The organism is Desulfonatronum sp. SC1, assembly GCF_003046795.1.
Lineage (GTDB): Bacteria > Desulfobacterota > Desulfovibrionia > Desulfovibrionales > Desulfonatronaceae > Desulfonatronum.
On sequence record NZ_PZKN01000001.1, the window covers coordinates 1 to 57,671 of the forward strand.

The following is a 57,671-nucleotide window of genomic DNA, read 5'->3' on the forward strand; positions in this document are numbered from 1 at the left end:
GCCCCCGCCTGCTCTGGGCCCCCAACCCCGGCCAACCCTTCCAGCCCCTAGAGGAAATCGCCTCCGGCGGCGAACTGTCCCGCGTACTCCTGGCGATCATCGGCCTGATGGCCGACGCGGACAATCCAACCCTGATCTTCGATGAAGTGGACGCCGGAATCGGCGGCATGACCCTGAACAAGGTCGCCGATCGCTTGCGCTCCCTGGCCTCGGTGCAGCAGGTTCTGGTGATCACCCACTGGCCGCAACTGGCGGCCCAGGGCGAGACCCATTTCCAAGTCCGCAAGGAAGTCCTGGACGGCGCCACCTTCACCCGCTGCACGGCCCTGAATGGGACGGCTAGGGAAGAGGAACTACAACGGATGACCGGCGGGGCTTGGAATACGTAAAGCCGCTTTCCAGAAAGATGCGTATCCTGTACAGCGGGTCTTTTCTTAAAGAGGGTTTGGTCAAAGTCGGCCATACAGTCTTTCCTTTTGGGATGGATAAGAATGTTTCCGTAAGCCAGGTCATTTCTTTAAAGTCTTATGACCCAGACATCGTTCTTCTGGAAATATGGGGGACGACGCAGCTTCCGAAGGATTTGCATCTCTGTAATCATAGGATTGTCGCCTATTGTATTGATTCCTGCATCAACGAATTCTTTTTGAAAAGATTGATGTTGCTGTTTGACGACGTGTTTGTTGATCAGATTTCAAGCGTCGATGTCTTGAGAAAAAATGGGATCAGGGCGAAATGGCTTCCGCTTTGCGTCTCTGAAGGAATGTTTCGTGGTGATCAGGAAAAGAAGCACGATGTCGTTTTTGTAGGGCGGCTCACTGAGTACAGAAGGAAAAGGCTAAAATTATTAAGTTATCTTAAAGATCACTGCTCATTAAGCAGGTTTGAAAATGTGAGCGTGGCTGAGATGCAGGACATTTTTTCCGAATCCCGGATTGTCCTGAATGAAAATCTTTTTAGCGGCCTTACGTATCGAGTTTTACAAGGTCTCGCCTCCGGTTCGCTTGTTTTGACCGAAGACGGCGGGGCAGGAGTTGGCCAGCACTTCAAGCATGGTCAGCATTTGGCCTGTTATACGCATGACAGCGTTGTGAACCAGATTCGGAAGATCAAGGCTGATCCCGACTACTGGGAGCAGGTGGCCAGGCAGGGACAGCGTCTTTGCCGGGAACGACATACAAGTGCCGCGAGGGCGGCCGAGTTGATCACGCATTTGGAACGGCGTTCCGCATTCAATACCAGAAGAGACGCGGACCAACGCCAACTGGCGGAGGCCCAGGCCAAGTACGCGCAATGTCAACGGTTCGGAGGCGATTACGGCGATGCACTGAAGCTTGCCGTTCCGGTTGCCGCCAGATCAAATGCAACTGGCGTCAAATCCAGTGAGTTTATTGGGACTGTTTACGCGAGAAACGGCAAAATTGATCAGGCAAAAAGGTACTTGCTCCGCTGCATTGAACGGCAGGGCGGGCTTTTTGGAGCAATAACCCTCGCATTGATGTTTTTGCACCACAACGATTTGGAATCGGCGAGAAGAGGATTCGGTATTGCCTCTCGGTTGACTCCGATCAAGTACGTTGACGCAAAACGAGCACTCCTGGCGATATCAGAGAGTACCGGAAACTGCTCTGAAGTATACCTGGTACTGGCAAAGCTCTACTATGATATGGGAATTGTCTTTGATCCCGGTTTTTTGAAACAATACCAGGAAATCTATCCAGAGTACGCACTGGAGTTTGCGAAGCTGGCTTGGGCTGAGGAGAAGACGCGGGACTGTCTGGAAATGTTCATGCTGTGCGCGAAAAAAATGAATCTGGAGCATGAGGTTTTCGACTATTTGAAGGAATCCATCGCGTTTGGACTTGCCGACGACCATGTCATTGCCTATGCTTCTGAAATAGCTATGCGAAATTATGATTTTTCCCAGGCGAAGATGATCGCTGAAGCACTCAGGAGATCGTTGAGATAATTGAATGACGCCAAGCCGAAACGATATCATACGCGGCTTTCAACCCCGAGCGTAAGGAGAGCCCCCATGCCCAACCAATTGAACCAACTCAAGGCCCATTCCATTGTTGTCGCGGACACGGGTGATTTTGCCAGCATCAAGGAGTATCAGCCCCAGGACGCCACCACCAACCCCAGCCTGATTCTCAAAGCCGCGGGCATGAAGGAATACGGGGAGATGGTGGACGGGGTCATAGCCCGGGCCGAGGCCGGATCCACGGAGGCGTTTCTGGCCGATGCCATGGACAAGCTGTTCGTGGCCTTTGGCGTGGAAATCCTGAAGATCGTGCCGGGGCGGGTTTCCACCGAGGTGGACGCCCGGTTGAGCTTCGACGTGCAGGGCTCGGTGGACAAGGCCAGGCGTCTGATAGAGCTGTACGAGCGGGCCGGAGTGGATCGGGAGCGGGTGCTGATCAAGCTGTCCAGCACCTGGGAGGGGATCGTCGCCGCCAAAGTCCTGGCCAAGGAGGGCATCCGCTGCAACATGACCCTGCTGTTTTCCTTCGCCCAGGCCGTGGCCTGCGCCGAGGCCGGGGTGCAGCTGATTTCCCCTTTCGTGGGCCGGATCATGGACTGGTACAAGAAGCACGAGGGCCGGGACGGATACGCCCCTCAGGACGATCCCGGCGTGCACTCCGTGACGCGGATCTACAACTACTACAAAAAACACGGCTATCCCACCGAGGTCATGGGGGCCAGTTTCCGCAACGCCGGAGAAATACTGGAGTTGGCCGGCTGCGACCTCTTGACCATCAGCCCGGACTTGCTTCGGGAGTTGCGTGACGGCCAAGGCACGCTGGAGCGCAAGCTGAGTCCCGAATCGGCGCAAAGCCTCGGGGAAGAGAAGCTGTCCCTGGATGAAAAGGCCTTCCGCTGGATGCTCAATGAGGATCAGATGGCCACGGAAAAACTCTCCGACGGCATCCGTCTGTTCGCGGCGGACGCGGTCAAGCTGGAGCGGATGATCCTGGACAAGGGCTGACCTTGTAAAAAATCGGCGACGACAGGGGCGTACGCGATATGCCCCTACCCTCCAAAGCCTTCCATGATCTCTCCATCCGGGGCCGCGCCGAAGCCCAGGGAGAGGAGGAAGCGTTCGTCCTCGCTCCATCTGGACCGGATTTTGATCCAGAGTTCCAGATAGACTTTGGTTCCCAGCAATTCTTCCAGTTCCAGCCGGGCGTTTTGCCCGATCTGCTTCAGGTTGCGGCCCTGCTTGCCGATGACCATGGCCTTGTGACTGTCCCGCTCCACGAAGATCACGGCGTGGATGCGGGTCAGGCCGGGTTTGCTGGTGTCGTCCCAGTTTTCGATGTCCACGGCGGTCCGGTAGGGCAGTTCTTCGTGCAGATTCAGAAAGAGCTTTTCCCGGATGATTTCCGAGGCCATGAACCGCAAGGGCACGGTGGAAAGCTGGTCCTCGGGAAACAACGGCGGGCCCGGGGGCAGGGACTTGGCGATGCCGGCGATCAGGGCCTCCACGTTGTCCCCGGTGGCCGCGGACAGGGGGATGATCTCGGCTTCCGGCCACGTCCCGGCGACCTGCTCCATCAGGGGCAACAGTCGCTTGCGATCCTTGACCCTGTCGATCTTGTTCACCGCGACCAGCAGCGGCTGAGGCAGGCGAACCCGTGAACCGTGCAATGGTTGGAGTTCCTCGGAAAAGAGGTGCGGTCGGTTCGTGTACAGCGCTCCATCCAGGACGATCACGGCCATGTCCGCCCGGGCCAGGGCCTGCCAGGCGGCCTTGAGCAGAAAGGAGTTCATCTTGCCCCGCAGGCGGTGCAGGCCGGGGGTGTCCAGAAACACGACCTGCAAATCTTTCCTGGTCAGAATCCCGGTGACCTGGTTGCGGGTTGTCTGGGGTTTGGGGCTGACGATGCTCACTTTCTGACCCAGCATGGCGTTGAGCAGAGTGGATTTGCCGGAGTTGGGGGGTCCGAGCAGGGCCGTCCACCCGGTCCGAAAGGTATCCTCGTCGTGCGCTTGGTTTGTTTTGGTCAGGTCATGGGGGACGGAGGGGTCTTGATGGGACATGGTTTTTTCCTTGTATGGCGAAGGTGAAGTCGTGATCGTGTCATGGGGTCGGCGTCGCGGTGACGGCCTGCCTCCAGACCAGCTCATCCAGTTGGCGGACGATGCGGCCGAACAGGCCGCCGTATCCGGGAAAGCGGCCGATCAGCTCCCGGCGTTGTTTCTGGACCTGGTCGCAGGCGCTGCCTTCCGGGGAGGAAGGCGTACGCTGCATGACCAGGCGTTCGGCGATGAGGTAGGCTTCCATTTTCCGGCGAAACTCGTGGACCAGGACTTCCATGTCAGCGGCGTGACGCGCCCAAAGGGCCTCGGTTTCGGCATGGGGCGGCAGGGAGCGAATGGTTTGAACCTGGGCGTAGAGGGTGGTCAGCACGAAGCCGGGGATGCCACGCCGCCAGCCCAAAAGCCAGGGGTGCCGCCAGAACAGGAGAAAATGCCGCATGCCCAGGGCGATGATCGCCTCCAGGTGAGCGGCGATGCGGGCCAGGCATGGATCATCCCAGACGATGGGCGTTTCGCCGAGGTTCCAGGCCGGAGCGGTCCGATTTCCGAAAAGACCCGGGGGTTGCCCCAAAAGGAAAGAAAGCATATGGCCCAGCCAGGAATTGGCCGCCGGAGCGCGGGGGGTTTCCAGGTGGGCATAGCTCAGGATATAGCGGCCCGTTCCCGCCAGCCCCGTGACGATGCACGGTTCGCCGCGCAGCAGTTCCGGATCCAGGTTGATCCCGTAGAGCCGTTCCCAGGCGGAGCGCTCGGGGGCCGCCACCTGCTCCAGGGCCAGGTCGGAGACCCAGAAGTCCGGTCCGGGGCGGACATATGCGGCCAGAACGTCGATGCCCGCGGTTGCTTTTGTGGCGGCTTTTGCGGCGGCGCCTCCGGGGGCCGCGTCCTTTGGGATGGCGAACTGGGAAGGCCACCAGACCGGAAGGTCGATCAGGGCGGGGATGTCTTGCGGAACCAGCGGGTGGCATTGTTGAGGCGCGCAAGCCACCGAGCCGCTAAAGTTGGGCAGACGCTGGGCCATGGGTTTGCGGCATAAGGGACATACTGCCAGCCCGTGGTTGTCAGGCAAGGCCAGGCCCGCGCCACCGCACAAGCCGACGTAGACGCCACCGGAACGCAGATAGTCGCCCACGGCCTTGCGCCCGTCCGACCCCAAGGCCTCGGCCTTGAATCTGGCCCATCCTCCGGGTACGAACAGCGCCGCCGGAGGCTGGTCGCGCAGCAGGCCCGCCGCGATTTCCGAGGCCCTGGCCAAGCGCAAGGGAACGCCCCAGGCGGCCAGGCACCTCCAGAGCAGGATCGCCCAAAGATGCGACTCGTCCCATAAGAGACAGATGGAGCCCGAGCCTGAGCCCGTGGGGCGCGGAAAGTGCCTTGTGTTCAAAGCGTCCATGAGCTGGTGGAGTACCAGGACCGCCGACGCGAAACAAGCCATGGCACGGGTTCAACGTTCACGACGAATGAGAGGGAGAATACATCCAAATGACCGAAACCAAATTGCCCAAGGGATACGAACCCCGTGACGTGGAAGCCAGATGGCTGGAGTACTGGGAGGAGCAGGGTACGTTCACCGCTCCGGCCCAGACGGATCGACCAACCTATTCCATGGTTATCCCGCCGCCCAATGTCACGGGCTCTCTGCACATGGGTCACGCCCTGAATCTGACCCTCCAGGACATCCTGGCCCGGTTTCATCGCCAGCAGGGCCGCGACGTGCTCTGGGTGCCGGGTACCGACCACGCGGGTATCGCCACCCAGAACGTGGTGGAGAAGTCCCTGGCCGCCCAGGGCAAAAGCCGGGAGGAACTGGGCCGGGAAGCCTTCGTGGAGCGGGTCTGGGCCTGGAAGGAGGAGTACGGCGGCAAGATTTTGAACCAGGTACGTCGTCTGGGGGCTTCGGTGGACTGGACCCGGCTGCGCTTCACCATGGACGACGGGTTGTCCAAGGCCGTGCGGGAGGTATTCGTCCGGCTGTACGAGGAAGGGCTGATCTACAAGGGCGACTACATCATCAACTGGTGCCCCCGGTGCCATACGGCCCTGGCCGACCTGGAGGTGGAACACGCCCAGGCCGACGGTCGGCTGCATGCCATTCGTTACCCGTTGGCCGACGGCTCCGGGGGCCTGACGGTGATGACCACCCGGCCGGAAACCATGCTCGGCGACACCGCGGTGGCCGTGCATCCCGAGGACGAGCGTTTCGTGCACCTGGTGGGCAAGGAGGTCATCCTGCCCCTGGTGGGCCGCAAGCTGCCGATCATCGCCGACGCCTACGTGGACCGGGAGTTCGGCACGGGCTGCCTGAAGGTCACTCCGGCCCACGACATGAACGATTTTGAACTGGGCCGACGCCACGATCTGGCCGTTGTCAAGGTCATCGACGATCACGGCCGGATGAGCGCCGAGGCCGGGACGGAATACGCCGGCCTGGACCGCATGGAGTGCCGCAAGCGCATCGTCGCGGACCTGGAGGAAAAAGGGTTTCTGGTTCGCGTGGAAGACCACCCGCACAGCGTGGGGCATTGCTACCGTTGCCGGACAGTGATCGAGCCCGCGGTCTCCAAACAGTGGTTCGTGGCCGTAGGGCCTTTGGCCACCAAGGCCCGCAAGGCCGTGGAGGACGGGCGGACGGCGATTCATCCCCGGCAGTGGGAGCGGACCTATTTCGACTGGCTGGACAACATCCGGGACTGGTGCATTTCCCGTCAGATATGGTGGGGCCATCGTATCCCGGCCTGGACTTGTCAGTCTTGCGGCGAGATGATCGTCTCCCGTGAAGACCCAAAAAGCTGTCCCAAATGTCCGGGCAAGCTTGTCCAGGAAAGCGACGTGTTGGATACGTGGTTCTCCTCGGCTCTCTGGCCCTTCTCCACCCTGGGCTGGCCGGACGAGACCCCGGAACTGAAGAGCTACTACCCCACCTCAGTGCTGGTCACCGGGTTCGACATCCTTTTTTTCTGGGTGGCCCGGATGATGATGATGGGCCTGCACTTCCGGGACGAGGTACCCTTTCAGCACGTCTACATCCATGCCCTGGTCCGGGACAGCGACGGCCAGAAGATGAGCAAGTCCAAGGGCAACGTGATCGACCCCCTGACCATGGTCGATCAGTACGGCACCGACGCCCTGCGGATGACCCTGACGGCCATGGCGGCCATGGGCAGGGACATCAAGCTGTCCGAGGACCGGATTCAGGGCTACCGGTTTTTCGTGAACAAACTCTGGAACGCGGCCCGTTTCGCCCTGATCAACCTGCCGCAAGACGGAGCTGGAGATGCGCTTCCCGCTTCAGCGGAACTGGACTTGCGCCATCGCTGGATTCTGACTCGCCTGGAGCAGGTCAAGCAGGAAAACGCCGCGGCCATCACCGAGTACCGGTTCAACGACGCGGCCATGGGGCTGTACCAGTTCATCTGGCATGAACTCTGCGACTGGTATTTGGAAATGATCAAACCGGACCTGCCCGGGGCCGTCCAGGCTGAAAAGGGCGAAGCCCAGGACCAGGAGAAAGCCGAGTCCCAGGCCACGGCTCAGGTTTGCCTGCAAACCGTGCTTTCCGAAGTGCTGCTCCTGCTCCACCCCATCATGCCCTTCGTGACCCAGGAAATCTGGGACTCCCTGCCTGCTCGCGGCACGAAAACCAATCTGGCCGCTCAACTCTATCCTCCTGCCAGGCCCGAACAGTTGGACGAGCAGGCCTCGCGGGACATGGGGCTGATCCAGGAGATCGTGGTCAGCGTACGCAACATCCGGTCTGAACTCAGCATCGGGCCGTCCCAGAAACTGGACGTGCTGGTGCGCTGCCGGGAAACCGCCCTGGCCGAAGTGCTCTTGATGAACCGGGAGACCATCATTCACCTGGCCCGACTTGAGGGGTTCCAGGTCGAACCGGATCTGAACCCGCCCAGGGCATCGGCTTCCGCCGTGGTTCAGGGGGTGGAAGTGTTCGTGCCCCTGGCCGGGGCCGTGGACTTCCAGTCCGAACTGGCTCGCCTGGATAAGGAATTGAACAAGGCGGCCAAGGAACTGGACATCGTCACCCGCAAAGTGAACAATGATGATTTTCTGGCCAAGGCCCCGGCCGAAGTGGTGGAAAAAGAACGGGCCAAGGCCAGGGACATCGCTGAAAAACAATCCAAACTGCTGGCCCTGCGCGAACGGTTGCAGGGGCTGATAGAGTAGGAGCATTCATGTCCAAAGTCTACCTGCTGGGCGCCGGACCCGGCGATCCGGAGTTGATCACGCTCAAGGCCAAACGGTTGTTGGAGAGCGCGGATACGGTGGTTTATGACTATCTGGCCAACCCGCGATTTCTGGCCTGGTGCCGACCGGACGCCGAGATTTATTACGTTGGCAAGAAAGGCGGCGACCATACCCTGCCCCAGGACAAGATCAACGATCTGCTGGTGGAGCGGGCCAAGGCGGGGAAGGTCGTGGCCCGGCTCAAGGGGGGTGATCCCTATGTCTTCGGGCGAGGGGCGGAGGAGGTCGAGGAGCTTTTGGAGCACGGCATCGATTTCGAGGTGGTCCCCGGAGTGACCTCGGCCGTGGCCGCCCCGGCCTATGCCGGAATTCCCCTGACCCATCGCCGTTTCGCCTCATCGGTGTCTTTCATCACCGGCCACGAGGACCCGACCAAGGCCGAGAGCGCCCATGACTGGGAGGCTTTGGCCCGAAGCACCAGCACCCTGGTTTTTTTCATGGGCGTGAAGAACCTGCCCGAGATTTCGGCCAACCTGATCAAGGCCGGACTGCCCGGAAGCACCCCGGCGGCCCTGATCCGCTGGGGGACCACGTGCAGGCAACGGTCATTGATCTCCACATTGGCCGACATCGCCGAGGAGTCCCAAAAACAAGGGTTCAAGCCTCCGTCTTTGCTGGTGGTGGGCGAAGTGGTTTCCCTGCACGACAAGCTGAACTGGTTTGAGCGGCGGCCGTTGTTGTGCAAGGGGGTGGTGGTCACCCGCTCCCGGGAGCAGGCCAGCGACGTGGTGGCCTCCCTGGAAAGTCTGGGGGCCTGTTGTTACGAGTTTCCGACCATTGCCGTGAAGCCCATGGATGATCTTACGCCCATTCAGGAAGCCGCCACGCGCCTGGGCGAGTTTGACTGGGTGGTCTTCACCTCGGTCAACGGCGTGCGCATGTTCTGGGAAGCGCTGGAGGGGCGGGGGCTCGACGCCCGGGCCTTTGCCGGAACCCAGGTTGCGGCCATCGGCCCGGCTACTGCCGAGGGGCTGGCTGGGCGCGGCATCCGGGCTGACTTCGTTCCGGAAAAATACGTGGCCGAGGACATCGTCCAGGGGCTGTTGGCCAGGGACGTTGTCGGCAAGCGGGTGCTGATTCCCAGGGCCGAGCAGGCCCGTGAAGTCCTGCCCGAGGAATTGCTCCGGGCCGGGGCCCAGGTGGAGGTGCTGCCGGTGTACCGGACCCTGCCGGTGGCCAAGGGCGCGGAGGAAGTGACGACCGCCCTGGAAAACGGGGAGATTCAGTACATTACGTTCACCAGCTCCTCTACCGTGACCAACTTTTTCACGGCCATCCGCCCGGAGCTGATTCAAAAGCACCGCGCCGCGTTGAAGCTGGTCTGCATCGGACCGGTCACCGAACGGACATTGCAAAATCATGGCTTTCAGGGTGACATTCAGCCCGAGGACTATACCATCCCGGCCATGGTTCAGGCTATCCTGGACCACGGGGGCCAGGGTCGACACGGGGACGCGGGGGCATGACCCTGCCCATTGGTGTGCTTATTTCCGGAGGCGGGTCCAATTTGCAGGCCCTGATCGACCGGATGGAAGCCGGAGTGCTGGATGTGACCATTCAGACCGTGATTTCCAACATTCCCGGGGTCAAGGGGTTGGATCGGGCTGCGAAGCATGGCATTTTCTCTCAGACTCTGTCCCATCGGGACTGCCCGGACCGGGAGTCCTATGATCGGGTATTAGTCCGCGCCCTGCGCGACGCTGGTGCCCAGGCCGTGGTCCTGGCCGGATTCATGCGGCTTGTGGGGCCGGAACTCCTGGCCGCCTTTCCCGGGCGGGTGCTGAACATCCATCCGGCCCTGCTCCCGTCTTTTCCCGGACTGCACGCCCAGAACCAGGCCGCGGAGCACGGGGTCCGTTTGGCTGGATGCACGGTGCATTTCGTTGACGAAGAGGTGGACCACGGTCCGATCATCATCCAGGCCGCGGTCCCGGCTCTGCCTGGCGAGGGAGCTGAAATGCTGGGCAATCGCATCCTGACTCTGGAGCACCGCGTTTTTCCCCAGGCCGTGCAGTGGCTGGCTGAAGGCAGGTTGGACGTCCAGGGCCGACAGGTGGTGGTCCGTCCAGGAGAGCGACCCCTGGCCACCAGGAACGACCTGCCGCCATGCCTGATTTTTCCGCCGTTGGAAGACGGGTTTTAGGGAGGAACGAACATGAGCGATTTTCACTTCGAGTTATCCCAGGCGGAGCGGGATTATCTGCGGGAACTGGCCCGATTGAGCATTGCTTCCCGGTTTGACGCGAACGTGATGTTGCCGAAGCCGGTTTCGGAAAAGCTGGAACAGCCGTTCGGCGCGTTCGTAACCCTGAAGAAGCAAGGCCATTTGCGCGGGTGCATCGGGCATATCGTCGGCGACCAGCCGATTCGAAAAACCATCATCCGGATGGCCAAGGCCGCGGCGTTCAATGATCCCAGGTTTCCCCCGGTGAACAAGGAGGAACTGACCGATCTGACGGTGGAGATTTCAATCCTCAGCCCGCTGGTCCCTTGCGTCGCCGAGGATGTCGTTCCGGGCCGACACGGACTGCTGGTGCGTCGCGGCCCGCATTCCGGCCTGCTTTTGCCTCAGGTGGCCACGGAATACGGCTGGGACCGGGAGACGTTTCTGTCCCAGACCTGCCGCAAGGCCGGGCTCCCCGCCAATGCTTGGCAGCAGCAGGGCACGGAGATATTTTGCTTTGAGGCGGTTATTTTTTAAGCTGATTGGCAAAGTCGTTTTTTTGCGTTGAATAGAGATATTATCATGAATCCAGATCATACCCAAGAATCCCCATTGGTTCTCGTCGTTGACGACGAGGCGGTAAACAGGCTGATTCTGGAATCCAACCTGAAACGGCAAGGGTTCCGGATCGTCTCGGCGTCATCGGGCCAGGAGTGTCTGGACCTGACCCGAAGGGAGCAGCCGGACCTCGTGCTCCTGGACATCATCATGCCCGGAATGGACGGCTTCCAGACCTGCCAAATCCTCAAGGACGCTCCTGAAACCCGGGACATTCCAGTCATCTTTCTTTCAGCGCTCACGGACACCGGGGTGAAGACCAAGGGGTTCGAGGCAGGCGGGGTGGACTACGTCAGCAAGCCCTTTGACGCCAAGGAACTGTTGGCCCGGGTGCGCACGCATCTGACCCTGCGCAACCAGGAGCGACAGTTGCGGGTCTACTCGGAGAAGCTTGAGGAGATGGTCGATGAGCGGACCACCAAGCTGAAGCAGGCCGAGCAGGATCTGCAACGCAACTTCGACATGCAGACCGCTCTGAACCAGTTGCTCCACCTTTCCTTGCAGGAATTGCCCCTGGAAGAACTGCTGCAACAGTGCCTGGACAGCATCCTGGGCATTACCTGGCTGACTTTGCAGAACCGGGGCTGCATCTATCTCCAGGAAGGCGAGGGAGACGTTTACCGCATGGTGGCGCAGCGCAATTTACCGGAAAACGTTCAGGTCCAATGCGCGACCATCGTTCCAGGACAGTGCGCTTGCGGAAAGGCCATCGCGGAGCAGCGCATTCTCGTGGTCCCGGACGAGGATGTCGAGCACAACAAGCTTTCGCCGGAAGGCGTCGAACCGCACAGCAATATCTGCGTTCCAATTCGATCCCAGCACGCGACCCTGGGGCTCGTGAACCTCTTTATCCAACGAGACACTCTGTTGACGCGGCAGGAGTTGGTTTTTTTAGGGGCCGTGGCCAACACGCTGATGCAGATGATCCTCTATAAACGGGCCGAGCAGCGCATGCTGCACCATGTCCTTCACGAGCCGCTGAGCAACCTGCCCAACAGGACGGCCTTGCTGGACGGCCTGAACGTGGAGATCAAACAGGCCCGCGACATGGAAGGCTATCGGTTTGCCCTGGTGTTGATCAATCTGGACCGCTTCAATCGATTCAACGAAAGCCTGGGCTACGACCTGGGCGACAAGCTGATCCTCTCCAGCATTCAGCGCATTCTGGATGAGCGCAAGGCGGAGGAGGACGTCTTTCACCTGGGTGGGGACGGGTTCGCTGTGTTGACTCGCCAGTTGCGGGAGGTCGCCGATCCCTTGCTCTTGGCTGAACGGATCCTGGACGGCCTGAAGCAGCCGCATCAACTGGACGGCCATGAAATTCAGATCTCCGCCTCCGCCGGGGTGGTGCTTTCCGATGCCCGGTACGACCACGGCGAAGATCTGCTGCGGGACGCGGACATCGCCCTGCATCTGGCCAAATCTCGGGGCCGGGGCCGGTTCGAGGTTTTCAGCTCCATGATGCACGAAAAGGCCAAGCATGCGATGCAGACCTTCATGGACCTGCGTTTGGCCCTGCAACGGGAAGAATTCGTTCTGTTCTATCAGCCCATCATTTGTCTGACCACGCGACGAACCATCGGGGTGGAGGCCCTGATCCGCTGGTTCCATCCCGCCCGCGGCATGATCAGCCCCCTGGATTTCATTCCCTTGGCCGAGGAGACCGGGTTGATCCTGTCCATGGGCAGGTGGGTTCTGGAAAAGGCCTGTCGGGACATGCGTGAATTCGCCATAGTCATTGATGGCGAACCCCCATTCATGGTCAGCGTGAACTTATCAGGAAAGCAGTTCGCCCAGTCCGATCTCTACGAGCAGGTGGAGGCCGTACTCCAGGAGACCGACTTCCCTCCGGAGTGCCTCAAGCTGGAAATCACGGAAAGCGTGGTCATGGAAAACGCCGAAGCGGCCACGCGGATTCTGGAGCGCCTCAAGGGCCTGAACATCAAGATTGCCATCGACGACTTCGGCACCGGCTACTCGTCGCTCTCTTACCTGCACCGCTTTTCCGCGGACATCCTGAAGGTGGACCGCTCTTTCGTCAGCCGGATGCACATGGGCGATGAAAACCTGGAAATCATCCGGACCATCGTCACTTTGGCCCAGGCCCTGAATATGGAAGTGGTGGCCGAGGGCGTGGAAACCGAGGAGGAAGTGAAGACCCTGACCGTGCTGCGTTGCGATTACGCCCAGGGGTTCTATTTCGCCAAACCAATGCCTCTGGAGCAACTGGTCCAGGGGTCGTTGCTTGGCAAAGGTGAACAAGAGAGCGATCGACGCGAAGGCCCGCCGGATCGGCGTGAAACCTCTGGACGCCGCGATACGGACGAGTGACCCCGGTTCGATTCCCGACCTTTTTTCGGCTTGCCCCAATGGGCTTTGCGGGGTAAGGAATCCCCCTCATCATGATTGACCAGAAAAACATTCGCAACTTCAGCATCATCGCGCACATCGACCACGGGAAATCCACCCTGGCCGACCGCATTCTGCAGATAACCGGACTCGTGGACGCCCGCCAGATGAAGGAGCAGTACCTGGACCGGCTGGATCTGGAGCGGGAGCGGGGCATCACCATCAAGGCCCAGAGCGTGCGCATTCCTTACAAGGCCAGAGACGGACGGGAGTACATCCTGAACCTGATCGACACCCCCGGGCATGTGGACTTCAGCTATGAAGTCTCCCGCAGCCTGGTGGCTTGTGAAGGCGCTCTGCTGGTGGTGGACGCATCCCAGGGGGTCGAAGCCCAGAGCCTGGCCAACGCCTACCTGGCCCTTGAAAATAACCTGGAGATCATTCCGGTTCTGAACAAGATCGACCTGCCCAGCGCGGAACCGGAGCGGATCAAGACCGAAATCGAGGAAGTGATCGGCCTGGACTGCCGGAACGCGCTGATGATCAGCGCCAAGACCGGGCAGGGCGTCCCGGAGGTTCTTGAACGGATCATCACCGACCTGCCGCCGCCCAGGGGCGAGGAGAAGGCCCCGCTCAAGGCCCTGATCTTCGACTCCTGGTACGACACCTATCTCGGGGTGGTGATTCTGCTTCGGGTCATGGATGGCCGGATTCGCAACGGCCAGTTCATCCTGCTGTATTCCAACAAGACCCGCTTCGAGGTCACCAAGCTGGGGGTTTTTTCCCCCGAGCCCCTGGCCGTGGACGAACTGGGGCCGGGCGAGGTCGGCTTCCTCTGCGCCGGAATCAAGAACCTGACCGATGCCCGGGTCGGCGACACCATCACGGACCCGGACAACCCGACCCTCACGCCCCTACCTGGTTTCAAGAAAATCACGGCCATGGTCTTTTGCGGGATGTATCCGGTGGAGCCCAATGAATACGGCTCGCTCAAGTATTCCCTGGAAAAGTTGCAGCTCAACGACGCGGCCTTCTCCTTTGAGCCGGAAACCTCCCATGCCCTGGGGTTTGGCTTCCGCTGCGGCTTTCTTGGGCTGCTGCACATGGAGATCATCCAGGAGCGGCTGGAGCGGGAGTTTCAGGCCCGGCTGCTGGTCACCGCGCCTTCGGTGATTTACGAGGTCCAGACCCTGGAAGGCGAGACCCTCTCCGTGGACAATCCCAGTAAGCTGCCCCCGCTGAACAAGATCGAATTCATCGCCGAGCCCTATGTACACATGGAGGTTCACGTTCCCAATGAGTATCTGGGCGCGGTGCTGGCTCTGTGCGAGGAGTGCCGGGGCAAGCAGAAGGATCTGCGCTTTCTGTCCTCCACCAGGGTCATCGTGACCTACGAGCTGCCCTTCGCGGAAATCGTGTACGACTTTTTCGACCGGCTCAAGTCCGTGACCAGGGGCTACGCCTCCCTGGACTACGAATTCATCGATTTCAGGCCCTCGGAGCTGGTCAAACTGGATATTCTGATCAACAACGAAGGCGTGGACGCCCTGTCCATCATCGTGCACAAGGAAAAGGCCTACGCTCAGGGCCGGGAGCTGGCCAGCCGCCTGCGCCAGGTCATCCCCCGTCAGTTGTTCGAGGTGGTCATCCAGGCCGCCATCGGGCAGCGGGTCATCGCCAAGGAACGCATCGCGCCGATGCGCAAGAACGTCACGGCCAAGTGCTACGGCGGCGACATCACTCGCAAGCGCAAGCTTCTGGAAAAACAGAAGGAAGGGAAGCGGCGCATGAAACGGATGGGCAACATCGACATTCCCCAGGAAGCCTTCCTGGCCGTGTTGCGCAAGGACTAGGACACAAGGAGACTTCATGAACCCCCGCTGGCAAACCGCGCTCAAGGAATATTCCGAGGCCCTGATCATCGCCTTGATCCTGGCCCTGATCATCCGCACATTCATCATTCAAGCCTTCAAGATCCCCTCCGGCTCCATGCTGGAGACCCTGCAGATCGGAGACCGCCTGTTCGTGACCAAATTCGCCTACGACATCAAAGCCCCCTTTACGGACTGGAGCATCCTTTCAACCCAGGACCCCGAACACGGTGACGTGATCGTCTTCCGCTATCCGGAGGACCCGTCCAAGGACTTCATCAAACGCGTGACCGCGGTTCCCGGGGACGAGGTGGAAGTGCGGGACCAGACCCTGTACATCAACGGCGAGGCAGTGGACGAGCCTTACCTGACCCTGCACCCCGGTCCGACCCGGGTCCATTTCGGGCCGCGAACCGTACCCGAGGAGCACTACTTCGTCCTTGGCGACAATCGTTTCAATTCCCACGACTCCCGGTTTTGGGGGTTCGTGCCCAGGTCGCAAATTCGGGGCAAGGCGTGGCGGATATACTGGTCCGCCAGTCCGCGCTGGTTTTTGAGCGACGTGCGCTGGGATCGGGTCGGTCGGCGTATTGAGTAGAGCCGCTTCGCGCATGTCCAAATCCCTGGCGACCACCCTTGGGGAATACGTCAAGGCTATTCTCTTGGCCGTGGTCCTGGCCCTGCTGATCCGATCCTTCGTGGTCCAGGCCTTCAAGATCCCCTCCGGCTCCATGCTGGACACCCTGCTGGTCGGCGACCATCTCCTGGTCACCAAGTTCGCCTACGACGTGAAGATCCCGCTGACCGGGGCCGCCATGAAGTTGGACGAGCCGGAGCGCGGGGATATCGTGGTGTTTCTGTTCGGTCAGGACGTGCCCTCCTTCACCGAGGAGCCGGCCCGGTGGCTGCAATGCTCCCTGCCCGGCCTAGCCGACGAGACCTGCCCCCAGGACTTCATCAAGCGCGTCGTCGGCCTGCCCGGAGACATCGTGGAAATCCGCCGGAAACGGGTTCTGATCAACGGGCGCGAGTTGGACGAGCCCTACGTCCAGTTCCGGGACGCCACACACCGCGACGTCCAGCCCCGTGATCGACTCGGCCCGCTCAAGGTCCCCGAGGGCAAATACTTCGTGCTGGGAGACAACCGTGACGAATCGTTGGATTCCCGGTTCTGGGGGTTCGTGGATCGGGAGCGGATCAAGGGTAAGGCTTGGCGGATATACTGGTCCTGGGAGGCGGGGGAGGGTCCTCGCTGGGAACGGATGGGCCACGCATTGCAATAGAAGACCGGAACGGGAGGAGCATGCTGGCCAAAATCGCCACCTCCGCGCTGATGGGCATCGAGGCCTTTCACGTGGAACTGGAAGTGGATTTCGCCCGCCAGGGCATGCCTTCGTTCACCATGGTCGGCTTGGCCGAGGGCGCGGTGCGGGAGAGCAAGGAGCGGGTTTTCGCGGCATTGAAGAACACCGGCTTCAAGCTGCCGCCGGCTCGGATCACCGTGAACCTGGCCCCGGCGGACATGCGCAAGGAAGGCAGCGCCTACGACCTGCCTCTGGCCGTAGGCCTACTCACCGGGGTGGAGGTGCTGCGTCAGGAGCAGGTCCAGGGCTTTTTCCTGGCCGGAGAATTGTCCCTCAACGGCGAACTCAAGCCTGTGTCCGGCATCCTCCCGCTGGCCTTGAAGGCCCGGGCTCAGGGAGCTCGGGGGCTGATCGTCCCCGCGGACAACGCCCAGGAAGCGGCGGTGGTCAAGGAATTATCTGTTTACGGGGCGGAGAGCCTGGCCCAGGCCGTGCGCTTCCTGTTGGGCGAGGAAGCCATCTCCGAGACGATCTGCGATTTGGACGAACTTTGGAAAAATCGCACCAAATCGATCCTGGACTTCAGCGAGGTCAAGGGCCAGGAGCACGCCAAACGGGCCATTGAAATCGCCGCCGCGGGAAACCATAACCTCCTCTTTCTCGGCCCTCCGGGCAGCGGCAAGACCATGCTGGCCAAGCGACTGCCTTCGATATTACCGGCCCTGGAGTTCGAGGAAGCCCTGGAGGTGACCAAGATCTACAGCGTGGCCGGGATGCTTTGCAAGGACCAGCCGCTGGTGGTGATTCGACCGTTTCGCTCCCCGCACCACACCATTTCCGACGCCGGGTTGATCGGCGGGGGGCACTATCCCAGGCCAGGAGAGGTCTCCCTGGCCCATCGCGGCGTGCTCTTTCTGGACGAATTGCCGGAGTTCAAGAAGCACGTTCTGGAAGTGCTGCGACAACCCCTGGAAGACGGCGTGGTGACCATTTCCCGGGCCGCGATGTCCCTGACCTATCCCGCGGACTTGATGCTCGTGGCGGCCATGAATCCCTGCCCCTGCGGCTACCTCACCGACGAACAGCACCAGTGCACCTGCTCGCCGCAGCAGATTCAGCGCTACCGCTCCCGCCTCTCCGGGCCGCTTCTGGACCGGATCGATCTGCACGTGGAAGTCCCGGCCGTGCCCTACAAGGAACTCCGCAGACAACGAGGCTCCCGCGATTCCGCGGCCATGCTCGAAAGCATCGAAAAGGCCAGGACCTTGCAGTACCAACGCTTTCGAAACTCTCCCCTGCTGACCAACAGTGATCTGGACGGAAAGTGGCTGAATACATTCTGCCCGCTGGGCGATGCGGAGCATGAGTTTCTAGGGGCCGCGGTGCAGCGATTGAGCCTCAGCGCTCGGGCTTATACCCGCGTTCTGCGCATCGCCCGGACCATCGCGGACCTGGAAGGGACGGAAACACTGTCCGCGGACCATCTGGCCGAGGCCATCAATTACCGCACCCTGGACCGACAAGCCCAGACGTGGTCCTGATCCGGACCTGACCTAGGCCAAATCCAGGACCGCGGCCATGCTTGAGCCCGATCCTGGCCTGGACTTTGCATTTATTTGCATTTTAATGTCCAAGTCCGCCCCATACCCGACAACGATCAGGTGTCTCCCATGAGCACCCCTCTGAGCCTCACCGATCCGAACACTATTCAAGGCTTGTTGCAAGACGCCAAAGACTTGCGCGCCAAGTTCATCATCGCTCTGACGCGGGAACAAGGCAGTCGGTTCGACGTCACCGGCCTGCTCCGGGAGATCGGGGACAGCACTCTGGCCGTTGAGGTTTCCGGGCTGAGCGCCAATCCCCGCTCCTGGGTGGGGCAGGTGGTGAGGTGCTACTTCAAGGTCCGGGACAGATCCAGAAAGTCGGATATTTTTTACAACTTCCCAAGTCCGATCCTGGATAGCACCGCCTCACGATCCGACTACAACCTGGTCCTGAAACGCCCCGTCGTCCTGGAAATCGGCCAGCGGCGTTCCAGCATCCGCCTGGATCCGGCCTCAGACGACATCTTGAATTTTTCTCTTTGGGAGGAGGGCAAAATGGTCGCTCGAAACGCCGAGACTGGTCAGGCCAAGCTGCGTCCTCCTTTGATCGGAGGACAGCACTTTGAAGAGGGAGAGGTGTCTATTCTGGACATTTCGGCGGGAGGCATTCGGATACGGTTTACCGGGAAGTTGTTCAAGAATGTTTCCGTCGAATCATCTTCGAAAAAGGATATTTCCCCGGCGCAAGGCAAACCGGAAAGTCCCTCCGTGTGGACCAAGCGAGCGAAAGTGGTCATTTGGCTTGTCTTGAGCGAACGGGTCAAAAACAGTCATCAGATCTTCTGGCTGAAAGGGCGAATCAGCTATAAGCGAGAGGACTACCAGAGCAAGGACGTGGAGTTCGGAGTGGAATTCACCCAGCACGGCAAGAACGATCCGAGCGGCAAAATCGCCTGGACCCCCGTACGGGAGAACGATATTCAGGAATTGGGAGCTTGGGTCTATCAGCGATACCTGGAACGATTTCGTCGAGGAATCGCTTAGCGGACCACTTTGAAGATCGGAACCTATCCTTGCAATCTCATGAAAAAAACCGCGCAAGAATGAGAATTTGGGCGGCTATTTACATGAGCAAAGGGACACCGTGCTGGAGGAGAAATCGTCCAGCTCTGGGGAAGCGGAAAGGGAAGATTGAAAGGATGGCCCGGAAGCAGAAAAAAGTCAGATTCGTAGGCCGGTGTTGCGAATGACTTCCAGAAGCAGGCCCTTGTCGATGGGTTTGACCAGATACGAACTGGCGCCGCCCTTGTAGTAGGCATCCACGACGTTTTTGGGATCACCCAGGGCAGTGAGCATGATCACGCGAGTTTCGTCCTTGGGGCTGATGCCCTGAGAGCGCTCGTACTCCCTGATTTCCATCAGAGCTTGCTGACCATCCTTGACCGGCATCATGATGTCCAGCAACACCAAGTCATAGGGCTGCCCTTCTTCATGCGCCATTTGGAAGGCCTGGACCGCCTCTTCGCCGTTGACCGCCAAGTCGCATTGAGCATAAGGCTTGACGATTCGTTGAAGCATCAATCTGCTGGTAAAGTCGTCCTCCACGATCAGAAAGCGCATACCCACCTCGCTGGTTTCCGGGCTCGGCAACCGAGCACGTTGATGGAAAAGAGCCCTACCCCAAGTATGGTTCTGCCGCAAGCGGGAAAGAGTTTTGCCGCATGAGAATAGGAATGAGAGGAAAGGTCCGGATACAAAAAAACCCCGTCTGTAACCAGACGGGGTTTGATTGTCTTGGCTCCCCGGGACGGACTTGAACCGCCAACCTAGTGGTTAACAGCCACCCGCTCTGCCAATTGAGCTACCAGGGAATGCGTCGAAAGGGGATTTTTTACACCAGTCGTTCCCGTCCGTCAAGTGGTTGGAGCGGAGAAAGGAAAATTTTGGTCTTGGAGGCATTCAGTCAACACGACAAGAATGGTCGCCGCAAGGTGAAACAACGGGGAGGCCTGGGCCTCGATGGTCCGCTTTCGCAACTCGTCGACCCAGGGGGCGAGCATTTGACGGGTGAATTCAGAGGGTGATTTGATAGGAGGCTGTTCTGGAACGGAACCCTTCCTCCCCCAGGCGATCTTCGATACGGTAGGCGGTGGGTGCTGTTCCGGAAAAAGAAACATCAAATAGGCAAGCTCGATGGCAATGTGGTCCGGGGGCATGCCCAGAGACGCATCGACCTTCAGGCCGGCCCGGTCCAGGAGGGACTGCATGGCCACGGCCGGTTCGCCCATCATCAGTCCTTCGCCGGTGTAGCACGACTGGCTCAAGGGGACGCCCGCGCCGCCGCGATGGTTCACGAACAGCCGAACGTATTCAGCTTCCAGGCTCTCGGGCGTCATGGCCGGGGCCTGCTTGTCGGCCAGGGCGAGCACGTGGTCGGCATGGTCGAGCAGGACGCCGTCGATCAGCCCTCGGGACTCCAGGAACAGGAGGATTCCGGCCAGCTTGGGCAGGCAATCGGTTCGGACCTGGGACCAGCGACCTCCGTCGCCCCCCCGGAACACCCAGGCCACGGCCTCCAGCCCCCACAGCAGAATGCGGCGTGGATCGTCACTCATCGTGGTTCGCCCTTTCACCTATATCTTTCGATCCGGCAGAATCAGGTTCAAGACAATGCCCGCGATGGCCGCTAGGCCGATGCCCTTGAGCACGAACTCTCCGGTCTGGAAGGCCATGCCGCCCATGCCGAAAACCACGATCACGGAGATGATGATCAGGTTGCGGGGCTCCATCAGGTCTTCCTTGGCTCGAACCAGGGCGTTCAGGCCGACCACCATGATCGCGCCGAAGAGAAGGACAAGGATACCGCCCATGACCGGGACCGGGATGGTCTGTAGCAACGCGCCGAGCTTGCCCACGAAAGCCAGGACGATGGCGGCGATAGCCGCCCAGGTCATGATCGCCGGGTTGAAGGCCTTGGTCAGGGCCACGCCGCCGGTGACCTCGGAATAAGTGGTGTTGGGCGGCCCGCCCAGGCAGGCGGCCATGGTGGTGGCCAGACCGTCGCCGAACATGGTTCGGTGAATGCCCGGATCCTTGACGTAGTTTTTCCCGGTCAGGCTGCTCACGGCCAGGATGTCGCCGAAATGCTCGATGGCCGGGGCGATGGCGATGGGGACAATGAACAGTACGGCCTGCCAGTTCCATTCCGGAAGGACGAAGTTGGGCAGGGCCAGCCAGGGAGCCTCTCTGACCGGCGTGAAATCGACTAAGCCATACAGCAGGCAGAGAACGTACCCCACCAGGATGCCGAACATGATCGGCACCAGGCGGAAGACGCCCTTGCCCAGCAAGGTAACTACTATGGTGGTGGCCAGGGAGGCCAGGGCAATGAACAATGCCAGACCTTCGTTGATCAGTTGGATGGCCCCATCCCCGGTCTTGCCCAAGGCCATGTTCACGGCCACCGGGGCCAGGATCAGCCCGATGACCATGATCACCGGAGCATAGACGATGGGCGGCAGGACGCGCATCAGGATGCCCGGCCCTTGCCATTTGATGAACAGCCCCAAGAGCACGTAGACGAGGCCGGCCGCGGCCAGGCCGGACAAGGTGGCTGGAATGCCCCAGGTCTGGACGCCGAACATGATTGCGGGGATGAAGGCGAAGGAAGAAGCCAAAAATACCGGGACCTTGCCCTTGGTGATGATCTGGAACAGCAATGTCCCGACGCCGGCTGTGAACAGAGCCACGTTGGGGTCCAGTCCGGTGAGCAGCGGAACCAGGACCAGGGCTCCGAAGGCGATGAACAACATCTGCAGGCCCAGCAGGCTGTCTTTGAGTCGAAAATTGTATTCAGGCGAGGAAATCGTCGATGCAGTTTGTTCCGTCATGGTGGCTCCCTCAAGATTATTTGGTGCCGAAGATCTTGTCTCCGGCGTCTCCCAGTCCGGGCAGGATGTAGCCCCGCTCGTCAAGGCGTTCGTCCACGGCCGCCAGATAGATTTCCACGTCCGGATGGGCCGCTTCCACCCGGCGCAGGCCCTCGGGAGCGGCCACCAAGAATACGCCCTTGATCCGGCGGCAACCGGCTTCCTTGAGCAGATCGATGGTGGACAGCAGCGTCCCGCCGGTGGCCAGCATCGGGTCCAGGATCAGGGCCATGCGCTGGTCGATGTTTCCGGCGGTTTTGACGTAGTAGCGCACCGGTTCCAGGGTTTCCTCGTTGCGGTAAATGCCGATCACGCTGACTTTGGCCCCGGGAATCATGTCCAGCACGCCATCCAGCATGCCCAGCCCGGCACGGAGAATGGGCACCACGGTGATCTTTTTGCCCTTGATCCGATCCACCTGAACGGGCCCGCACCATCCCTTCACGGTCCTGGTCTCGACGGCGAGGTCCTTTGTCGCTTCGTAGGTCAACAGTCTGGCCAGTTCCGAGGCCAGTTCCCGAAAGTTCTTGGTGCTGACGTCATGCTGACGCATGACCCCGAGCTTGTGCTGCACGAGCGGATGACGAACCACATGGACGGACACGGGCACCTCCTGATGAATTGGTGGGCTGGGGACTGATCGGACGCGAAAATCTCCGGCTTTTAAACCGTATTGAAAATCCCGGTCAAGCTGAACATCGTGGTGCGTTCGGCCCGCATCGGCGATTTCTTGACGAATCGGCGGACTTGGCATACGCATTAACGGTGCCGTTTCGGCTGATCGCGGACCAAATGATCGCGAACTCACGATGACTCGTCGCATTCCGTGTTTGGTCTCATTTCGGCGCTGAATTCCCATCTTCATGAAAATACCTTGCCTTATCATGCCGCCAAACGTCGTTAGCCGCCTCTCCCGCTTTTCCCGAATTATCCCATCATGGTCGGCGACCATGAACAACTGAGGACCGATTTTGACTACCGAGCAGAACCATAACTTGAGCCAGCTCCAAAAGCAGCGACTGGAGAAATTCAGTCAGCTTCAGGCGTCCGGAGTGGCCCTGTATCCCAACGATTTTCGAAAGAACATCGAACTGGCGCAGGTCAAAACCGCGTACGGAGACCATGACGAGACGGCCTTGGAGGCCTTGGAAGAGACGCTCGCCGTGGCCGGACGGGTAATGAGTCAGCGCTCCTTCGGCAAGGCCGCTTTTCTCCACCTTCAGGACTCCACGGATCAGATGCAGGTCTTTGTCCAGCGGGATGCCGTCGGCACGGAGAAATACGCGCTCTTCAAAAAATTCGACATCGGCGACATTGTCGGCGTCCGGGGCCGCCTGTTCCGGACCAAGACCGGCGAGTTGACCATCAAGGCCGAAAGCGTGGATCTGGTCAGCAAGGCCCTGCGTCCTTTGCCGGAAAAGTATCACGGGCTGAAGGACGTGGAGGTTCGCTATCGCCAGCGGTACGTGGACCTGATGGTCAACCCACGGACCCGGGAAATTTTCCAACGCCGGACCCAGATCGTCCGTTTTCTGCGTTCCTACCTGGACAACAAGGGATTCATGGAAGTGGAAACGCCGATGATGCAGCCCATCCCCGGCGGTGCCGCGGCCCGGCCTTTCACCACCCATCACAAGGCCCTGGACATGAAGCTCTATCTGCGCATCGCTCCGGAGTTGTACCTGAAACGGCTGCTGGTGGGCGGGTTCGAACGCGTCTACGAAATCAATCGTAATTTCCGCAACGAGGGCATCTCCACCCAGCATAACCCGGAATTCACCATGCTGGAGTTCTACTGGGCCTATGCCGACTACCGGGACTTGATGGACCTGACCGAACGGATGTTCGCGGATCTGGCCCGGACCGTCACGGGAAGCGAGGTGGTTCCGTATCAGGGAGAAATGATCAATCTGGGCGGCTCTTGGCATCGATTGACCTTTTTCGAGTCCCTGGAAACCCTGGGCGGACTGCGCCCGGAGCAGTACTTGGACTACGACCAGGCCAGGAGCCTGGTGCTCAAGCTGGGGGAAAAGGCCCATGCGAATGAAAAGTTGGGCAAGCTCCAGGCCAAGCTGTTCGATCTACTGGTGGAGCCCAAGCTGATCCAGCCCCATTTCATCTACCACTATCCCACGGATATTTCTCCTCTCTCCCGGCGCAATGAGGGCGATCCTCAGGTCACGGACCGGTTCGAGCTGTTCGTCGCCGGCAGGGAAATGGCCAATGCTTTTTCCGAGCTGAACGACCCCCTGGACCAGCGCGGACGCTTCGAGGAGCAGGTCAAGGAAAAGGAAGCCGGAGACGAAGAAGCCCACTTCATGGACGACGACTATGTCCGCGCCCTGGAGTACGGCATGCCTCCGGCCGCGGGTGAGGGAGTGGGCATCGACCGATTGGTGATGCTGCTCACGGACAGCCCTTCAATCCGCGAAGTCATCCTTTTCCCGTTGCTGCGTCCGGAGGTCGGCCAGAACCCATGAGATTCGAGCGCTTCATCGCCCTGCGCTACCTCCTGACCTGGGGCAATCACGCTTTCATCTCAGTTATTTCCTGGGTTTCCGTACTTGGCGTAGCCCTGGGGGTGGCCGCCCTGATCGTGGTTCTGGGGGTGATGAACGGTTTCAGCAACGAGCTGCGGGACAAAATCCTCGGGGTGAACGCCCACATCGTGGTCACCAGCCTGGAAGGCGTGATCCGGGACTATGACCGGTTGAACGAACAGGCTAGGTCGGTTTCCGGTGTCGTCGGGGCCATGCCCTTTGTCTATTCGGAAGTGATGTTGAGCACGAGCATGGGCGTCAAGGGCGTGGTTTTGCGGGGGATCGACCCCGCAGCCGCTCACGGCGTGATCACCTTGTCCCGGGATTTGATCATGGGCGATGTCCAAGACTTGATCGATGATCCCGCCGGACGGGGGATTTTCATCGGGTCTGAACTGGCCGGGAGGCTCGGGTTGCGGGTCGGTTCAGAGGTGAATCTGCTTTCGCCGGCTGGTCAGCGTTCCGCGGCTGGCTTTGCCCCCAGCGTGGAAGCTTTCGTGGTCCGGGGGGTGTTCCGTACCGGAATGTACGAATACGACTCATCCCTGGCTTACGTGACCATTCCGGCGGCCCAGTCCATTCTGGGGTTTCGCGGCGACTTGGTCACCGGTCTGGAAGTTCGGTTGCGCGATGTGGACGCCGCGCCGCGGGTCGCTCAGGAACTGGAACGGACCTTGGGCGGCTTTCCCTTGCAGGTTCGGACATGGATGGAAATGAACCAGAATCTTTTCGCCGCGCTCAAGCTGGAAAAGGCGGCCATGTTCGTGATTCTGGTGATGATCGTCCTGGTCGGCTCCTTCAGCATCATCACCACGTTGGTGATGCTGGTCATGGAGAAGACCCGGGACATCGCCATTATGGCCTCCATGGGCGCGGGGCCGAGACGGATCGCCCGGATTTTCATCTTCCTGGGCACGATCATCGGGGCCTTGGGCACGAGCCTGGGCTTCGCCATCGGTTTGCTGCTCTGCTTTCTGCTCCAGCGCTATCAATTCATTCAGCTGCCCATGGACGTCTATTACCTGGATCACCTCCCTGTGCAGCTCCAATGGACGGACATGACCATCATCGCCCTGGCGGCCATGGGAATGTGTTTTCTGGCCACGCTCTATCCGGCCCGCCAGGCGTCCCGGTTGCAACCGGCCGAGGCTCTGCGGTATGAGTGACGCGTTGTTGCTTGACGTGCGCGGACTCGGCAAGGAGGTGCACAACGCGGCGGAGCGGTTGACCATCCTCAAGCACGTGGACTTCACTCTGCGGTTCGGAGAAACCGCGGCCGTGCTCGGTGCGTCGGGATCGGGGAAATCCACCCTGCTGCATCTCCTGGGTACCCTGGACCAGCCCACCTCCGGCTCGGTTTTTTTTGCCGGTCGGGACACGACCACGTTGACGCGGACTGAAAAGGATCGACTGCGCAACGAGAGCGTCGGCTTCGTGTTCCAGTTTCATCACTTGTTGCCGGAATTCTCCACGTTGGAAAACGTGGCCATGCCCGGACTGATCGCCGGGCGATCCCATGCCTGGTCCCGGCACGAGGCCGCCACGATGCTGGACATGGTCGGCTTGGCTGACCGCGGCCGACACCGGGTGACCACCCTTTCCGGCGGCGAGCGTCAGCGGGTGGCCATTGCCCGGGCTTTGCTGCTCAAGCCCCGGTTGGTCCTGGCGGACGAGCCCACCGGGAACCTGGACGTGGAAGCCGGGGAAAGCGTGAAGCGTGTGCTTTTGGAACTGAATCAAACCTTGGGAACGAGCTTGGTCGTCGTAACCCATAATCAAGATCTGGCCCAAGCCATGCGGCATCGTTACGAGCTGCGTGGCGGCGAACTGTTTCCCTTGTAACCTTGGCGCCCCTGCGAGGCATCTTATGATCCCCAAATTTCGTCTGTTTTCGCTCAAATCGACCCGTCTTGGACCGATCGGCGGCGTTCTCCTCGCCATGGCCTTGTTTTCCGTGTGTTGGCTCGTCACGCCATTTCAGGCCGAGGCCCAGACCGGTTCCGCCACGAAACTGATCGTCTTGCCTTTTGAAATCAACGCCGCGCCGGACCTGGACCATCTTCAGGAAGGACTGCCGGAGCTGATCCGGGAACAGTTGCGGGCCCACGATTTCGAGGTCCATCCCGGAGACCAGACCCTTCAACTGCTGCGCGCCCAGGAACTGGCCGAACTGGACTTGGCCGCGGCCCGGGACATGGCCCTGCTGTCCGCGTCCGCGCACGCCATCTACGGCAGTTTCAGCCAGATCGGCGAGAACATCAGCCTTGACGTGCGTTTGGTGGAGGCTTTTGGTCTGAAACCGGCCAAATCGTTTTTCGTGGTCCGGGACGGGTTGATCAACCTGCTGCCCGCCGTGGAAGAACTGGTCGAGCGGGTCACCCGCGAGCTGCGTCAGGTGGAGACCATCGCCGAGATTCTGGTGGAGGGGAACCAAACCCTGGGATCGGACGTAGTTCTTCTGCGCATTCGCAGCCAGAAGGGCGACATCTATGATCCGCAGGTGGTCAACGAGGATATCAGGCGTCTTTTTGAGCTGGGCTTTTTCGACGACATCACCATCCGAGTGGAGGACGGGCCGAGCGGCAAGATTTTGACCTTCGAAGTTTCGGAGCGCCCAAGGATTCAAGCCATCAGCGTGATCGGGGCCAAGGAGATCAAGGAAGGGGACATTCTCAAGGCCATCACCACCCGGACGGGGAGCGTCATCAACCCCCGGATACTGGCCGACGACCTGGGAAAAATTCGGGAGCTTTACCGGCAGAAAGGTTACTATCTGGCCCAGGTGGACTACAATCTGGAACAGACCGATGCTCGGCAAGCCAGGTTGAACATCACGGTAAATGAAGGCAACCGCCTGTTTATCCGCGATATTGTCATCGAGGGGGCCGAATCCCTGAGTCAGCGCGAGTTGCGCAAAGAACTGGTGCTTGGAGAGCGGGGGCTTTTTTCCTGGCTGACCGGATCGGGCATCCTGAGGGAAGAACTGTTGGAGCGCGACGCCGCGGCTCTGGAAGCCTATTACGCCAACCGCGGTTTTCTGGATGCCCGGGTCGGCCAGCCGGAGGTGGAATACCTGGAAGAAGGCATCCGTATCACCTTCAAGGTCGAAGAAGGTTCCAGGTATAAAGTCGGAACCATCGGCTTTCGCGGCGATCTGCTGGAACCCGAGGAAGAACTGTTGAAGTTGATTTCCCTGGACGATCTCCAGGCTCGAGAGGCCTTCTTTGATCGATCCGTCCTTCGCCAGGATCTGCAGACCTTGGCCGACCACTATACCGAGTACGGGTATGCCTTTGCCCAGAGCGACGCCCAGTTGGACATCCAGCGGGACGATCTGCTGGTCAACGTGATCTATATCCTGGACAAAGCCTCGCTGGTCTACATCCGTCGTGTACTCATCGAAGGCAACACAAAAACCCGGGACAACGTCATTCGTCGGGAGATGCGTCTTGGGGACGGCGACCTGTTCAGCGGGACCAAATTGACCCGCTCCAACGAACGCCTCGTACGCATGGATTTTTTTGAAATGGTAGACATTGAAACCCTGGCAACGCCTAACCCCAGCGAACTGGATCTGAAGGTCACTGTCAAGGAAAAGCCCACCGGAATGCTCAGCGCCGGGGTGGGCTATTCCAGCTTGGACAAGGTTTTCGTTTCAGGCACGGTCCAGGAACGCAACTTGTTCGGCAGAGGCTACAATTTGGCCATCAGGGGTACGCTCAGTGGTCGCAGCACGATTTACGACATCAGCGTAACCAATCCGTCTTGGAGGGACTCGCCCCTGAGTGTGGGGACGGATCTCTACCACTGGTGGAGAGATTACAAGGATTACGACCGCAAGGCCGTGGGAGGTCGGTTCCGGCTGTCCTATCCTCTGGGCGAGTACACCAGGCTGTTCTGGAATTACCGTTTGGAGCGGTATAAAATCTATAACATCAAGGAGAATGCGGCCCAGCGCATCCGCGACGCCGAAGGCACCAAGTGGGCCAGTTCCACCTATGTCGCCGCCAGTCGGGACACCACGAACAGATTGTTCAACCCGTCCCGTGGTACGCTGAACACGCTTTCGGTCCAGTATTCCGGCGGCGCTTTACAGGGCGACGACCATTTCATCAAAACCACGTACGATTCTCATTTCTACTATCCGCTTTTCTGGGAAACAATTTTTCACTGGCGGGGAAATGTGGGCTTTCTGTTCGACAACGACGGCAAAGAGGCCCCTGTCTTCGAACGGTTTTATCTTGGCGGGATCGACTCTGTCCGCGGCTATCCGGGGATGGAGATTTCACCCCGCGATCCGGAGACCAACGACCGGATCGGCGGCACGAAGCAGTTTTACACAAACTTTGAATATCTGTTTCCGCTGAACCAGGATTTGGGGCTGGTCGGCCTGCTCTTTTTCGACGCGGGCAACGTCTGGGATCAAGGCGAGAGTTTCGGGTCCAAACTCTATAAAAGCGTGGGCACCGGCGTGCGCTGGTACTCTCCGCTGGGGCCGTTGCGCCTGGAGTACGGCTACGGACTGGATCGCCTCCAAGGTGAAAAGCAAAGCGGGATTGAGTTCACCATCGGCCAAGTTTTCTAGGATAAGATCGACACGGCCTTTTCCATCAACAATTCAATATGACAACAACCACTAAGGAGTCAGTATGCGTTTGTATTTTCGAGTGTTGCTTCTCGCGACGCTGCTTTTGATGATAGGTGTTTCCGCACCGGCCTGGGCTCAAGTCAAGGTCGGCATCCTGGACATGCAGGCGATTATCGCGGAGTCGGTTCCCGGGCAGGAAGCCATGAGCGAGCTGCGTACCCGGTTTGAGTCCATGAAAGGCGAGCTGGACACGCAGAACGAAACCATCACCAAGCTGCGCGACGAGTTGCAACGCCAAAGCATGGTCCTCAGCCAGGAGGCCCAGCAGGACAAGGAACTGGAGTACCGCCGGAAGGTGCGTGACTTTCAAGACCAGTTCCAGGCCTTTCAAGTGAAGATGAAAACCGAGGAGGATCGCCTGAGCGAGCCGATTCTGGATCTGCTCTTGGAGGTCATCAATACTTACGGCAAGCAAAACAAGTTTACCATGATCATTGACGGCAACGCTTCGGGCTTGGTGTACGCCGACGACGCCGTGGTCATCACCGACGCCGTGAAAGAAGAGTTGAACAAAGCCTGGCGGGCCAGGTAGCGGCCATGTCCCACACGCTCTCCGAACTGGCCGGCCTGTTGGGGCTGTCCTTGCAGGGGCCCGATCTGATCATTCACGGGCTGGCTGGATTGGAAAGAGCAGGTCCCGGCGAGTTGAGTTTTCTCTCCGGACCGAAACATCTGACACAACTCCGTCGGACGAAGGCCGGGGCGGTGATCGTCCCGGCCGAGTTCGCGTCCGAAGTCGGTTCGGTCCTGATCAGCGCCAATCCCTACCTGGATTTCACGCGGGCTCTGCGCCTGTACGCCGTCCCACAGGGAAGTTTTTCCGGCCACTCCGAGGCGGCTTGGGTTCATCCGGAGGCCCGGGTGGATTCCTCGGCGACTCTGTATCCTTTCGTCTTCGTGGGGCAAAGGGCGGAAATCGGAAAGGATTCCCGGCTGTTCAGCGGCGTGTACGTGGGCGAGGACTGCCGGATCGGCGAGCGGGTGACCATCTACCCCAACGCCGTGCTCATGTCCGGGACGGAGGTGAGAGACGACGTGATCATTCACCCTGGGGCCGTGTTGGGCAGCGACGGGTTTGGGTACACTCCCGGTTCCCGAGGACTGGAAAAAGTACCCCAGGTCGGCAACCTGGTGATCGAGAATCACGTGGAGATCGGCGCCAACACCACCATCGACCGGGCCACCTTGGGGACCACCCTAATCGGTGCCGGAACGAAAATCGACAACCTCGTGCAGATCGGACATAACGTGGAGGTCGGACCCCATTGCATCCTGGTTTCCCAGGTGGGCATCGCCGGGAGTTCCAAGCTGGGCGAGCGGGTCACGCTGGCCGGCCAGGTGGGCGTCGCCGACCATCTGCACCTGGGCGACGGCTGCCGAGTCGGGGCTAAGTCCGGGGTGAACCGGTCCCTTGCCGGAGGGCAGGATTATCTCGGTTCTCCGGCGGTGGAAGCCAGGAAGTTCCTGCGCGTCGCCGCCACCTGGAACCGCCTGCCGGACATGGCCAAACGACTGGCCGCGTTGGAAAAAGAACTCGAAACCCTGAAAGCGAACCTTTCCAAGGAAGAATCATGAGCAGTACCGACCCGTCGCGTATCGATATTCGGGGGATCATGGACCTGTTGCCCCATCGCTACCCGCTGTTGTTGGTGGACCGGGTTCTAGAATACGAGCCCAAGGCCTCCATTCGGGCGATCAAGAACGTCACGTTCAACGAGCCCTTTTTTCAAGGACATTTCCCCGGCTATCCCCTGATGCCCGGGGTGCTGATTATCGAGGCCCTGGCCCAGACCGCCGGGCTGTTGCTCATGGTGAGCAAGCCGAAGGAAGAGCTACACAACAAACTTTTTCTGTTCACCGGGCTGGAGCGGGTCAAGTTTCGCCGGCAAGTGGTGCCCGGAGACCAACTGGAACTCCACATGAGACACGTTAGAAACAAGATGAACGTCTGGAAAATGGAAGGAACGGCTCAGGTCAACGGACAGGTGGTGGCCGAGGCGACCCTCAGCGGCGCCTTCGTGGATCGGGAGCAGGCGTGATGGGTACGTTGATCCATTCCACCGCCGTCGTCGATCCGGGCGCGCAACTGGGCCAGGACGTCCAGATCGGACCGATGTGCGTCATCGACGCGGACGTGATCGTCGGCGACCGGACCAAGATCGACGCCCAGGCCCGCATCCACGCCCACACTCGGCTCGGTTCCGACAACCACGTGCATTCCTTTGCCTTCATCGGCGGCGACCCTCAGCATATCAAATACAAGGGCGAACCGACCCTGCTGGAAATCGGCGACCGCAACCTGATCAGGGAATACTCCACTCTGCATCGGGGTACGGTTGACGGCGAGGGAGTGACCCGCCTCGGTTCGGACTGTCTGCTGATGGCCTATGCCCACGTGGCCCACGATTGCGTTGTGGAGGACAAGGTGATCATGGCCAACGCGGCTACCCTGGGTGGGCACGTATATGTCGGAACCAGAGCCGTGCTCGGCGGATTGTGCGCCGTGCATCAATTCGCCCGTGTCGGGGCGTACGCTTTCATCGGCGGCAAGGCCGGCATCAGCCTGGACATCCCTCCGTACATGATCGCCACGGGCACTCCGGCCAAGCTTTACGGCCCCAACGTCATCGGGTTGAAGCGCCAAGGGTTCTCCTCCGAGGCCGTGGCCAACATCGAAAAAGCCTACAAGATCATCTGGCGTTCCGGAAAAAAGCGCCAGGAGGCCATCGAAGATGTCCGGCAGACCTGTCCGGAATCCTCCGAAGTCGCTTTCCTGCTCGATTTCCTCCAGGGCACGACCCGGGGCGTTTCCGCGGACAACCAACTCGCGGTCAACGGCCAGGACATTCCCCTCTATTGAAACGGAATTCCGCGGTCAGGGCGCAGATCTCGGAATTCAGGATTCAGAAGGCAGAGGCTGAAGCAGGCGACGATGGACTATTTTGACCAATCGCACACGGCAAACGCTCGTTCCGGGACCCTGGCGATCATCGCCGGAGGGGGCCGCCTGCCGCGGTTGGTGCTTGACGGGGCGCGAGCCATGGGACTGCGCGTCGTGGGCGTGGGGTTCGGCGGAGAGACCGAAGCGGACTTGATCCGGGATATGGATGCGTGGCAGTGGTTGCACCTGGGACAGTTGGGCAAGCTGATCGCCTTTTGCAAGCAGCAAGGCGTCAAGCGGATCGTCATGGCGGGTAAGGTACACAAGGCCCGGGCCGTCGATTTTCGACCGGACTGGCGAGCGGCCAAATTGCTCTGGAAGGTTCGGAACACGCAGGATGACGTCCTGTTACGGGCCATCACCGAGGAACTGGAAAGCGAAGGCATGGCCGTGGTCGCGGCCCAGGACTTCCTGCCCCACCTGAAAACTCCGGAAGGCGAACTGACCCGGCGCAAGCCCACGCCGGAAGAACAAGCGGACATCCAATTCGGTTGGCCCCTGGCCCGGCAAATGGGCTCTCTGGACGTGGGTCAGTGCGTGGTGGTCCGCAAGCGCAGCGCCGTGGCCGTGGAGGCCCTGGAGGGCACCGACGCCACGATTCTGCGGGCTGGCGAACTGGTCGGACCGGGGTGCGTGGTGATCAAAGTCTTCAAACCGATCCAGGACCCGCGTCTTGATCTCCCGGCCATCGGCCCGCAAACCATCCGGACCATGATCCAGGCCCAGGCCTCCTGCCTGGCAGTGGAATCGGGCCGCAGCCTGTTTCTGGACCTCCCGGAAAGCCTCAGCCTGGCCGATTCGGCCGGGATCAGTATCGTCGGGCTGGCATCATGAGACGGTCGTCGCGGCGTCGTCCTGCAACTGGACGACGATTCGCCGGGGCGCGTTGAAAATGTTCACCCGTCCCGGGCGAGCGTACCCGCCCAGGGTCAGATCGGCCCGCCTGGCGATATCCAGGCCCAAAGATGACGGAGCGGATCGGGAGAGGACTATCGGAATGCCAATCCGGGCGCACTTCAAGACCATGTCCGACGTCAGCCGCCCAGTGGTGTACACGGCCCCACCCGTGGGAAAGCGCCGCAACAGGATCGCCCCGATGACCTTGTCCACGGCATTGTGCCGCCCGACATCCTCGAAGCATCCCAGAAATCGCCCCTCGGCCCAGTATCCGCAGGCATGCACGCAGTGGGTGTCCTGTTGCAAGGTGGAAGCACCCAAAGTCCCGCGAATCAACTCCCCGACCTGACCCAGATTGATCCGGGTCTCCGCCGCCAGCGAAAACTCCTCTTCCAGCATCCTCCGGCTGATCCGCCCGGTCCCTCCGCAACCCGAAGTGATGATGGTCTCCGGGTCCGCATCCCGCTCGTCGGAACGACCTCCCGTCCGGTCAGCGCCCCGATCTTCCGTCCGCGCGTACACCGTGACCCGGCCCTGCTCGCAAAGCACGACCTCCACGATGTCGTCGGGCGTGGACACATATCCCTGCCCGAAAAGAAAGCCGGCCCCGAACACGTCCAGATCCTGAGCCAGAACCATGGCCGTCCCGATGACCCGCTCATTCAGGGCAACCTCCACGGGCTGCTCCACAAGAACCTGTTCCTGAGCCGTCTCCTGGCCGTCACGAGTGATGATCAGCGTGGAAGCGGCTATATCCAAGGGTAAGTTGTGCATGGCGAGGCGCGTCTCCTGTAGAACAAAGTCCAAGCCTCTAGCAGATTCCCGGCAAACCCGAAAGGACGTAAATCGGCCCAGCGGCGATTGACGGAAGAATGGTCGAAAGGATAAGTGGGCAGACAGTGCCCGGGTGGTGGAATTGGTAGACACAAGGGACTTAAAATCCCTCGCTCAGAGATGGGCGTGCCGGTTCGATTCCGGCCCTGGGCACCATTTTACAAGGTTTGTGGGAAATTCGTTTTCAGATTGTGTAAGCACTATGTAAGCAAAAAGCCGAAAGTGCATGTTGGCAGGTGGGAGGGATTGCCGTTCCGCCAACCCGGAATGACAGCGAAGTGGAAATGATCACTGTGCCACCCACCTCCAACCCCGGCAACCTGGTTTCCGTGGTCCGCGATTCCGTGATTGTCATAATATCCTCCAACGCCCATTCCCGAGGGATGCCATTCTACCCCAATACCAGCGCAAAGCCCGTAAACGCCAAATATGGGTCTAGCCTCGCAGCACGGTCAGAGACAGAAAGACCGCGCCTCGGGCCTCAATTCTCGTCACCCTGGCCAACCTCGACCTCCAAAAAGAGCAGGTCGGGGTTGGCCTTCAGGTAGAGGGCGATGAGGCGGTCTTAGGGGGTTCTTGGGGTCCACATGGGGGTTGCTCCGGGCCAAAAAGGATAAAGCGGCTGGCTGATGGATCGCTTAAGGTGGAGACCTGGCTGGGCTTGTCGGTATGCGACTGGATGTTATGTCATGTGGGAATCCTTGATCCAACCGATAGCCGAAATCGGCTGCGGCATGACGGATACGAAGATCACCCTGCTAATACCCTCGTCACGGTGGTCACTCCAATTCCCAACTCGGCGGGCGGATACATACACATGTTCAATGGCTACGTAGACCCCGACCTCAAGGCTGCCCGCGGCCACGCATTTCCCGTCCGCGCCGGACAGTGAGGTGATTTGGAGCTTTTTGGTTATTCGGATTATGTGACTCATTGGCAGGATGAGAGGGTATCGCTGATTCAGCCCCTTCATCTGTTCGCTGATATCAGGCCGCCTATCCTTTTGGATGGGCGGCCTTATTGTTTTCGGCGTGGGGCCATCCCCCGAGGTGTGAGGTTGCCCTGTACGGGATTCGACCTTCGGCTGACAGGGCTCAAGCACTACAGGGATGGAGGCGATCATCGGCGTCCTGGAACGTGACGGGCACGGTAGAGGGGCAGGTTTGAGCAGTATCCGTTACGGCTGGGTTGGGCCATTACGATTCACAAGAGCCAGGGCATGGCCATTCCCAAAGAGTGTCTCGACCTCCGGGGTGGGAGTTGCTTTGGCCATGGCCAGCTTTACAATGTGCTATTCAGGGTCACGGGGCTTGACGAACACTCGCTGCCCAAGGCAATCTCTCGAAGAAATTTGATAGTGGACCAGAGGGTTACGATATTTTTTGGGCAAGGTGCGCAATTTTCACATTGCAATATAGGAATCATCTCATGGGCGACACGAAAGGAAAGAAAGAAAAAGCCAAGGACAAGAAGCAGAAAGAAGCCAAGAAAGATAAGCAAAAGAAGGGGAAGTAATAGGTCAATCCTCTGTTTCAATGATTCCTCGCCTTGGAGCCTTTCATGCTTGATTCTACTCTATCCTCTGCCGACACCTCCCTCCAATCTTCTTCCGTTCTTCAAGATTTTTTCGACAACGCTCCCATCGGCATCTACACGTCCACTCCGGATGGTCGCTTTTTGGCGGCTAACCCGGCCATGGCGACGTTGTTCAGATACGATTCCCCACGGGATTTTATCGCTTCCGTCACGGACATTACTGGCCAATTATATGCCGATCCTGCTGACAGGCAGGAATTCAAGCGCCTTGTTGACGTGCATGGCGAAGTCAAGAACCAAGAGTTTCGGATGGTGCGCCGTGACGGGACGGTCATCTGGGTGTCTCTAAGTGGACGAGGTATTCAAGATTCAGAAGGAAACATCGTTCAGTATCAAGGCTTCGTCAGTGATATAACAGGACGCAAACTGACGGAAGACGAGATAATAAACGCTCGAAACCAGTATCAATCACTGGTGGATAACATCCCCGGCATTGCCTTTCGCTGCAAGTACGACGAATACTGGACCATGTTATATATGAGCGATCAGTCGGTTGACCTGACCGGATATCCAGCCTGTGATTTCATCCATAATTCCATACGTTCTTATGTAAGCGTGATTCACCCCGAAGATAGGCCCATCGTCGTGAAAAGCATTGAAGATGCTGTATCGGCTGGTCTTCATTGGGACATTCAGTATCGAGTCCATCACAAGGACGGACACTTTCGCTGGGTGAATGAAGAGGGGCAAGGCATTTTTGGTATCGATGGTACAGTAGCCTATCTCGACGGCTTTATTTTAGACATCACCGAACGTAAAATATCCGAGGAAAGCTTATTGATATACAAGTCTGCCGTCGATCAATCGATGGATGGCATCGCTTTGGCGGATATGGACGGACATATTCGACTTGTCAATAATGCCTGGGCAGCGATGCATGGCTATACACATGATGAGATTATCGGATGTCATTTGAGCCTGTTTCATACCCCAGAGCAGATGACACATGAAGTCGAACCGCAAATAGAACGCGTAATCATTGATGGTTCAGGACAGGGAGAAATCGGACATTTACATAAGGATGGATCAATCCTGCGTACGCAAATGACCTTGAAGGCACTAAAAGGAACAGACGGCGAATATATCGGCTTGCTCAGTTCCGCCCGCGATATTACTCAGGAAGTCAAATGGCGGGAACAAGCCAGATTTCATGGCTATTTCAGGACGTTGATATCTGAAATATCCTCGCGTTTGGTACTGATTCATAATGACAAGACTTTTGATGAAGCAGTTGACTACATGCTGGCATCCCTGGGCCAGTTGTTTGATATGGACCGAAGCTATTTCTTACGCTTTTCTGATGATCTTTCTACAATGAGTAACACTCATGAGTGGTGTTCACCTGGATCAACAGCGCAAATCAACCGTATCCAGAAATTTCCTACATCCAACTTCTCTTGGTCATTGAGCTGTTTGTTTGAACTACGACCGCTGCATATCCCTGATGTGAAAGAGTTACCGGAGGAAGCAAGGGCGGAACGCGAGGAATTTCAGTTCCAGGGCATTCAATCTTTGCTTTGTCTGCCAATATATAATGAGGAAAAGAAAATTATTGGTTTCATTGGATTTGATGCTGTTCGTACACATTATAGCTGGTCATTGGAGCAGATTGCTTTAATGCAAATGCTTGCGGAAATACTTGGCAATGCAATTTTTCGTTTAGAATCTGTATTCGCCTTGGAAAAAAGCGAGGAGAAATTTCGCTTTCTTGCGGAAAATGCAAGTGACTTCATCTACAAAATGATGATTCCAGAGGGTGTTTACGAATACGCCAGCCCTTCAGCGTCGAGACTCACGGGTTTCAGTCCAGAAGATTTTTACAACAATCCAGGATTGATTCGCAAAGTTATTCATCCTGATTGGCGAAATTTTTTGGATGAGCAGTGGAATTCTGTTCTGGGCGGCAATACTCCTGATTTCTTTGAATACCAGATCGTTGACAAGAATGGTGAGTCGAGGTGGCTAGCCCAGAGCAACTCTTACCTGAAAGACAATAACGGCAAAATCACCAGCATGGTGGGCGTTGTCCGTGATGTCACCGAACGTAAGCGGACCGAGCAGGCGTTGTATAAACAACAGGCATTGGAAAAAATTTTGACGAGTTTAGCCATCGGCTTCATCAACGTGCCCCTGGAAAAGGTCGATGCAGCCCTGGATCAAATGCTGGAAACAATCGGAGAGTTCACGCAGACGGATCGTGTATATATCTTTCAACATGACGCAAGTCGCTCCGTAACCATCAACACGCATGAATGGTGCGCGGACGGGGTAACGCCTGAAATCGGCAATCTGCAGTCCGTCCCATTGGATCTGCTCCAGGTCATTCTGGACCCGCTTCAAAAAGGCGAGATTGTCTATATTCAGGATGTTGCCAGCCTCTCAGTGGATCATGATATTCGCGCTCATTTTGAAGCCCAGAGCATCAGCTCCATTGTCGCTATTCCATTGATGCAGGGCGGAATGAATGTGGGTTTTGTCGGTTTTGACGCGGTCAAGGCACCAAGAATTTTTTCAGAGTCAGAAATGAACATCTTGAAAGTCCAGGCCCAGATTGTTTCCAATATTTTGGAACGACTGAAAGCAGAAAAGGCCTTGCATGCAAGCGAGCAACGCTATCGCGACTACATCCTCAACACACCTTACGGCCTGTTCATTGCCGACAAAAAAGGACGTATCCAGTTCGTCAATCCCGCGGCCTGCGCCCTTTCCGGTTACTCTGAAGACGAACTCATCTCCATGAAGATATCCGACCTGCTCTCCATCGAAGCGCACAAATCAAGCTTGAGGCATTTTCATAACGTCATCAAGAAAGGCCGGGCCAAGGGCGAATACGACATGCTCACGAAGTACGGAGACAGACATTGGTGGTCCGTAACGTCCGTCAAGATTTCCAACGACCAATTTCTCGGCTTCTGCCATGACATCACCATGAGAAAAAAGGCTGAAGATCAGATGCGTCTGATGTCAACGACCGATGATTTAACCGGCCTATGGAACAGAAGACATTTCATGCAGGCACTTGGTCGGGAAGTGGATCGGGCCATACGGTACGGTCATTTTTTTTCCGTGTTGTTAATGGACATTGACCACTTCAAGCGAGTTAACGATAAATACGGCCATGACGTTGGCGATCAAGCGTTGCGTCATTTTTCCGCAACGATTCAAAAGGGCCTGCGCCAGGTTGATATCCTGGGACGACTTGGCGGCGAAGAATTCGGGATAATTTTGCCTCAGACTGATCTTGATGGAGCATTCAGTATCGCCGAAAGATTGAGGAAAAAACTTGAACGCAGTCCTTTGTGCATTAATGAATCAAGCGTATCCATCACGGTAAGTATCGGTCTGGCTGCATGGAATATGGATACAAGCATGGATGAAATATTAAAAATGGCTGATGATGCGCTTTATCATGCAAAAAATTGTGGAAGGAATCAGACTGCAAAGCATGTCTTTCACGATACATAATCCATTAATGCATTTTTCCCTTTTTTTTGAAATATGCATACTGATGATGAACGGTGCGGAAGCGGCTTAGTCTATTCGCGCCGTTCAGGTTCACGGTTCAACGGTTGGAGAAACGGTGGATGGTGGTGTTGCCGTAGGGGTGGAAAATCTTTCGCCCGACGGTGTCGCGCCAAATGCAACCCATTCCGAAGACACCCCGGCCCCAACCGTGAGCCGTGGACCCAGAATCCCGATCATCGCCGTGACCGCCCATACCCAGCCCGGCGAGAAGGAACGATTCCTGGCCGATGGCATGGTCGACTACCTGGGCAAGCCGGTGAGCGTGGATGGCTTGAAGAGGGTGCTGAACAAGTACATGCGGTGCATACCGTGAAAACCAGATAACCCCCGGTGCATGTCACTGGCATGATTGCAGATGCACAACAGAGCGAAAACCATGTTGTGCCGAACAGCTTGTTTGTGGCCCGTGAGATCATTTTGACCGGAAAAAGAATATCCGGGCGTATGAACTGCTTTTTTTGAAAGCGCCGGGGTAAACTACCCAGCACACTCGGGCCTTGACCATTTTCCAGCACTGGATTCCGACTTTTGCCGGAATGACGTCTCGCACCATGTTCTTTTCTGGTCAGTCATACCGGCGAAGGTCGGCGCGTTTCCACTATCCAGTACGATTTGTCTCGAATGAGCTGAATAGTTACGAAAAAAACTTGTCACAAGGTGTGCAGGGTTCGCACACTTGTGAACGTAGTTGGTTTATTTGCTTGCACCAAACCCGTCTCGCCATTGATCCAGGAGTCCTTCATGGCCCAAAAACAATCCCACGAAACACCCCCCGCCCAAGCAGGTTTTCCCGACGCCCACGATATCCTGATGAACGCGCCCATAGGCATTTTCACATCCACACCTGAAGGCAAATGTGTCTTTGGCAATGAAACCCTTGCTGAAATGCTTGGATATGCAACACCTGAAGAGCTATTCGATTCCGCCACTGATATTGCCAGGCAAGTGTATGCCAATCCAGATGAACGTCAGGAATTCATGCGCCTGATGCAAGAACATGGCAAAGTGGTTGATTATGAATGCCGGTTCAGACGCAAGGACGGAACCGAGTTCTGGGCGTCCGTAAATGCTCACTTGGTACGGGATGAACATGGGCGGGGTAAAGCCTACCAGTGGTTCACTTGGGACATCACAAAGCGTAAGCAAGACGAGGAGGCACTGCTGCTGACACAGTTCGCCATGGACCGAGCGCCGGATAGCATTTTCTGGGTGGATGCAGATGGAAAAGTTGCCTACGCCAACGACGCTGCATGTTCTTCCATGGGGTTTTCCCAAGAGGAACTGCTTGGCATGGAACTATTTGATATTGATCCGGATTTTCCACGCGAGACGTGGGAGCAACACAAGGAGGATCTAAAAGAGCAAAAAAGGATGATCTTTGAGGGGCGTCACCGAACAAGGGATGGCAGGCTTTTTCCGGTGGAGGTGACCAACAACTACATCGAATATAAGGGCCGCTTTTTGGGTATTGCCTTTAACCGCGACATCACCGAGCGCAAACAGGCCGAGAAAGCTCTCCATGAAGAGGTTGTTCGACGAAAAATCCTGGTTGATCAGTCCAGGGACGGAATCGTTGTCGTGAATGATGATGGAAGCGTCCATGAAGCGAACAAGCGCTATGCTGAGATGCTTGGATACACTCCAGAAGAGGTTCGACAACTCCACATATGGGATTGGGACACCCACTGGTCTCGCGACCAACTCCTCGAAATGTTGCAAAAAGTTGAGGTACAAGGCGACCACTTTGAAACGCGCCACCGACGCAAGGACGGAACTTTCCTTGACGTTGAAATCAGCACCAACGGGGCCGTGATTGGCGGACAAAAATTCGTATTCTGCGTTTGTCGAGACATCACTGATCGCAAGCAGGCTGAAAAAGCCTTGGCCCACTCACGCAACTTGCTGAAATATATTGTGGAACATATGCGAAGCTCCGTTGCCGTCCACGATCGTGACTTAAATTATATTTACGTTAGCCAACGCTACCTTCAGGAATATAATGTCCAAAACGAAAATATCATCGGCAGGCATCACTACGAAGTGTTTCCTGACTTGCCACAAAAATGGAGAGAAGTGCATCAAAAGGCGCTTGCCGGGGAAGTCTTGAGTGCGGAGGATGACCCGTATTATCAGGAAAACGGTAATGTGGAATGGACTCAATGGGAGTGCCGTCCCTGGTATGAACAGGATGGGTCAGTTGGTGGGATCATTGTTTATACCGAGGTGATCACTGATCGTAAAAAGGCTGAACAAGCCCTGCTCGCAGCCAAGGAGCAGGCTGAAACCGCCAACCAGGCCAAGAGCGGGTTTCTGGCCAACATGAGCCATGAAATCCGCACCCCCATTAACGGGATCATGGGCATGTTGCAGCTTCTGGAGACCACGTCGCTTGATGACGATCAAAGGCAGTACGTTCAGTTGTGTACTTCCTCGGCTACCCGGCTGACCAGGCTGCTCTCCGACATCCTGGACCTGTCCCGGGTCGAGGCAGGCAAGATGGAAATCTTTGAGACCGAATTTGTGGTCCAGGAGCTTGGCGATTCCGTTTCCGGCCTGTTCAACTATAGTGCCAGAGCCAAAAAAGTGGCATTGGATTGCAACATTGATTCAGCCATCCCCCCCAGGCTTGTCGGCGACGAGGCACGGGTCCGGCAGGTTCTGTTCAACCTGGTGGGTAACGCCTTGAAGTTTACGGACAAGGGACATATCCGCGTTGAAATGACTTCAGTGTCATCCGACAGGGATGAAAGCGTCAATGTGCGGTTCTCCATCGTGGATACGGGCATCGGCATACCCCAAGACAAAGTCAAACACCTTTTTGATCCATTCTTTCAGGTTGAGGGATCGTACACCCGCAGTTTTCAGGGAGCAGGTCTCGGACTGGCCATAGTCAAACGTCTCGTGGACTTGATGGGCGGGAAAATTTCCGTTGAAAGCAAGGTAGGCAAGGGCACCTCGGTGCATGTGGTTCTGCCCTTCAAACTGCCCGAGGCAGTGGGCATCCCCACTGAACAAGGACCGAGGCGGTTGATAAAAGCCAAGCAGAGCCTGCGCATCCTCTTGGCCGAGGATGAACCATCAAGCTCTTTTCCCACGAAAAAACTCCTGGAAAAGGCCGGACATACGGTGGCCCTGGCCGATGACGGACAACAAGCCCTGGACTTGCTCGCGGCCCAGGACTTCGACGTCATCCTGATGGACGTGCAGATGCCCGTGATGGATGGAGTGGAAGCGACGAAAATGATCAGGAGTCAGGAGTCAGAAGTCAGAAGTCAAAGTTCCGACCTTCAGGTTTCAGGTTTCAGCCATCAGCCCTCTCACCAGCGTATCCCGATCATCGCCCTGACCGCCTATGGCATGCTCGGGGACCGGGAGAAGTTCCTGGCTGCCGGAATGGACGATTACCTGGGCAAGCCGGTGAAGATGGAGGATTTGGATAAGGTGCTGATGTACGTCTGCTCTGGCAAGTACAGTACAGCATCAGGTTGAAAAGGAGGATGTTATGAGCTCGCGGTTGTCGAAACTGTTTCTGATCATACTCACGCTGACCCTAGCGTTTCCCGGGGATACATTTGCTGAAGATTTTCGCTTGCTGCGTATCGGAACCGGTGGCTTACATGGCGTGTATTATCCCATTGGCAATGCTTTGGCGGAAGGGATCACCTCCGCGAACATCGCAACAGGCCTGATCGCGGTGGCTCAGACCTCAGGGGGCTCCGTGGCAAACGTGCAAGCCCTGACAAGTGGTGATATCGAGGTTGGTTTGGTGCAGGCAGACGTAGCTCTATGGGCGCTGCGTGGCGAGGGGCCTTTTGCAGGCGAAGATGGTCGACCCGTTCGAGCTTTGGCCAGCCTATATCCGGAACATTTACAAATTCTTGTCCGCCGTGATGCACAAATCCAACGCGTCAAGGATTTTCGTGGCAAGACTATCTCCCTGGACGAGGTCGGTTCCGGCACACTGGCCGCTATGCGCATTGTTTTGGCAGCACACGGTCTTTCAGAAAATGATTTCAACCCGGTCTATCTCAAGCCTGAATTTACAACGGAAAGGCTGGCCGATGGGAAGTTGCACGGCATCTCCCTGGTGGCTGGCATTCCCGCGAAGGCCATTGCGGAAATTGCCGGGCAGGAGTTTTCATTTGTCCCCATTGATCCAGATATCGCTTCAAAAATAACCCACGAGCATCCCTATCTTGTCCCGAGCGTTATTCCCGCGGAAGCGTATCCGGGAAGGCCAGAGGTTCCAACCATGGAGGTCAACGCTTTGCTTCTGGTCCACGAGGGTCTGGATGAATATCTGGTGTATGCCATGACGGCTGCCATCTGGGACGAACAAACTTTGACATTGCTCCGCAGCGCCCACTCTCAGGGTCGATCCGTGACCCTGGAATCAGCTGTGCACGGATTATCCGTGCCGCTTCATCCTGGAGCCATTCGATTCTATCAAGAGCAAAAGTTGCTGCCAAAGGAAGAACCGATTTCATGAGCTCCCACCGTCACGGAGCGGCCTTGGCAACCTGGGCCATCACGTTTCTGATGTTGGTGACGGTTATTTCCGTCGGGCTCTATACCAAGACAACCTTGCGCTCGGTGGAGCGGGCACTACCGACCACCTTGCTGGCCCAGCTCGAGGACCTGTCTCGCGTTACCGAGGGGCTGTGGGGTCTGGTGGCCTCTGCGGACTTGATCCGCCGAGACCCGGCATTCGGCTCCATCGACACGTTGCTACGGGATATTGATGTTGTGTTTGAAGAGCTTATCACGCTTCGCAATACCTATGTTTTCGACAATTTGGTACAGGCCTCGGCGTTCCATGCAGCGGTGGCCCCGGCTCTTGTGGATGCCAAACAATGGCTGAGCCACGGCCTTTCCGGTCACCCCCCGGACTCGCGCCTGACCTTAAACATAGTGCATTCAAGGCTTCACGAGGCCCTGCATAAGGCCACATCCGAGCGCTATGCCGCCCATGAAACTGCCCAGAGCATTCTCGTGGAGCAGCGTCAACGGCTGGAGCAGTTCCTGGCCGGGGTCAACCTGCTCCTGCTTCTGACCTTACTCATATCCGCCATGGTCCTAGGCCTTGTACTTCGTCAGCACAGACTTTTGCGCAGCGAAGCCAAAGCCCGAGCTGAACGGGAACGCCTGACCGCCATTGTTGAATCCACCAATGACCTCGTATCCACGGCCACGCTGGACGGCAAGCTGACGTATCTCAACTCATCCGGGCGAAGCCTCGCGGGCTGGGACAAAGATGAAAGCCCGGCAGGCAAGCATATTCATGATCTGCACCCCAAATGGGCTTTGGATTTAATCCAGGACATCGGCATCCAGGAAGCGATCAACACCGGCTTCTGGTCCGGAGAAACCGCCGTAAAGCACAGCAATGGCATTGAAATTCCAGTTTTTCAAACCATCATGGCACACAGGGATGGGGATGGCCGTCCAGAGTATCTGTCCACCATTATGCGCGACATCTCTGAGCGGAAGCAGGTAGAACAAGAACGTGAAAGGATGCAAAGACAACTGTTCCAATCTCAGAAAATGGAGTCTATCGGCATTCTGGCCGGAGGCGTTGCCCATGACTTCAATAACATGCTCCACGCCATAAGGGGCAATCTTGAGTTGCTCTTGCTGAGTAAACCCAAGGATCATCCTGACGCGGTTCGGTTGATGCCTGCAATGAGGTCCATGGACCGAGCAGCCCAACTGATTCAACAGCTTTTGCTCTTCAGCCGCAAGGCCGAACCACGGAAGATGCACGTTGACCTGAACCAGGAAGTTCTGGACATGGCCCAGATGCTGGAGCGAATCATCCCTAGGATCATCACCCTGGAACTGCACATCGACCCAGAAGCAAGGCCGATTTTCGCAGACCCGATGCAGATTGAACAGATTCTGCTCAACCTGACGAATAATGCCGTGGACGCCATGCCTGACGGTGGGAAACTGGTAGCGGAGACGAGCAATGTGGTTCTGGACGAAACTTTCATGAGGCTCCATCCGGGCGCTTCCGCTGGTCCTCACGTTCTTTTGACCGTCACGGACACAGGCCGCGGCATGGACAAGGAGATCTTGGACAATGTCTTCGACCCCTTCTTTACCACCAAGGAAGTGGGCAAGGGGACGGGCTTGGGGCTGGCCTCGGTCTACGGCATTGTCAAAGCCCATGGCGGATATATTCAATGCTACAGCGCACCTGGCAAAGGCACAACGTTCCGGGTCTACCTGCCTACTGGGGAACAGGGCGATATACCGGAAACGGAACTATTACCGGAATCATCACCCCAGGGCGGGCACGAAACCATCCTGGTGGTCGACGACGAACCGGAAATTCGAGAATTGACAAAGGAAGCCCTGGAGTCCCTGGGATACTCCGTGAAAAGTACTGCCACTGGCGAAGATGCCTTGGGCATCTATAAAGATGAAGGCAAGTCCATCGATTTGGTCTTGCTGGACCTGAATATGCCCGGTATGGGCGGGCATCGCTGCCTACAAGAACTCGTGAAGTTCGATCCCACTGTCAATGTTGTCATTGCCAGCGGCTACACGGTCAATGGCCATGGCAAGGATGCACTTTCTTCGGGTGCCAAAGCCTTTCTCAGCAAGCCTTACCAACTAAAGGAACTGGCAGCTATAATGCGGGCGGTGTTGGATGAGAAGGAATAAAGCATACAGAGCAATGCAAATACATACGGCTGGACATGCGAACTCTTATTATTGAGAATAGGGAGGTGTAAGGCTGCTACCACATGGACACTGAGTAGACAGAGCTTTGGCACGCTCTGGGGCTGAAAACGGCACTCCGTCATGTAAGGAAAATTAATGATCACCGGCGAAATCAAATTCAAAGTAGACCGCATCTGAGACACGATGTGGTCCGGGGGCATTTCCAACCCGCTCTCGGTCATCGAGCAGTTGACCTACCTACTATGCGGGCGGATTAGAATAGTTGAATACCAAAGGCGAAGCATCTGAAAATCCGAACATCTTTCCGCGAGAACGGGTCAAACGACCGAGAGACGCGGCAGTTGCGGAGCGGCTTGGCGACAAAACATGTATGCAGTTCCATGATAAACAGGAATGCCGAAAAAAAGGCGGACAATGCGCAAGATCGAAGTGGAATCGTGGGCCAGGGCGGAGCAATTTCGTTATTTCAGTCAGATGGAAATCCCCTGTTTTGCCCTGACCGTGGAGATCGAGGTGGGGCTTGCCTGGAATGCATGAAGACCCGGGACATCCCTCGCTATCTCGGGATGATTTTTCTGGTTTCTAAGGCGCGTCGTGGATGATGAGATTCTCCTTTTCGATGTGGTTCACCCGTCCTTTACGGTAGCAGACCACGGACGGCAAGCTCAATTTTTGCCGTGGACGTCATGCGGATGAGATAATGCGTTTTTTGGAGATCAACGCACCCATAAAGGAGGATGCGCAGAGCGGCGTAAAGCAGGGGGGCCTTGATTCTGACAGTGCGGACCTGATTTACATCAGTTGCCTGCCCTGGCTCCATTTCACATCCCTTATCAATCCCGTACACCTCAAACCGGCGGACTCTTTCCCGCGCATAATCTGGGGGCGTTTCATGAAGCGCGGTCATGGACACGTCATGTCCTTAAACGTCCAAGTCCATCATGGTTTGGCTGATGGCCTGCATATCTCGGCCTTAATCAACACGTTCCAAGACTTATGTTCAGCCCCTGATGCAGGATTCTCGCCAGCGACGAAAGGCAGGGCGCTTTGAGGTGATGGAGCACGGGGCAGCCCCTCACCTGCTCAGAAATCAGACCGTCTGTTCTTCGGGATGGACGGACGTTGTGCTTGCTGAAGGCCATTCACCCCGGCGTCCTCCATCAAGGCCGAAAACGCCCGCATTTCCCGATCCACGGTCAGCCCGGCCACGCTTTCGGCCACCTCTCCGGGTCGGCGGGTCGCGGTGCGCAGCCAGTGTACCGCGTCGGCAAAGTCGTTCCCTAAGCATTTTTTGAGCACGTAGCCGGTCCGTCCGTGGGCGATCACTTCAGCGGCGCCGTTGTTGGCGGTGGTGATCACCGGACAGTCACAGGCCATGGCTTCCAGACAGGCGTTGGCAAAAGGGTCGTAGAGCGTGGGCAGAACCAGGACGTCCGCGGCTTGATATAATCGGGTCAGTTCCGAACGGAAGCCTAAAAAATGTACCTGGGAGTCGAGATTCCATTTTCGAAGCAGTGATCGGTACCGTTCAGGTCGACCCTTGCCCACCACCAGCAGCACACCCCGTGGTTTATTAGGCATAACGGCTTGATTGTAGGCGGCCAGAAGCTCCAGAGCCTGGGCCAGTCCCTTGCGTTGCCAGCCGCTGCCCACGAAAAGGAACAGGCGGCATGGCTCCAGCTGACTCGGGAGGTTCAATTCCGGCAGGTCAATAGCTCGGGCCGACTGCTTGGTCGGGTCGGGGTTCGGAAAGAAAAGTCGCGGATCAAAGCCGTTGAGCACCACCCGCAGCTTGTGAGCGGCCTGGGGATAGGTCCGCTCCATCTCCCGGCGGACCATTTCAGAGTTTGTGACCACCAGGCGGGCGGAGGCGACGGTTTTGGCTTCCAGGCGGGGGTAGAGCCAGTGCAGGGGATTGGTCATCCACAACGGGGAGCTGCCAAAACGCAGCGAGCGCCAGCGCAGATGCACCCCGTCTCCGGCTCGGTAAACGTGACACTTGGGCCCTCGCTCCAGATTGAGAATCACGCCGGGCTGGTCGGCCAGGGCCGCGTCCACGTCGGCCGCGAAGCGCAGGGCTCGCCACCAGCCCGGCCCCTTGCCGCCGGACAACTTCCGGCCCGCGATGCGGGTTCCGGCGGCCAACCGGTGAACCTCCCAGGACGCGGACAAATGCTCCACCAGCCGCGCGGCCGCGGTTTCAGCCCCGCCGCCCGTGGATTGACGGCGGACCACGTAGACCGTCGGTCGACCTGAGTCGGAAGTGGGAATGGGGGGCAAATCAGGCATATAGGGAGTCAGGAGGCATCAAAATGGTGGGACAGGCATCTTGCCTGTCCGCGCAGGCAGGATGCCCGCGCCACAAGTCAGCAACAGCCATATCCCTAACGCTCCCCGGCTTTCACGGGCCGTCCCGTATCCAGATCCGGGATTAGTTCGGCCAACCGGTCCAGAACACGATCCGGAGTCAGCTTGCGCAGGCAGTTCAGGTGACCCTCCGGACACTGGCGTTGAAAACAGGGACTGCACTTCAGGCCCATGGACACGACGCGCGAGGTTGGGCTGAGCGGCGGGGTGAAGCCGGGGTCCGAGGAGCCGTAAATCGCCGCAAGGGGACGATTTAGGGCCGCGGCCACGTGCATCAGACCGGAATCGTTGCTGACCACGGCCCGGGCCAGGGAAATCAGGTCCACGGCCTGGGCCAGGGAAGTTCGCCCGGCCAGGTTCACGGCCGCCGGGCCGATCAGTTCGCACACGGTTTGGGCCGTTTCATCGTCCCTGGCTGATCCCATCACCCAGACCTTCCAGCCCCATCCGGCCAGGACCCTGCCTACTTCGGCGAAATGCTCGGCCGGCCAGCGCTTGGCCGGGCCGTACTCCGCTCCGGGGCAGAGGATCAGGATGTCGCGGCCGACGTCCAAGTTCAATTCGGTCAGAGCGTTTTGCACGTTCGCGGCATGGACTTCGAGACGCGGAGCGGGCACGTCGGGCGGGTGGCTCGCATCCTTGGGCAGCCCCAGAGCCACGAATCGTTGGACGGTCATGGGCAGGCGGTGCTTGTCCAGTTTACGCGGATCGTTCAGCAGGCCGTACCGGCATTCGCCGAGATACCCGGCGCGCCGAGGAATCCGAGCCAGGAACGGCACCAAGGCCGATTTCAGGGAGTTGGGCAAAACCATGGCCTGGTCATAGCTTCCGTGCAGGCGGCGGGCCAGGGTCAGGCGCTCCCAAAGACCCAGTCGTCCGTGCCCGGCGGATATGGTCACGGCCCGTCGCACTCCGGGCATTCGCGCCACCAGAGCCGCGCTCCAGGCCGGGGCCAGGACGTCCACTTCCGCGCCCGGGAACCGGCGGATCAGCACCTGGACCAGGCTCTGAGCCATGACCATGTCTCCGACCCAAGAAGGGCCGACCAGCAGAATTCTTGAAGGGCTCAAACCCATGTGAACAGCATTGCGTAATTCGCTAAAGAAAATGCAGTTATCGGAGTCGGAGTCGGAGTCGGGGTCGGAATCGGCATCGGAATCGATGATGCTTGAATGCGCATGGCCTGACTTCGACCCTGACAGTGAAGCGCCGATTCCGATAGCGACGCCGATAGAGAATCGCTGAATGAGAAATGATATTATTCGTCGTTCAGCCACTGCCGCCACAGTGGCTCGTGCGCGCCCTGGGCCGTGAGGATGAACCGGATGGCTTCGCGCGCCGCGCCGTGGCCCCCGACGGCCTGGCTGGTCCAGACGGCCAGCTCCTTGATCTCCGGCTGGGCATTGGCCACGGCCATGGGCAGGCCGACCATGCGCAGGGGAGCCGCGTCCACCCAGTCGTCGCCGAGGTAGGCCAGTTGGGAAAGATCAAGCTCCCTGCTCCGGCAGATCTCCCGGATGATCGGGGCTTTTTTGACTTGGCCGGGGTGGTATTCGGTGATGCCCAGTTCCTTGGCCCTGGCCGCCACGGCCGGGGAATCCAGGCCGGTGATGATGGCAAACTCCAGCCCAGTAGACTGAGCCATCTTGATTCCCAACCCGTCCTGGACGTTGAAGCGCTTGCTGACCCGTCCCTGGGCGTCGAAATACAGCCCGCCGTCCGTGAGCACCCCGTCCACGTCCAGGATCAGCAGCCGAATCCGTCGGGCACGTTCTTCAGCATTCATGGCCGAGCCTCCAGATCCGCAGCAAGTCGCCCAACAGCGCGGGCAGCTTGTCCAAAGGCCAACTGTTGGGCCCGTCGCACAGGGCCTGGTCAGGCCGGGGGTGGACCTCCAGGAACAGGCCGTTGCACCCAGCGGCCACGGCGGCCCGGGCCAGGACCGGGACGAACTCCCGTTGCCCGTCCGAGGCGTGCCCCTTGCCGCCGGGAAGCTGCACCGAGTGGGTGGCGTCGAAGATTACCGGGTGTCCGGATTCGGCCAGCAGTGGAATCGAACGAAAATCCACCACCAGGTTATTATATCCAAAGCTGTTGCCCCGTTCGGTCAGCCAGATCAGGGAATTGCCCGTGGAGCGCACCTTGGCCACGGCGGGCAGCAGATCCCAGGGGGCCACGAACTGGCCCTTCTTGATGTTCACGATCCGCCCGGTTTCCCCGGCGGCCAGCAGCAGATCGGTCTGGCGGCAGAGGAAGGCGGGAATCTGGATCACGTCCGCCACTTGGGCCACGATGGCCGCCTGCCTGGGCTCGTGGATGTCCGTGACCACGGGCAGGCCGGTTCGCTCCTTGATCTCGGCCAGCCACTCCAGGCCCCGCTCCAGGCCCGGACCGCGGAAGGATTCCAGGGAGCTGCGGTTGGCCTTGTCAAAGGAACTCTTGAATATCACGGGGATCTGTTCGCGCTCGGCCGTGGCCGCCAGAGACTCCCCGACTTCCAGGGCCAGTTCCAGGCTTTCCAGCACGCATGGCCCGGCGATGAGAAACGGGCCTGACCGGGAACGTTCATACAGTTGTTTTGGGTCGATCATGGGATATCCGTTCTTACTTGCGTGTATTTTTAAAGGCCAGGGCCGCGCCAATGAAGTCCCGGAATAGCGGGTGCGGCACTAGGGGGCGGGATTTGAATTCCGGATGGAACTGGCAGCCCAGAAACCAGGGATGATCGGTCAGTTCGACGATTTCCACCAGGGCGTTGTCCGGGGAAAGGCCGCTGAGCACCATGCCGGAGGCTTCGAAGCGTTCCGCGTAGCGGGCGTTGAACTCGTAACGGTGGCGATGGCGCTCCTGGACCAGTTCCTCGGCGTAGGCGACGAAGGCTTTCGTTTCCGGCTTGATCCGGCAGGGGTACGCGCCCAGACGCATGGTCCCGCCCTTGGCGCAGCTCGCGTCGCGCTTCTGGAGGCATTGCCGACGATGGTCGTACCACTCGGACATCAGGTAGATCACCGGGTCCGCGGTGGTGGGGTCGAATTCCTCGGAGTTGGCCGTGGGCAGGTTCAGGACGTTGCGGGCAAATTCGATCACCGCGCACTGCATGCCCAGACAGATGCCGAAAAACGGGACCTGTTGCTCACGGGCGTGCCGGATGGTCGCAATCTTGCCCTCCACCCCGCGATGCCCGAAACCTCCGGGCACCAGCACCCCGTGCATCCCGGCCATGGCCTCGGCCACGGAGGCTTCCGTCAGATCCTCGGAGTTGACGTACTCCAGATGCACGGAAACGTCGTGGGCCACGCCTCCGTGGATCAGGGCCTCGTGCAGGCTCTTGTAGGACTCGCGCAGGTCCACGTATTTCCCGACAATGGCGATACGCACCTCGTCCTTGGGGGCCTTCAGTCTGGCAACCAGTTCCTTCCAGCACGGAAGGTGCGGATTTTTGGCCGGAAGTCGCAATAAAATGGCAATCTTCTGGTCGACCCCTTCCTCGTACAGGGCCAAGGGCACTTCGTAGATGCTCTTGACGTCCACGGCCGTGAACACCGCGTCTTCGTCAACGTTGCAGAACAGGGCGATCTTGGCCTTGATGTCCTTGCCCAGGTCCACTTCGCTGCGGCAGAGGATGATGTCCGGCTGAATGCCGATGGAGCGCAGCTCCTTGACGCTGTGCTGGGTGGGCTTGGTTTTCAACTCCCCGGCGGCGCGCATCAGCGGGACCAGGGTCAGGTGGATGTACAGGACATTGTCCTTACCCAGGTTGGAACGCAGTTGGCGAATGGCCTCCAGAAAAGGCAGGCTTTCGATGTCGCCCACCGTGCCGCCGATTTCGATGATGGCCACGTCCTCGTCGTTTTGGGCGACGCTGAGCACCGCGCTTTTGATTTCGTCGGTGATATGCGGGATCACCTGCACGGTTCCGCCTAGATAGTCCCCGCGGCGCTCCTTGGTGATCACGGAGTTGTAGATACTACCCGAAGTGTAGTTGTTGCGCTGGGACATGGAAATGTTCATGTAGCGCTCGTAATGGCCCAGATCCAGGTCGGTTTCGGCCCCGTCGTCGGTCACGTAGACTTCCCCGTGCTGGAACGGATTCATCGTGCCCGGGTCCACGTTGATGTAGGGATCGAGTTTCTGGATGGTGACCGTCAACCCCCTGGCCTGCAACAGCGCCCCGATGGACGCGGCGGCCAGCCCTTTGCCCAGAGACGAGAGCACCCCGCCGGTGACGAATATGAACTTGGTTTTCATGCCGACTCCTATTGAAGGAAATACGCCGTGTCGCGACGATTGGAAGCCCGTTCGGGGAAACAGCGTCCCCCAAAACCAATGCATCTTGCCGCAAAAGATCGTGAAAATCTACCGAGGTCATGGTTGACGAACGCGGCGCTTGCCTCTATGCCCTCAGATTTACGACAGTTGTGGATTCAAAGTCAGCTTGTTTTTCTTTTTTGGGAGGCCTTGTTCATGAGCAAAGTCAATGTGCTGGTGCTCGCGGGATATGGGACCAACTGCCAGCGTGAAACCGCCCATGCGGCCACACTGGCCGGCGCGGACCGGGTCGTGGTGGCGCATTTTTCCGAACTGCTCGCCGGAGACGTGCGGCTGGGCGATTTTAATTTTCTGATCTTTCCCGGAGGCTTTCTGGACGGCGATGACCTGGGGGCGGCCCAAGCCGCGGCCTTGCGCTGGCGCTACGCCAAAACAGCCTCCGGTGCGTCCCTGGTGGACGAGTTGAAGCGCTTTTTCGACGTCGGCGGCCTGATCCTGGGCATCTGCAACGGCTTTCAACTGCTGGTCAAGCTGGGCATGCTTCCCGGCACGGAACACGGCGCGTTGGAACGCCGAGTCAGCCTGAGCCACAACGACTCGGCCAGGTTCGAAGACCGCTGGGTTCACCTACGAACCAACCCGAACAGCTCCTGCGTGTTCACCTCCGGACTGGACCGGTTGTACCTGCCGGTTCGCCACGGTGAGGGCAAGCTCGTTCCCAAGGATGACCCGACCCTGGAGGCCCTGGAGCGCGACGGCCTCGTGGCCCTGCGCTACGTTGACCCCGAAACCGGCAAGCCGACCATGGAGTACCCCTATAACCCCAACGGATCACCCGGAGGCATCGCCGGACTGACCGACCCCACGGGACGCATTCTCGGCCTGATGCCCCATCCCGAAGCCTACAACCATCCGACCAACCATCCATCCTGGACCCGTGGAGATCAAGCCCCTCTGGGCGTCACGCTCCTGACCAACGGCGTGGCCTTTCTGCGTGCGCGAAAACAGTGAATCGCGACACGGGCATTCTTGACAGCCATGAAGCCATCTCGTACAGCTTCCTACTTGCTCTTTGAGAGCGACACGAAAGTCCTGAGCAGTGACGTCGCAAGGGTTCTCCGGCCCGAAATGCAGGAGAACCGTCCATGACTCGCGGTGGCAAGTACCCTTGGCAGGACCCCATGCGGCTGGCCCTGACCGAAGCCCAGGCCGCTCGGGACCGCGGAGAAGTGCCGGTGGGTGCGGTGGTTCTGGATTTGGCCGGAACGCTGCTGGCTGCGGCGCACAACATGACCCTGACGGGCCAAGACCCTGCTGGGCACGCTGAAATTTTGGCCCTGCGCGAAGCCGCGATCAAGGTCGGAAACCACCGCCTGGCCGATTGCGTCCTGGTCGTCACCCTGGAACCGTGCCTGATGTGCCTTGGAGCCCTGATCCAGGCCCGCGTTGCCGGCCTGGTCTTCGGTGCCCGGGACCCCAAAGCCGGAGCCGTACTTTCACGCATCAACATCAACGACCTGGATTGGCTGAACCATCGTTTCTGGGTGATCGAAGGCGTCTTGGCCGAGGAAAGCAGCAATCTGCTGGGCTCCTTTTTCGCCGGACGCAGAAAAAACTTACTTGCAACAACCGCCCGAAGCAAACCGTCTAGCGACGAGCCAACCGCTTTCTGATCATGCCATAACCGGAGAGGTACCGAAGTGGCCGTAACGGGGGCGACTCGAAATCGCCTTGTCCCTTAACCGGGGCACGTGGGTTCGAATCCCACCCTCTCCGCCATTCTATTAATCCAAGAAAAGCCACGTTAAACTAAAAGGCCGCTTATCTCCTTGACTTGGAAAAGGATTTAAGCGGCTTTTTTTGTCTAAAATGCCATAAAATAGCGAATTTCTTAGAAAACTTAGCTTTCTTGGCCTTGTCAAGGTTTACGAAAGCCGGCAGCTTGCCCTGCAATTAGGAGACTCGAGTATTCGTTTCTGATAAGATTATGTATCCAATCCCATGAAAGAGCCCCTTAGATCAATGCGGAAAGCTGGGAATCCGTCATGCGCAAGCGCCCATGTCCATGATACACGGCCTTTTCTTCTCCGAGTCCGAGACAAGGCGGAAATCTCCTCCGGTCCAGAGGCAGAACTAATTTGTCTCATCGAAGCTCACCAGCCTCAATATCTTCGTGTGTTTGGCTCACAACATAGTTGCCTTGAATCCAAAGAGGGTTGTTGGTGACTTTTGATCCGTTGGTTGATATTTATTAAGTCGAAAAAAAGCATGTTTGTTGGTAGCTATTCAGCAAAATCGTTTAAGGAGATTGGGATAGCGGTAACGCGCCGGCTTTCGTCGGCATGACTGCCTAGAAAAAAGTATATTCCGATAAGTCCTTCCGGCGAAAGCCGGACTCCAGTGCTGACGAATGATCCAATACCGTATGCGCTAAGTAATTTCCACTTCAGTTCAGTGGCGTCTCAGGAAGTGATGACATTGAATTCCAAACCCTGAGTTTTCTTGAAGGGTAGGTTGTATGGGGCTGGTTAAGGTGGATGATTTCAAACCGGGCATGGTTTTAGCCGCTGATTTGAAATCTTCGCAAGGAAGAATGCTGTTGCCCGAGGGGATTCAACTCACTGAGCAGCATATCAAAACTTGCAAGATATGGGGGGTCGTCGAGGGCGATATATTGGGGGAGGGCAACCAGGATGCCGAGGCGCCGCCTCCGGTTCTGAACCCCGAGGACTTGGAAAAAGCCCGTTGCACGGCCCAAGTTAAATTTTGCCTGACTGATGTGCGCCATCCAATGGTACGAGAGGCGGTCAAGCTGTACATCCTGCGCAAGGCTCAAGCCTTGGCTCTCAATGCAGACGATGCTTCCGAGGTGCTGAACTTGTCTGATTCCGGCCCCTCTGAGCAGGTATTGTCCGGCCGTGAGAAGGTGGAGGACATTGTTCAACAGGAACTCGAACTGGCCTCGCACCCAGACATTTTACGTCACATTTTACAGGCTTCCAGTGATCCACTGGCTTCCGCAGCCTACGTCGCGGAAGTGGTCGGCAAGGACGTGGCCCTCTCGGCCAAGCTCCTCAAGGTCGTGAACACTCCGTATTACGGATTTCCGCAAAAAGTCGACACTATTTCCCGGGCCATCGTGCTTTTAGGCCAAGAGAAAGTCGCGGGCCTGGCCTTGGGCATCTCCGTGATCAATATGTTCCAGGGGGCGCAAGGCGAAATGTTGGACATGGTCGGCTTTTGGAAGCATTCCGTGGCTTGCGGCATTGTTGGCATGGTTTTGGCCGCGCATTGCAACGAGCAGGATAAGGAGCATTTTTTCGTGGCCGGTTTGCTCCATGATGTCGGACGATTGATCATGCTCAAAAACCGAGTGCAGGCGGTTCAGTCCATATTCTCCGAATCCCGCGGCCTGAAGGTGGCCTTGCATGATCTGGAAAAAGCGCGCTGGGGCTTTGATCATGCAAGCCTAGCCGAGTTGGTCCTGGAGAAATGGCAGTTGCCGGATAATCTGCTGCTGGCCGTGAGATACCATCACTCTCCTGGTGCTTGCGGATATGCCCGAGATGCGGTCATGGTCCATGTCGCTGATTTTTTAGCCCACTCTTTGGCTCTGGGCGATAGCGGCGCAACCTTGGTTCCGCCTCTGGACAACCACGCTTGGGAAAGTTTGGGATTATCCAAGAACGTGCTGCCGGTGCTGGCTCGCCAAGTCGATGCCCAGGTTGGACACATCATGCGAATTTTTTTCGGATAACAGACCAATGCCTCCCCCTGTGGATTTTTCTGATTCGTGCATCCGTCGCGTGTCGTATCTGGAAGAGGTCAACCGGGCATCCCTCCAGGCGCTTCAACTGGTGTTGGAAATGGGCAGGCAAGGTACCAGTCTGAATCGCATTGATAATCCGCGGACGATCCTTGCGGAGTTTCATGACAAGATCCATCAGTTGATCCCGTGGAAAGCCGCCGCATTCTACCTGATGGATGAGCAGACCTCGGTCCTGAACATGGCCCTGTGCAGGCCGATGGAATCCGCGCCTCATCTCAGTGCTGTTTTCGACCTTCTTGTTGAAGATCGGACCATGTCCCTGGCTTTGCATGACGAGAGCCATACGTTCGTCGAGGTTGACGGGTGCGAGGTGCTCATGCATGCCCTGAACACGATTACCCGGTGCCGGGGCTTTTTTTTGGGCATTCCCATGGATTCTCGAAAATCAATCCCGGACACGTCCTTGGCCATTTTTTCAATCATGATGCAGTCTGCTGCCCAAACCTTGGAAAGTTATGAGCTGTATCGGCTGATTCGCCGGGTCAACTCCGCGCTGGAGGAAAAGGTCGAACACCTTGAAGAAGAAATGGCCGACCGCATGCGGGCCGAGGCGGAACGGGAAAAGTTGCAAGGCCAATTGCTCCAGGCCCAGAAGATGGAGTCCCTGGGCATTCTGGCCGGGGGCGTGGCCCATGACTTCAATAATTTACTGCAGATCATGGGCGGCAAAATTGAGGTTCTCCTCCATACCAATCCGGGCGGAGATTTTGAGGCAAAGCATCTGCGCACGGTGAGTAAATCCATTGATCGCGCGACGGCTCTGGTTCGGCAACTGTTGGTCTTTGGTAGCAAAACCGAGCCCCAAATGCAGCACATCGACCTCGGGCAAGAGCTGAAAGAAATCGCCGGAATGCTTGAGGGAACCATTCCTGCTTCGATTCGTGTTGAACTGGGCATACAGAACGACACATGGTCGGTAAGCGCCGACCCGGTGCAGATTGAGCAGATAATTCTCAACCTGACGAAAAATGCCGTGGACGCCATGCCCGCCGGAGGCAGGTTGGCCGTTGAAACGCATAACGTGACCCTGGACGAGGAGTTCGTTCGCTCGCACATGGGCGCAAAACCCGGGAGGTATGTGCTCTTGACGGTGGCGGACACGGGGGTCGGCATTGAGCCGGAAGTCTTACGACATGTCTTCGACCCTTTCTTTACCACCAAGGAAGTGGGCAAGGGCACCGGCCTGGGCTTGGCCTCGGTCTACGGTATCGTCAAGGCGCATGGCGGCTACATTCAATGTGCCAGCCAGCGCGGCCAAGGAACGATTTTTTCAGTTTATCTGCCGGTTGCGGACCAGGGGCGCGAGGCAAAATGCGACGAGCCACGCAAGGCCATCTCCAAAGGCGGCAACGAAACCATTCTGGTGGTGGACGACGAGCCGGAAATCCGGGAATTGACCCTGGAAGCCTTGGAGTCGTTCGGGTATGTCGTACAATGCGCGGCCAGCGG

Annotated in this window: 45 protein-coding genes, 3 tRNA genes and 1 pseudogene (1 of these 49 running past the window's edge); 35 read left to right on the forward strand and 14 right to left on the reverse strand. The window is 58.2% G+C overall.

Annotated features, from left to right (window positions below; translation table 11 throughout):
• The 3 genes and pseudogenes from C6366_RS00005 to tal all read left to right on the forward strand — a co-directional run.
• A pseudogene (locus C6366_RS00005) lies at nucleotides 1–389 on the forward strand (DNA repair protein RecN); the annotation flags it as partial.
• Nucleotides 377–1,969 carry a glycosyltransferase gene (locus C6366_RS00010; protein ID WP_107735310.1) on the forward strand — a complete coding sequence of 531 codons (1,593 nt, stop codon included), beginning with the start codon at nucleotides 377–379 and terminating at the stop codon, nucleotides 1,967–1,969. The pseudogene C6366_RS00005 and the gene C6366_RS00010, both read left to right, overlap by 13 nt.
• Before the next feature lie 66 nt (nucleotides 1,970–2,035).
• A complete protein-coding gene (gene tal, locus C6366_RS00015) occupies nucleotides 2,036–2,989 on the forward strand; it encodes a transaldolase (RefSeq protein ID WP_107735311.1) in 954 nt (317 codons plus the stop codon).
• Between the two features lie 44 nt (nucleotides 2,990–3,033).
• On the opposite strand, the gene era is transcribed toward tal, so the two are convergent.
• Nucleotides 3,034–4,044, reverse strand: a complete 1,011-nt coding sequence (gene era / locus C6366_RS00020) for a GTPase Era (protein ID WP_107735312.1) — start codon at nucleotides 4,042–4,044, stop codon at nucleotides 3,034–3,036.
• A 40-nt stretch (nucleotides 4,045–4,084) separates the two neighbouring features.
• Nucleotides 4,085–5,479, reverse strand: a complete 1,395-nt coding sequence (locus C6366_RS00025) for a biotin--protein ligase (protein ID WP_107735313.1) — start codon at nucleotides 5,477–5,479, stop codon at nucleotides 4,085–4,087.
• 47 nt (nucleotides 5,480–5,526) lie between these two features.
• On the opposite strand from C6366_RS00025, the gene C6366_RS00030 reads away from it, so the two are divergent.
• The 10 genes from C6366_RS00030 (at nucleotide 5,527) to C6366_RS00075 (ending at nucleotide 19,201) form a co-directional block, all read left to right on the forward strand.
• Nucleotides 5,527–8,226 carry a valine--tRNA ligase gene (locus C6366_RS00030; protein WP_107735314.1) on the forward strand — a complete coding sequence of 900 codons (2,700 nt, stop codon included), beginning with the start codon at nucleotides 5,527–5,529 and terminating at the stop codon, nucleotides 8,224–8,226.
• Between the two features lie 8 nt (nucleotides 8,227–8,234).
• Nucleotides 8,235–9,773 (forward strand): uroporphyrinogen-III C-methyltransferase, encoded by a 1,539-nt coding sequence (cobA, locus tag C6366_RS00035; RefSeq protein WP_107735315.1) that lies wholly within the window; start codon nucleotides 8,235–8,237, stop codon nucleotides 9,771–9,773.
• Complete coding sequence (gene purN, locus C6366_RS00040; RefSeq protein WP_107735316.1) at nucleotides 9,770–10,450, forward strand: phosphoribosylglycinamide formyltransferase; 681 nt, start codon at nucleotides 9,770–9,772, stop codon at nucleotides 10,448–10,450. Before cobA ends, purN begins: the two co-directional genes overlap by 4 nt.
• A 12-nt stretch (nucleotides 10,451–10,462) precedes the next feature.
• Nucleotides 10,463–11,008, forward strand: a complete 546-nt coding sequence (gene amrA, locus C6366_RS00045; protein ID WP_107735317.1) for an AmmeMemoRadiSam system protein A — start codon at nucleotides 10,463–10,465, stop codon at nucleotides 11,006–11,008.
• Nucleotides 11,009–11,053: 45 nt separating this feature from the next.
• On the forward strand, nucleotides 11,054–13,420 hold the full coding sequence (locus C6366_RS00050; RefSeq protein ID WP_107735318.1) for an EAL domain-containing protein: 2,367 nt from the start codon (nucleotides 11,054–11,056) through the stop codon (nucleotides 13,418–13,420).
• A gap of 71 nt (nucleotides 13,421–13,491) precedes the next feature.
• Nucleotides 13,492–15,291: a translation elongation factor 4 gene (gene lepA, locus C6366_RS00055; RefSeq protein WP_107735319.1), complete on the forward strand. Its 1,800-nt coding sequence runs from the start codon at nucleotides 13,492–13,494 to the stop codon at nucleotides 15,289–15,291.
• Nucleotides 15,292–15,307: 16 nt separating this feature from the next.
• Nucleotides 15,308–15,907, forward strand: coding sequence for a signal peptidase I (lepB, locus tag C6366_RS00060; RefSeq protein WP_107735320.1), 600 nt, complete (start codon nucleotides 15,308–15,310; stop codon nucleotides 15,905–15,907).
• A 13-nt stretch (nucleotides 15,908–15,920) separates the two neighbouring features.
• Nucleotides 15,921–16,592, forward strand: coding sequence for a signal peptidase I (lepB, locus tag C6366_RS00065; protein WP_107735321.1), 672 nt, complete (start codon nucleotides 15,921–15,923; stop codon nucleotides 16,590–16,592).
• Nucleotides 16,593–16,612: 20 nt separating this feature from the next.
• Nucleotides 16,613–18,154, forward strand: coding sequence for a YifB family Mg chelatase-like AAA ATPase (locus C6366_RS00070; protein WP_107735322.1), 1,542 nt, complete (start codon nucleotides 16,613–16,615; stop codon nucleotides 18,152–18,154).
• 129 nt (nucleotides 18,155–18,283) lie between these two features.
• Nucleotides 18,284–19,201, forward strand: a complete 918-nt coding sequence (locus C6366_RS00075; protein WP_107735323.1) for a hypothetical protein — start codon at nucleotides 18,284–18,286, stop codon at nucleotides 19,199–19,201.
• Nucleotides 19,202–19,378: 177 nt separating this feature from the next.
• Here the strand turns inward: C6366_RS00075 and C6366_RS00080 are convergent, their stop codons facing one another.
• From C6366_RS00080 to upp, 5 genes are all read right to left on the reverse strand, one after another.
• Complete coding sequence (locus C6366_RS00080; RefSeq protein ID WP_107735324.1) at nucleotides 19,379–19,777, reverse strand: response regulator; 399 nt, start codon at nucleotides 19,775–19,777, stop codon at nucleotides 19,379–19,381.
• Nucleotides 19,778–19,952: 175 nt separating this feature from the next.
• Nucleotides 19,953–20,028: transfer RNA gene (locus C6366_RS00085), tRNA-Asn, on the reverse strand.
• Between the two features lie 42 nt (nucleotides 20,029–20,070).
• Entirely contained in the window at nucleotides 20,071–20,772 is a 702-nt protein-coding gene (locus C6366_RS00090) for a molecular chaperone (protein WP_107735325.1), read from the reverse strand.
• An 18-nt stretch (nucleotides 20,773–20,790) separates the two neighbouring features.
• Nucleotides 20,791–22,047 carry a uracil-xanthine permease family protein gene (locus tag C6366_RS00095; protein ID WP_107735326.1) on the reverse strand — a complete coding sequence of 419 codons (1,257 nt, stop codon included), beginning with the start codon at nucleotides 22,045–22,047 and terminating at the stop codon, nucleotides 20,791–20,793.
• A 16-nt stretch (nucleotides 22,048–22,063) separates the two neighbouring features.
• Complete coding sequence (upp, locus tag C6366_RS00100; protein ID WP_107735327.1) at nucleotides 22,064–22,690, reverse strand: uracil phosphoribosyltransferase; 627 nt, start codon at nucleotides 22,688–22,690, stop codon at nucleotides 22,064–22,066.
• Nucleotides 22,691–23,081: 391 nt separating this feature from the next.
• On the opposite strand from upp, the gene lysS reads away from it, so the two are divergent.
• The 9 genes from lysS (at nucleotide 23,082) to C6366_RS00145 (ending at nucleotide 33,049) form a co-directional block, all read left to right on the forward strand.
• On the forward strand, nucleotides 23,082–24,566 hold the full coding sequence (gene lysS, locus C6366_RS00105; protein ID WP_233248339.1) for a lysine--tRNA ligase: 1,485 nt from the start codon (nucleotides 23,082–23,084) through the stop codon (nucleotides 24,564–24,566).
• Complete coding sequence (locus C6366_RS00110) at nucleotides 24,563–25,792, forward strand: lipoprotein-releasing ABC transporter permease subunit (RefSeq protein WP_107735329.1); 1,230 nt, start codon at nucleotides 24,563–24,565, stop codon at nucleotides 25,790–25,792. Before lysS ends, C6366_RS00110 begins: the two co-directional genes overlap by 4 nt.
• A complete protein-coding gene (locus C6366_RS00115) occupies nucleotides 25,785–26,468 on the forward strand; it encodes an ABC transporter ATP-binding protein (RefSeq protein WP_107735330.1) in 684 nt (227 codons plus the stop codon). Before C6366_RS00110 ends, C6366_RS00115 begins: the two co-directional genes overlap by 8 nt.
• 25 nt (nucleotides 26,469–26,493) lie before the next feature.
• The gene (gene bamA / locus C6366_RS00120; protein WP_107735331.1) at nucleotides 26,494–29,211 is read left to right on the forward strand and encodes an outer membrane protein assembly factor BamA; all 2,718 of its coding nucleotides are present in this window, start codon (nucleotides 26,494–26,496) and stop codon (nucleotides 29,209–29,211) included.
• A 64-nt stretch (nucleotides 29,212–29,275) separates the two neighbouring features.
• A complete protein-coding gene (locus C6366_RS00125) occupies nucleotides 29,276–29,806 on the forward strand; it encodes an OmpH family outer membrane protein (RefSeq protein WP_107735332.1) in 531 nt (176 codons plus the stop codon).
• A 5-nt stretch (nucleotides 29,807–29,811) separates the two neighbouring features.
• Nucleotides 29,812–30,849 (forward strand): UDP-3-O-(3-hydroxymyristoyl)glucosamine N-acyltransferase, encoded by a 1,038-nt coding sequence (gene lpxD, locus C6366_RS00130; protein WP_107735333.1) that lies wholly within the window; start codon nucleotides 29,812–29,814, stop codon nucleotides 30,847–30,849.
• The gene (fabZ, locus tag C6366_RS00135) at nucleotides 30,846–31,313 is read left to right on the forward strand and encodes a 3-hydroxyacyl-ACP dehydratase FabZ (RefSeq protein ID WP_107735334.1); all 468 of its coding nucleotides are present in this window, start codon (nucleotides 30,846–30,848) and stop codon (nucleotides 31,311–31,313) included. The genes lpxD and fabZ overlap by 4 nt, the downstream gene beginning before the upstream one ends.
• Nucleotides 31,313–32,134 (forward strand): acyl-ACP--UDP-N-acetylglucosamine O-acyltransferase, encoded by an 822-nt coding sequence (gene lpxA, locus C6366_RS00140; protein ID WP_107735335.1) that lies wholly within the window; start codon nucleotides 31,313–31,315, stop codon nucleotides 32,132–32,134. The genes fabZ and lpxA overlap by 1 nt, the downstream gene beginning before the upstream one ends.
• Before the next feature lie 72 nt (nucleotides 32,135–32,206).
• Complete coding sequence (locus C6366_RS00145) at nucleotides 32,207–33,049, forward strand: LpxI family protein (RefSeq protein ID WP_107735336.1); 843 nt, start codon at nucleotides 32,207–32,209, stop codon at nucleotides 33,047–33,049.
• Here C6366_RS00145 and fdhD read toward each other — a convergent pair.
• On the reverse strand, nucleotides 33,044–33,886 hold the full coding sequence (gene fdhD, locus C6366_RS00150; protein WP_107735337.1) for a formate dehydrogenase accessory sulfurtransferase FdhD: 843 nt from the start codon (nucleotides 33,884–33,886) through the stop codon (nucleotides 33,044–33,046). The two genes, C6366_RS00145 and fdhD, sit on opposite strands and share 6 nt — an antisense overlap.
• 127 nt (nucleotides 33,887–34,013) lie before the next feature.
• Between fdhD and C6366_RS00155 the strand changes: the two genes are divergently transcribed.
• The 7 genes from C6366_RS00155 (at nucleotide 34,014) to C6366_RS20450 (ending at nucleotide 46,294) form a co-directional block, all read left to right on the forward strand.
• A tRNA-Leu gene (locus C6366_RS00155) sits at nucleotides 34,014–34,102 on the forward strand.
• 1,404 nt (nucleotides 34,103–35,506) lie between these two features.
• Complete coding sequence (locus C6366_RS00165) at nucleotides 35,507–39,007, forward strand: PAS domain S-box protein (RefSeq protein WP_146164728.1); 3,501 nt, start codon at nucleotides 35,507–35,509, stop codon at nucleotides 39,005–39,007.
• A gap of 115 nt (nucleotides 39,008–39,122) precedes the next feature.
• Nucleotides 39,123–39,380, forward strand: coding sequence for a hypothetical protein (locus C6366_RS00170; RefSeq protein WP_158269574.1), 258 nt, complete (start codon nucleotides 39,123–39,125; stop codon nucleotides 39,378–39,380).
• A gap of 428 nt (nucleotides 39,381–39,808) precedes the next feature.
• A complete protein-coding gene (locus C6366_RS00175; protein WP_107735341.1) occupies nucleotides 39,809–42,556 on the forward strand; it encodes a PAS domain S-box protein in 2,748 nt (915 codons plus the stop codon).
• A gap of 13 nt (nucleotides 42,557–42,569) precedes the next feature.
• Nucleotides 42,570–43,556 carry a TAXI family TRAP transporter solute-binding subunit gene (locus C6366_RS00180; RefSeq protein ID WP_107735342.1) on the forward strand — a complete coding sequence of 329 codons (987 nt, stop codon included), beginning with the start codon at nucleotides 42,570–42,572 and terminating at the stop codon, nucleotides 43,554–43,556.
• Entirely contained in the window at nucleotides 43,553–45,736 is a 2,184-nt protein-coding gene (locus C6366_RS00185) for a PAS domain-containing sensor histidine kinase (protein WP_107735343.1), read from the forward strand. The genes C6366_RS00180 and C6366_RS00185 overlap by 4 nt, the downstream gene beginning before the upstream one ends.
• 435 nt (nucleotides 45,737–46,171) lie before the next feature.
• Nucleotides 46,172–46,294: a hypothetical protein gene (locus C6366_RS20450; protein ID WP_255412067.1), complete on the forward strand. Its 123-nt coding sequence runs from the start codon at nucleotides 46,172–46,174 to the stop codon at nucleotides 46,292–46,294.
• A gap of 100 nt (nucleotides 46,295–46,394) precedes the next feature.
• On the opposite strand, the gene C6366_RS20175 is transcribed toward C6366_RS20450, so the two are convergent.
• Entirely contained in the window at nucleotides 46,395–46,664 is a 270-nt protein-coding gene (locus C6366_RS20175; protein ID WP_233248340.1) for a hypothetical protein, read from the reverse strand.
• Between C6366_RS20175 and C6366_RS20600 the strand changes: the two genes are divergently transcribed.
• Nucleotides 46,590–46,808, forward strand: a complete 219-nt coding sequence (locus C6366_RS20600; RefSeq protein ID WP_368731474.1) for a CatA-like O-acetyltransferase — start codon at nucleotides 46,590–46,592, stop codon at nucleotides 46,806–46,808. The two genes, C6366_RS20175 and C6366_RS20600, sit on opposite strands and share 75 nt — an antisense overlap.
• Nucleotides 46,809–46,840: 32 nt before the next feature.
• On the opposite strand, the gene C6366_RS00200 is transcribed toward C6366_RS20600, so the two are convergent.
• The 5 genes from C6366_RS00200 to C6366_RS00220 all read right to left on the reverse strand — a co-directional run bounded on the left by C6366_RS00200 (nucleotide 46,841) and on the right by C6366_RS00220 (nucleotide 52,372).
• Nucleotides 46,841–48,046 carry a glycosyltransferase family 4 protein gene (locus tag C6366_RS00200; protein WP_107735345.1) on the reverse strand — a complete coding sequence of 402 codons (1,206 nt, stop codon included), beginning with the start codon at nucleotides 48,044–48,046 and terminating at the stop codon, nucleotides 46,841–46,843.
• Between the two features lie 95 nt (nucleotides 48,047–48,141).
• Nucleotides 48,142–49,200 (reverse strand): lipopolysaccharide heptosyltransferase II, encoded by a 1,059-nt coding sequence (gene waaF, locus C6366_RS00205; RefSeq protein WP_107735346.1) that lies wholly within the window; start codon nucleotides 49,198–49,200, stop codon nucleotides 48,142–48,144.
• A 182-nt stretch (nucleotides 49,201–49,382) separates the two neighbouring features.
• On the reverse strand, nucleotides 49,383–49,910 hold the full coding sequence (locus C6366_RS00210; protein ID WP_107735347.1) for an HAD family hydrolase: 528 nt from the start codon (nucleotides 49,908–49,910) through the stop codon (nucleotides 49,383–49,385).
• On the reverse strand, nucleotides 49,900–50,715 hold the full coding sequence (gene kdsA / locus C6366_RS00215; RefSeq protein WP_107735348.1) for a 3-deoxy-8-phosphooctulonate synthase: 816 nt from the start codon (nucleotides 50,713–50,715) through the stop codon (nucleotides 49,900–49,902). The genes C6366_RS00210 and kdsA overlap by 11 nt, the downstream gene beginning before the upstream one ends.
• 13 nt (nucleotides 50,716–50,728) lie before the next feature.
• On the reverse strand, nucleotides 50,729–52,372 hold the full coding sequence (locus C6366_RS00220) for a CTP synthase (protein WP_107735349.1): 1,644 nt from the start codon (nucleotides 52,370–52,372) through the stop codon (nucleotides 50,729–50,731).
• 216 nt (nucleotides 52,373–52,588) lie between these two features.
• Here C6366_RS00220 and C6366_RS00225 point away from each other — a divergent pair, with 216 nt between their 5' ends.
• From C6366_RS00225 to C6366_RS00245, 5 genes are all read left to right on the forward strand, one after another.
• Nucleotides 52,589–53,404 (forward strand): phosphoribosylformylglycinamidine synthase subunit PurQ, encoded by an 816-nt coding sequence (locus C6366_RS00225; protein WP_107735542.1) that lies wholly within the window; start codon nucleotides 52,589–52,591, stop codon nucleotides 53,402–53,404.
• 134 nt (nucleotides 53,405–53,538) lie between these two features.
• Entirely contained in the window at nucleotides 53,539–54,066 is a 528-nt protein-coding gene (locus C6366_RS00230) for a nucleoside deaminase (protein ID WP_233248342.1), read from the forward strand.
• A 13-nt stretch (nucleotides 54,067–54,079) separates the two neighbouring features.
• Nucleotides 54,080–54,172, forward strand: a tRNA-Ser gene (locus C6366_RS00235).
• Nucleotides 54,173–54,911: 739 nt separating this feature from the next.
• On the forward strand, nucleotides 54,912–56,150 hold the full coding sequence (locus tag C6366_RS00240; RefSeq protein WP_107735350.1) for an HDOD domain-containing protein: 1,239 nt from the start codon (nucleotides 54,912–54,914) through the stop codon (nucleotides 56,148–56,150).
• Between the two features lie 7 nt (nucleotides 56,151–56,157).
• Nucleotides 56,158–57,671: the 5' portion of an ATP-binding protein gene (locus tag C6366_RS00245; RefSeq protein ID WP_158269575.1), read on the forward strand. Its footprint extends 262 nt past the window's final position; the window shows 1,514 of its 1,776 coding nt (coding positions 1–1,514); the start codon lies at nucleotides 56,158–56,160; the stop codon falls past the right edge of the window.

Bases quoted from the DNA above. Each gene is read 5' to 3' on its own strand.
- tal (WP_107735311.1), top strand. From the start codon at position 2,036: ATGCCCAACCAATTGAACCAACTCAAGGCCCATTCCATTGTTGTCGCG.
- amrA (WP_107735317.1), top strand. From the start codon at position 10,463: ATGAGCGATTTTCACTTCGAGTTATCCCAGGCGGAGCGGGATTATCTG.
- C6366_RS00165 (WP_146164728.1), top strand. From the start codon at position 35,507: ATGCTTGATTCTACTCTATCCTCTGCCGACACCTCCCTCCAATCTTCT.
- C6366_RS00080 (WP_107735324.1), bottom strand. From the start codon at position 19,777: ATGCGCTTTCTGATCGTGGAGGACGACTTTACCAGCAGATTGATGCTT.
- C6366_RS00175 (WP_107735341.1), top strand. From the start codon at position 39,809: ATGGCCCAAAAACAATCCCACGAAACACCCCCCGCCCAAGCAGGTTTT.
- C6366_RS00050 (WP_107735318.1), top strand. From the start codon at position 11,054: ATGAATCCAGATCATACCCAAGAATCCCCATTGGTTCTCGTCGTTGAC.
- C6366_RS00185 (WP_107735343.1), top strand. From the start codon at position 43,553: ATGAGCTCCCACCGTCACGGAGCGGCCTTGGCAACCTGGGCCATCACG.
- C6366_RS00220 (WP_107735349.1), bottom strand. From the start codon at position 52,372: ATGAAAACCAAGTTCATATTCGTCACCGGCGGGGTGCTCTCGTCTCTG.
- C6366_RS00030 (WP_107735314.1), top strand. From the start codon at position 5,527: ATGACCGAAACCAAATTGCCCAAGGGATACGAACCCCGTGACGTGGAA.
- C6366_RS00110 (WP_107735329.1), top strand. From the start codon at position 24,563: ATGAGATTCGAGCGCTTCATCGCCCTGCGCTACCTCCTGACCTGGGGC.
- C6366_RS00025 (WP_107735313.1), bottom strand. From the start codon at position 5,479: ATGGCTTGTTTCGCGTCGGCGGTCCTGGTACTCCACCAGCTCATGGAC.
- C6366_RS00115 (WP_107735330.1), top strand. From the start codon at position 25,785: ATGAGTGACGCGTTGTTGCTTGACGTGCGCGGACTCGGCAAGGAGGTG.
- lepB (WP_107735320.1), top strand. From the start codon at position 15,308: ATGAACCCCCGCTGGCAAACCGCGCTCAAGGAATATTCCGAGGCCCTG.
- C6366_RS00240 (WP_107735350.1), top strand. From the start codon at position 54,912: ATGGGGCTGGTTAAGGTGGATGATTTCAAACCGGGCATGGTTTTAGCC.
- C6366_RS00145 (WP_107735336.1), top strand. From the start codon at position 32,207: ATGGACTATTTTGACCAATCGCACACGGCAAACGCTCGTTCCGGGACC.
- C6366_RS00180 (WP_107735342.1), top strand. From the start codon at position 42,570: ATGAGCTCGCGGTTGTCGAAACTGTTTCTGATCATACTCACGCTGACC.
- C6366_RS00090 (WP_107735325.1), bottom strand. From the start codon at position 20,772: ATGAGTGACGATCCACGCCGCATTCTGCTGTGGGGGCTGGAGGCCGTG.
- lpxD (WP_107735333.1), top strand. From the start codon at position 29,812: ATGTCCCACACGCTCTCCGAACTGGCCGGCCTGTTGGGGCTGTCCTTG.
- C6366_RS00070 (WP_107735322.1), top strand. From the start codon at position 16,613: ATGCTGGCCAAAATCGCCACCTCCGCGCTGATGGGCATCGAGGCCTTT.
- lpxA (WP_107735335.1), top strand. From the start codon at position 31,313: ATGGGTACGTTGATCCATTCCACCGCCGTCGTCGATCCGGGCGCGCAA.
- C6366_RS00210 (WP_107735347.1), bottom strand. From the start codon at position 49,910: ATGAATGCTGAAGAACGTGCCCGACGGATTCGGCTGCTGATCCTGGAC.
- fabZ (WP_107735334.1), top strand. From the start codon at position 30,846: ATGAGCAGTACCGACCCGTCGCGTATCGATATTCGGGGGATCATGGAC.
- C6366_RS00125 (WP_107735332.1), top strand. From the start codon at position 29,276: ATGCGTTTGTATTTTCGAGTGTTGCTTCTCGCGACGCTGCTTTTGATG.
- kdsA (WP_107735348.1), bottom strand. From the start codon at position 50,715: ATGATCGACCCAAAACAACTGTATGAACGTTCCCGGTCAGGCCCGTTT.
- lepA (WP_107735319.1), top strand. From the start codon at position 13,492: ATGATTGACCAGAAAAACATTCGCAACTTCAGCATCATCGCGCACATC.
- era (WP_107735312.1), bottom strand. From the start codon at position 4,044: ATGTCCCATCAAGACCCCTCCGTCCCCCATGACCTGACCAAAACAAAC.
- C6366_RS00230 (WP_233248342.1), top strand. From the start codon at position 53,539: ATGACTCGCGGTGGCAAGTACCCTTGGCAGGACCCCATGCGGCTGGCC.
- bamA (WP_107735331.1), top strand. From the start codon at position 26,494: ATGATCCCCAAATTTCGTCTGTTTTCGCTCAAATCGACCCGTCTTGGA.
- C6366_RS00200 (WP_107735345.1), bottom strand. From the start codon at position 48,046: ATGCCTGATTTGCCCCCCATTCCCACTTCCGACTCAGGTCGACCGACG.
- C6366_RS20175 (WP_233248340.1), bottom strand. From the start codon at position 46,664: ATGACCGCGCTTCATGAAACGCCCCCAGATTATGCGCGGGAAAGAGTC.
- fdhD (WP_107735337.1), bottom strand. From the start codon at position 33,886: ATGCACAACTTACCCTTGGATATAGCCGCTTCCACGCTGATCATCACT.
- cobA (WP_107735315.1), top strand. From the start codon at position 8,235: ATGTCCAAAGTCTACCTGCTGGGCGCCGGACCCGGCGATCCGGAGTTG.
- lepB (WP_107735321.1), top strand. From the start codon at position 15,921: ATGTCCAAATCCCTGGCGACCACCCTTGGGGAATACGTCAAGGCTATT.
- C6366_RS20450 (WP_255412067.1), top strand. From the start codon at position 46,172: ATGCGCAAGATCGAAGTGGAATCGTGGGCCAGGGCGGAGCAATTTCGT.
- waaF (WP_107735346.1), bottom strand. From the start codon at position 49,200: ATGGGTTTGAGCCCTTCAAGAATTCTGCTGGTCGGCCCTTCTTGGGTC.
- purN (WP_107735316.1), top strand. From the start codon at position 9,770: ATGACCCTGCCCATTGGTGTGCTTATTTCCGGAGGCGGGTCCAATTTG.
- C6366_RS00225 (WP_107735542.1), top strand. From the start codon at position 52,589: ATGAGCAAAGTCAATGTGCTGGTGCTCGCGGGATATGGGACCAACTGC.
- C6366_RS00075 (WP_107735323.1), top strand. From the start codon at position 18,284: ATGAGCACCCCTCTGAGCCTCACCGATCCGAACACTATTCAAGGCTTG.
- C6366_RS00095 (WP_107735326.1), bottom strand. From the start codon at position 22,047: ATGACGGAACAAACTGCATCGACGATTTCCTCGCCTGAATACAATTTT.